This window comes from Actinomyces bouchesdurhonensis (genome assembly GCF_900128465.1).
Classification (GTDB): Bacteria; Actinomycetota; Actinomycetes; order Actinomycetales; family Actinomycetaceae; genus Pauljensenia; species Pauljensenia bouchesdurhonensis.
On the sequence record NZ_LT635866.1, the window covers coordinates 160,254 to 217,924 of the forward strand.

Consider the following 57,671-nt stretch of genomic DNA (forward strand, 5'->3'; position numbering starts at 1 on the left):
GGGGTCCGAGGCCTCGGCGAAGTCGAGGAGGGGCAGCGCGGCCGCGTTGGTGCCCAGGCGCTGGCCCCACAGGTCGCGGATCCACAGCTCGAAGCGGTCGGCGTCGGGGCTCTTGAGGGTCGCGTAGTCGGGGCCCAGCCCGATGAGCCGGCCGTCGTCGTCCACGCCGATGAGGAGGGTGCCGCCGGAGTTCATGAACGCGGCGACCGTCTTCGCGATGACGGTTTCCATGGCGTCGTCGCGCTTGCCGGCGCGCATGTTCCACCGGGCGCTCGACTTGAATTCGAGGGAGTCGGATTCGCCGCGCTTGGCGACCTCGGCGATGGGGTCGAGGCCGGGGCGCGGATGCAGGTAAGCGACGATCAGGGAGACGATGACGACCACGACGAGGGCCACCAGGGCGGCCACGCCGATCATCGCGGGGCGCCACATGTCGGAGGAGGAGAAGATCCAGCCTGCGACCAGCAGGCCGCCCCACAGGCCGCCCAGGCCGGTGAGGGTCGCCGAGGCCGTGGACATCGTCATGCGCGAGGCCAGGAGGCGCCGCACGACCATACCGATCACCCAAGCCAGGACAAGAAGCACGACCTGAATGCCGATCCACCGCAGCAGGTCGGGGTTCTGGGGTGTGGCCCCGAAGCGGGGTCCCTCGGCTGTCATCTGCGCTCCTCACACAACGAGTCGGCGGCGGGATCGGACGTCATAACCCTATCCCACCGCCGACTGCGCCTCAGCGCGTGGCGCCATCAGCGCAAGGACGTGTGCTTCTCGATCGAGCGGGAGGCCCACGCGCCCAGGATCAGGGCGAACAGGGGCACGAGGATGTAGGAGCCGATGCCGATGACGTTGGGTTGGCCGTCGGTTCCCATCGTGGCCCGGACCGAGGTCCACATGATCTCGGTGGAGAAGTGTCCGTCGGTCGTGACGGACAGCGGGATGAAGAACGTAGCGACCATGGACAGCATCTGGTCGATGACGTACACCAGCACGAAACCGATGATGGGGGCACCGAAACCCAGGTGGTTGAAGCGTCCTTCCGCGCCGATCGTCATGACGGCGCAGGCCTGCACGATCCAGGACATCGACAGGATGACCTGAACGGCGATCATGAGGACCACGGTGGAGGTGGGGATTCCGGCCACGAGGGAGCGCGGTCCGGCCGTGTACTCGGCGAGACTGATGCCGTCGCTCCACGCGGCGGCCGCGGCAACCGCAATGATTCCGCCGACGGCCAGGGCGAGGGCCAGGAGGCACTCGATCGCGATGCGGGTGTTCTTCGCCCAGAAGATGACCTTTCCGGTGATTGGCAGACTCATCGTGAAGTAGCCGCGCTGCCCGTAGAGGGTCTTCCAGTAGTCGGCCAGGGCCGCGATCGCGCAGGCGGCCGGCGTGANGCTGCGCCGCTCGCCAAGGGGTGACGTAGCTCGGTCGGCTAGTGACTGTGCTGCGGCCTGACGCGCACGCCGGTCACCGCACCGCCCACACGACGCTCACACTGCACTGATACGACATGAGGAGGGGTCCGAGCCGAAAGGCTTGGGCCCCTCCGCTGTTTGGCTCCTCAGGGTGCGGCAAGAATCAACCTGATCGGGAACATTCAACCCGTTAGGGAAGATTCAACCCGATCAGAACGGGTTGAATCTTCCCGATCGGGTGTAGCACCTCATCGGCAACAAGCTTGCACGGGCTCCCTCGCTGACACTGCACATGTCGGCATCCAACAGGCCCAGGTCGAGCAGCGCTGCACGGCTTAGGGAGCATTACACCAGTTAGGGAGCATTACACCACCTCCGAACTGGTGTAATCCCCCGCTAAGTGGTTTAACACCACTTAGCAACAAGCCTCACTACGGCGACACACCTTGAGTGATCACCATTGACACACTCGCTGAGATCCGACGGCACAACACCGAACCGAGACCAAATCTCCAAGCGCACTAGCAGCAAGAATCAACCTGATCGGGAACATTCAACCTGATCAGAACCGATTGAATCTTCCCGATCGGGTATAACACCTCTTCGGCAACAAGCTTGCACGTGGGTTTACTCGCTGGCGCCGACCACGCCAACGTCCGATAGCTCCAAGCCGTGCAGCGCTGCACCACTTAGAACCGGGCATAGACTTTGCTTTTACGGAATTCTTGTTTTTAGAACGCGCAAGCTCCCAGAGCTTCACAAAAATATACTGAAAAGCCAATGCCACTGAAATTGAAATAATCAAATCAAAGATTACAATTTGATCACGCTTCTCCAGACCACACTTCAAGGAAAAGCAGGTCGCTCTCAAAACCTCGTATGAGTCAAACAACTTTGGCAAAAAAATGCCAATCACAACAAGAGGAGCGGCAAGAATAACATCTTTTTGAACCGCAACACTTTCAATTCCTGCCAGCCACAGCTGCCCCACAAGGCCCAAAATCACAACAAGACTCAAAATCAGTGGGGCATAGAGAGACACCAAGCCATCACGAGAATCACCAACAAAGTACGCAAGAGACCGCCCGCTTATTGCAGAAAAAACCACAGTCGACATTACTACAAAGATAAAGAGAAGACTAAGCTGATTCCGAAAACAGGCCATCTTATCAATTTCCGAATTAGCAATACCAAACGCGACACACAGTACGACTATCAAAAGATCACAGACAATTCCACCGCGCAATACTTCACAAAAGTCAACGGAAGCCCGATCCGATAAGAGGTACCAAAATATACAGGAGACAATTACAATTAATATTATTAGAACGCCACACCTAATCCATAATTCCACACTTTGACGACCCGTGCAGTTACAAGAGATTTGACCTTCTTCCATAATGCTATAATAGCATACACAAAAAGTTGAGAGCGGTACCGGTAGATACGATAGGTATCGTTTGACATACACACAGCGCATTCAACTAGCGGTACACCAACATAAGAAAGTAAACCCGCAGCCGACAAACACTTACCTAGCAGCAACTGCCTCATTGCGCAGAATACCCAACCGCGCCACCACACAAATGTGATCACTCCAGCAAAGTCACTTGTGCCAGCAACTCACCGCCCCACGTCAGGCAGATCCGCCTCCACCAGGACCGGGTTCAAGCGCACCCACGACACCGACAGCTTCGTAATCTCGTCGACGTCGCCGGTGTTCATACTGCGCGCCTTCAGGGAGGCGACGGCGGCCTCGGCGCGGGACAGAGAATCAGGCGGCAGCGAAACACCGGACGCGACAACACGCAGATACTGGTCCAGCAGCTTCCCAAAAGAGCGATCCCAGTTGATGCCGCCGTTGTCGTACACTTCGTGGCCAACCCGCCCCGCAATGCGAATGACCTCGCCCTGCAGCGTCTGACACTGGCCACTGTCGGGCACAAGAAGATCCCATAATTCCCCGTGCTGACGCAGTGCAGGCACGGACGGATCCAGCTCCAGCCGCTCCCCCACGACAGGCGCGCGCTGCGCCTCGCGCTGTTCCACCCCGAACAGCGCGCACAGCTCCGACAACGCAGCCGAGGCCTCGTCGAACGTCGCCTGAGAAATCGTTTCCGGCAGACCGTGCGTGATGAACGTGCAGCGCATCCGGTCCATGGCCCGCAGCGCGGTCGGCACACGCTCGCCGACGGGTGCCCCAACGGACAGGAGCAACCGAATGACCGCGAGCGCGCGCGGCGTGTCCAGGAAGTTGTGCCAGGCCACCACGCTCTCCACAAGCGTCGCCTTCCCGTACACCCTCGAGTCGGCAACAACCAGCGGATCCGCGCCCCACGTAATCATCTGCGACACGTCGGCGACAGGAAAACGCTCGACGACGCCGAACAGCGCCGTCTGGTCGGAGGTGTCGCGGGCGTTAATGTCGCCTCCGCGAGCGATCAACAACGGGATTTGATCGAGGCATCGCGACCGCACGCGCGCGTGAATCGGAGTGCGCTGATACCGGTCACGCGAGTTGATGTCCTCGCCGCGTGTCAGCAGGAAGTCCGTGATCTCCTCGGAAGCAGGGAAATGCATGAGCCTCGGCTCGTAGGCGGACCCCCGCAGGTACGCGCCGATCTCGCAGCGCGCGACCGCGCGCGCCACGGCCTCGACGTCACCGGACGCGATGATCTGCTCGATGTCCGCCGGAAGGGTCTTGCGCAGGCGCACGCCGACCANACGAATCTCGTAGGCAAGCAGTTTGGTGAACATCAGCGGTACTCCTTCCGGAAGATGGCGTCGAGGGAATCACCGTGGGCGGCCCGCAGGTCGTCGGCGTCGCCTTGCAGGAGGACCTGTCCGTCCTTCATGAAGAGCGCGTAGTCGACGAAGTGCTCGATGTCGGAGATGAGGTGGGTGGACATGATGAGCAGCGACGCGGGGTCGAACTCGCGCAGGATGCCCTCGAGGATCACGTCGCGCGTCGCCGGGTCGACGCCACTGATGGGCTCGTCGAGCAGGTACACGCGGGCGCGCCTGGACATGATGAGGCTGATCTGGAGCTTCTCCCCCATGCCCTTGCTCATCTCGGAGAGGCGGCGGTCGGTGGGCAGTGCGAAGAAGTCGACCATCGAGGCGGCTTTGTCGGCGTCGAAGTCGCTAAAGAACGTGGAGTAGACACGGATCGCGTCCGCAGCGGTCCAGTCGGTGTTGAGGAAGTCGGCGTCGGGCAGGTAGGAGACGATCGCCTTGGTGGCGACGCCGGGTGTCTGCCCGTCGATGGTGACCGTGCCTTCGTAGTCGGAGAGGACTCCGGCGAGGATCTTGAGCAGTGTGGTCTTACCGCAGCCGTTGGGGCCCATGAGGCCGACGATGTGCCCGGCCTCCAGGCTTAGGTTGTAGTCGCGCAGGGCGGGGGTCGAGCGGTAGCTCTTCGTCAGGCCGGTGACCTCGACGAGGCCTGGGCCGGTCGCGCTCGCGCCCATGGGTTGGGTGGTCATGAGAGTGTGTCCTCCTGGGTTACAGGTCCGCGTTCCAGCGTTCATCGACGAGGCCGTGGGCCCCTTCGCGGTCGACGCTGAGGGCTCGGCAGGCGCGGATGAAGGCGTCGGCCGCGGCGCGGGCGTCCTCCTGGCGGAGGGCGCGTAGTGCGCTGTCGTCGGTGGCGACGAATCGTCCGGCCGTCCGCTTGGGGACGGTGAGGCCTTCGTCGTCGAGTGCGGCGAGGGCTCGCTGGACGGTGTTGGGGTTGGTGCCGGCCTCGATGGCGAGGTCGCGGACGGAGGGGATCTTCTGGCCGGGTTTCCACGTGCCGTCGGTGATGCGGGCGCGGAAGTTGTCGGCCAGTTGGATCCAGATGGGGCGGGTGTCATCGATGCGCATCGATTTGTCCCTCCTATCTTGCTGTATTAATACAGTAATACAATGACATGGATGCTCAACTGTGTCAACCCACTAACACAGTTCGACCATATGCTGACGCACACGTTCCCGGACAACAAGGGAGGCCCGGAACCGTGCGGTTCCGGGCCTCCCCTACGCGAGCGCGTCAGTCGATCGGCTCACCCTCAATGTGCCAGACCTCGCGAGCGTAGTCAGAGATCGTGCGGTCCGAGGAGAAGCGACCGGAGCGGGAGATGTTCGCCCACACGCGCTTGTTCCAAGCCTTCTGGTCGCGATAGTCAGCGGCCATGCGGTCCTTGGTCTCACGGTAGGAGGCGAAGTCACCCAGGACGTAGTACACGTCGGCCGGATCGTAGCCGCCCTCGAGGATCGAGTGGCGGATGTCGTAGAACCAACCCGAGTTGTTGTCGTTGAGCGTGCCGTCAGTCAGGGCGTCGATGACGCGCTTGAGACCGGGGACGTTCTCGTAGTGCCAACGGGGGTCGTAGTGGCGACGCAGCTCGGGCAGCTCATCGTCGGTCGCGCCGAAGATGTAGGCATTGTCCGCACCCACGGCCTCGAGAATCTCGACGTTCGCACCATCCAGGGTACCCAGGGTGAGGGCGCCGTTCATCATGAACTTCATGTTGGACGTGCCCGAGGCCTCCTTGCCGGCCATCGAGATCTGCTCGGAAACGTCGGCGGCGGGGATGATGTGCTCGGCGGGCGAGACGTTGTAGTTGTGGACGAAGACGACCTTGATGCGACCGTTGATGTCCTCGTCGTTGTTCACCAGCTCAGCGATAGCGTTGATGAGCTTGATGATGGCCTTCGCGCGGATGTAGCCGGGGGCGGCCTTCGCGCCGAAGATGAACACGCGGTTGGGGGTGTCCAGCGTCGGATCGTCCTTCATGCGGAAGTACAGGTCCAGGACGTAGAAGGCGTTGAGCAGCTGACGCTTGTACTCGTGCAGGCGCTTGATCTGAACGTCGAAGATCGAGTCGGGGTCGATCTCGACGCCCTCGCGATCCTTGACCCACGCGGCGAAGTCGACCTTGTTGGCGTGCTTGATCTCGCCCAGGCGAGCGAGCACGTCGTCGGTGCCAGCCTCGGTGAACTTGGAAAGCTCGGTGAGGTCGCGGACCCACGCGTCGGAGCCGGTGACCTCATCGAGGAGGGCAGCCAGGCGGGGGTTGCACTGCTTGAGCCAGCGGCGCGGGGTCACGCCGTTGGTCTTGTTGTTGAAGCGCTCGGGCCAAATCGCGTACCACTCCTTGAGGGTGTCGCGCTTGATGATCTCAGTATGGAGGGCGGCGACACCGTTGATTGAGTAGGAGCCGTAGCAGGCGATCCAGGCCATGTGCACGGTGTTGCCCGAGACGGGGGCCATGTAGTCGATGGTCCCCTGGTCGAGGCCGCGCTCGGCCATGTCGATGCGGAAGCGGCGGTCGATCTCGCGCACGATTTCGGCGATGCGCGGGAACAGGCGGTCGAAGATGTGGATGTCCCACGTCTCGAGGGCCTCGGCCAGAACCGTGTGGTTCGTGTAGGCGAAGGTCTTGGAGACGACCGCCCAGGCCTCTTCCCAGCCGAGGCCGTGCTCGTCCATGAGGATACGCATGAGCTCGGGGATAGCGAGGACCGGGTGGGTGTCGTTGAGCTGGACGGCGTTGTACTCGGCGAAGCCATTCAGGTCGGTGCCGTGGTGACGCACGTAGTTCTCGACGATCTCCTGCAGGGAGGCGGAGCAGAAGAAGTACTGCTGACGCACGCGCAGGACCTTGCCCTCGAACGTGGTGTCGTTGGGGTACAGGACGCGGGAGATGTCCATGGTGCGCTCACGGTCGATAATCGCGTCGGTGAAGCGCTGGGAGTTGAAGGCGTCGTAGTCGAACTCTTCGATGGGCTCGGCCTTCCACAGGCGCAGGGTACCCACGTTCTTGGTGCCGTAGCCGGTAATCGCAATGTCGTAGGGGACGGCGCGCACGGTCAGGTCGGCGTAGGAGACGATACGGGAGAGCTCCTCACGGCGGGTGACGAAGGGGTAGCCTTCCTCCATCCACGGGTCCGGATGCTCGGTCTGGAAGCCGTTGTCGAAGAGCTGCTTGAACAGGCCGTAGCGGTAGAGGATGCCATAGCCGCGCACGGGCAAGTCCAGGGTGGCGCAGGAGTCGAGGAAGCAGGCGGCGAGGCGACCGAGGCCACCATTACCGAGGGAGGCGTCCGGTTCCTCTTCGAGGACCTGACCGAGGTCGAGGCCGTAGGCGGCGAGGGCTTCGCGAGCCTTGTCGACGAGGCCGAGGTTCGACAGGTTGTTCAGCAGGGCGCGGCCCATGAGGAACTCGGCGGAGAAGTAGTGTTCCTGACGGCCCTTGGCATAACGCTCGGTGGTGGCGGCCCAGTTGTCAGCGATCTGATCAACGATGGCAGCGGACAGACCCTGCCACACCTCCATCAGAGTCGAGTCTTCAACGGGGCGCCCGGAGGTCGCACGCACGTGCGAGGGCAGCGACTGCGTCAGATCCAGCGTCATATGACTTCCTTTTTTGTGTCTACGCCCTCCCGCCAAGCGGCGAGTCCCGGATAGGGATCGGGCCTCACCTTAGAGATTACCGATCCGAGCAGCTAATTCCCTGTTGTGACCGCCCTCTGGGAGATTCACCACCCCCGCCCACGTGACCGACTACACCACCTGGATAGACCCCATGACTAAAGACCCAACCCTCACACTCCCCTACCAGCCCACACGCGGTCGGACCTGCGCGAAGACCCGCGCGCGTTCCGCGATGACAACAGGAACAACACTCTGAGAGGGAAGACGCTGCACGGTCTCGAGACCCCAACACCCCAGAGGGCACGGCATAGGCAGCCGACACGACGGACGAGGCAACGGGGGTGCGCCCCTGCGGGGGCACTGCCCGCAGGGGCGCATATACAGGAAAGTGGCACCCCTCGATGGAGCGGTGCCACTTTCCATCACCGGTTCATCATGAGGGCTCAATTCATGGTGACTTTCGGTACCCCCATTGTGCATGTGACGCGCATATCATTTCAAGGCGAAACACCTGGTTTTCGTTGCAAATCTGCGGGTTATGTATGCACATTCGTGCACAAATCAGTGCCGAGCTGCGCAAACTAGACACGTTGTGGGTCCGCTCAAAGCGAGCAGACCCACAACGTTTGTCAGACAACAACGCCTCAGTGACGCTTACGAGCGATCACGAGGGTCACGCCGCCAGCCAGCGCAATGACACCTGCGCCCGCAGCGAGGGAGGAGAAGCCGGTGTTCGCCAGCGTCGAGTTGGCCGCAGCAGAACCCTCCGCGGGTGCGCCCACACCCTGAATACCGCGACGCGCACTCACAGGGGAAAGGCCATTGCCGGGAGAAACCTGACCGCGGGCGCTCACGCGTGAACCTGCGACACCGTTAGAACCGGTACCCGGCTCAGCTCCGGGGGCCGAAGTGTCAGGCTGATCAGTGCTGGGAACCTCACCTCCGGGCGTCTCACCACCGGGCGTCTCACCACCAGGGGTTTCACCACCGGGCGTCGAACCACCGGGCGTCTCACCACCAGGGGTCTCACCACCAGGGGTCGAACCACCAGGGGTCGAACCACCGGGCGTCGAACCACCGGGGGTCTCACCACCGGGGGTGGGTTCTTGGGACGCGGGGACAGAAGGGGCTGGAGTGGGCTGGCTGACGCTCGGGTTATCTTTCACAGGATCGCCAATGGGGGTCTCGGCGGCGAACGCGACACCAGCAGAGGCGGCGATGATGCCGAGCGCTGCACTGGCGGCGAACAGCGATGAAGTCGTCTTCTTCATTATGTCTCCTGAAGAGGATGTGATGAGGGATGAATGCTCGACCCTGACCGATGCGGGGCGCATCATCTCAGGGTGCTGAGCCTTACCCTACAACACTTCCTGACCATTCCGAAGACTTATCTTAAAATCACACCCCCGTAGGCTGCACAAACTGTAGAAATTTAAGGAAAATACTCGGTAAGTAACGAACATTCGGGCAGGTCATCACCCCTGCGCTGACGCAATAAACTTGAAAATACCCTCCATGATGAGTTGCGTCGCAATTGCCGCCAACAACAAACCTGAAATCTTGGTCAGCAGCATGATGCCGCCGGGCCCCAACAAGCGAGACAGAACAAGCGAGAACCGCATCGTCAACCACATGACGACGTGCGCCAGGATCACTGCAACCACAACAGCAATCCACGAGCCGACGTTCACACCCGCCTGCCCGACAGCAACCATGACGGCGACGATGGATCCGGGCCCGGCGAGGAGCGGCGTCCCCAGTGGTACGAGCGCAACGTTGACGCCCTCGTCTCCCGTATCGGGGGCCGAAGAGTCGGTGCCCATGAGGAGTTCCATGGCGACGAGGAAGAGCAGGACGCCGCCGGAAAGCTGCAGGGCTTCCATCGAAATGTTCAAAAGACGCAGGATCTGTCCGCCCAGGATCGCGAAGGTGAGGATCACGCCGAAGGACACGGAGGTTGCCTGGATGGCAGCTCGCCGCTGCTGATGCTGGGAGTAGCGAGAGGTGAGCCCCAGGAAGATCGGCACGGTGCCGACCGGGTCCATGATGACCGTCAGCGTCGTGAAGGCCGTGGCGAAGAGCGCGACGTCGAAAATGCTCACGGGCGCACCACCTCGATGCAGCCCTGCGCGACGACCTCGGCAATCACGTCGGGGTTGGTCGTGTTTTCACCGATGCGGTTGGGTTTACCGGTGCCGTGGTAGTCGGAGGAACCGAAGATGGCCAGGCCCATGTCGCGGGCCATGCGCTCGACGTCGGCACGGTCCTCGGGTCCATGGTCGCGGTGGTCGCGCTCGATGCCGAAGAGTCCGGCCGCCGTCATGTCGGCGATCGTGGCCTCGGGCAGCAGGCGCTGGCGCTTGCGGGCACGAGGGTGGGCCAGGACGGGAACTCCCCCGGCCTGGCGCACGCAGCGCACAGCCTCGACTGGGTCGGGCGCCCAGTGGTGAACGTAGTAGGGGCCGGAGGGGTGCAGGGCCTCGACGAAAGCTGCGCTGCGGTCGGGGAAGGCTCCGGCGGCCACGAGCGCGTCAGCGATGTGCGGGCGCCCGACAGGGCCGCCAACGGGCGCGAAAGACACAACGTCCTCCCACGTAATCGGGTAGTCGGCGGCCAGGTTTGCCACCATTCGCTGCGCTCGGGTTTCGCGGTCTTCGCGAGTTCGGCGGAAATTTTCGACGAGGCCGGGGTTGGTCGGGTCGAAGAGGTAGGCCAGCAGGTGCACGGTAATACCCGAGGCAGAGCACGACATTTCGGCACCCCGGATAAGACTGACGCCCGAGGCAGGAACCGCAGTGACGGCCTCGTTCCACCCGGCCGTCGTGTCGTGGTCGGTTAACGCGATCGCGTCGAGTCCGGCCTGCGCGGCGATAGCAAGGAGCTGCGCGGGAGTGTCAGTTCCATCCGAGTAAGCGCTATGAGTATGGGGATCAATTCGCTTCACCATCTGAGACTACCGCATTAATCCGGTCACACCACCGCCTCGCGCAGGCATGACCCGCGAGCGCGCCTGGCCCTGGCACAATCCCTTGAATTTTCAGCGTGCACTCAACGTCACGCGCACGTTATTTCGCTGGCCACAGCCAGTTTTGAGAATCCGTCCACCTCCGGCGAGGCGTCGATCACTGTAGGAAACTGGCTGCGCACGGCTCTTCGGTCCCCTCAACACTGATTGGAGTACTGCGTGTCTGACAACGATCAGACTCAGGTGTCCACCGCCGCCGACGCGGGTGATGCCGGGTATAACAAGGCTTTGAACAACAGTCACATCCAAATGATCGCGATCGGCGGGTCGATCGGCACCGGCCTGTTCCTGGGTGTCGGCGGCCGTCTGGCCCAGGGCGGCCCCGCGCTGCCCTACAACGCCTACTCGTCGGAAGACTCCCCTTTCACGACATTCTTCTCTGGCATCGGTGTGCCCCACGCGGGTGACATCATGCAGGTTGTCGTCTTGACGGCTGCTTTGTCTTCCCTAAACGCGGGCTTGTACGCGACCGGTCGCACGCTGCGTTCGATGGCACTCGTGGGCGAGGGGCCGCGCTTCGCCTCCCGCCTCAACAAGAACCATGTCCCCTCCGGCGGCATCATCATCACCGCGTCGCTCGGCCCGTTGGGCGTTCTCTTGAACGCATTCGTTCCCACAAAAGCCTTCAACATCGTCATGGATCTGGCGGGCATCGACATCGCCGGCACCTGGGCAATGATCCTCATTTCCCACCTGGCGTTCCTGCGCAAGGTCAAGCGCGGCGAGGAGCAGCGTCCCGAGTTCCGCATGCCGGGCGCCCCCTACACCAACTACCTGGCGCTGCTCTTCTTCACGGTGGTCGTCATCCTCATGGTCGCCGACTGGTATTACGTGCGCGGACGCGTCGGCAACCTGACCGACGAGGCCGCCGCCTCGCTCCAGGGTGACGAGACCCTGGTCACCGGCGAGTAAAACGAAGGGTACTCTCATGCGTCTTCACGTCACGTACTCCGGCGGAACCATCGGCATGGTCGATTCCCCGGAGGGTCTGCGCCCCGGCGCTGACCTGCAGGGCTGGTTCGAATCCCAGCTGGAAGGCATCGAACTGGCGTCGAACATTTCAATGTCAACGCTGGACCCGCTCATCGACTCCTCGGAGGCCACCCCCGAGGACTGGCAGGCCATCATCGACGACATTAACGCGCACGCAGGCGAGGCCGACGCTTTCTTAGTCCTGCACGGCACGGACACGATGGCCTATTCAGCCGCGGCGCTGTCCTACGCCCTGGCGAACCTGGGTAAGCCGGTCGTCTTGACCGGCTCCCAGTACCCACTCGGTGTCGTCGGGTCGGACGCCTCGGCGAACGTCACGGGCGCACTGCGCGCCGCAATCTCACCACACGCCCAAGGCGTCATGCTCTTCTTCGGCCACAAGCTCCTGGCGGGCAACCGCGCCACCAAGACCTCGTCGTGGGCGTTCCGAGGCTTCGAGTCGCCGTCCGTGTCACCCCTGGCACGCACGGGCGCCCCGTGGCGCTGGTACGGGCCTCCACATCCCGGTACCGGCTGGCAGGATCCCAGCCCGTACACGCGCCAGGACGTGGCCGTCATCGACGTGGTGCCCGGGATCAGCGCCGCCCGCCTGCGCGCGATGACGACGCCCCACCCGGCCGCGCTCATCCTGCGCACCTTCGGTGTGGGTAACATTCCAGCCTCCGAACCGGGCCTGGTGGATGTCCTCGACGTGCTGGCACACGCCGACGTGCCGATTATCGTCGCTTCCCAGTGCTACCAGGCAGAAGTCATGCTCGGCCATTATGAGGCCGGCAACGCCCTGGCCAAGCTCGGCGCGGTCGGCGCCCACGACATGACGCTGGAAGCCCTGTACGCCAAGACCGTCTTCCTGCTCTCACAAGACAAACGGGGCGCTGACTTCGCGACCTACATGGGCAGCTCCATCGCCGGGGAACTCACTCTCCAGGACTGAGCGATCTGCACCCGACCCGGCCCCGGCCTCGTCCCACGCGCCCCCACACCGGGCACGAGGCCGGAGCACACTCATACGCGCAAGGTTTCCTTCCCTCCCCACACCGTAGAATGGTCGCCATGAGTGAAGAAGAATCCCAGTCCATGGCTGATCGCGGCGAAAGTCGCTCCCGTCAGCCCCAGTCCTCCGCCTTCCGTGAGTTCATCGGATCCGGGTGGGCCCCGCGCCCAACCCAGCTGCCCGAACGCCAGCGCGTCGCCGACTTCCTGAGCGCACGCGCCCTCAAAGCGGGACTCCTCTTCCCCGGCGAACGCCTCGTCATCCCCGCCGGACCCTACAAAGTCCGTTCGAACGACTGCGACTACCGCTTCCGGGCGCACTCCGCGTTCGCGCACCTGTCGGGCCTGGGCGGTGAGAAGGAACCAGACACGGTCCTGGTGCTCGAACCGAATGAGGACGGCACGCACACGGCCCTGCTCTTCTTCAAGCCACGCGCGTCACGTTCCTCCAAGGAGTTCTACGCCAACCCGCGCTACGGCGAATTCTGGGTGGGTGCACGCCCCTCCCTCGACGAGGTATCCGCAGCGACCGGCCTGGAAACACGCCACATCGACACGCTACGCGACGCCCTGGCGAAGGACGTCGGCCAAGTGAGCCTGCGCATCGTTCGCGGCGTTGACACCCACATCGAAAATATGGTCAACGAAGTGCGCAACCAGGCGGGCCTACCGTTCGGAGACGACGCGCGCGAGGCCGACGAAGCACTCGAAGAACACCTCTCCGAAATCCGCCTCAAAAAGGACACCTACGAAGTCGAGGAAATGATCCGCGCGGTCAAAGTCACCAAGGCCGGCTTCGAAGACATCATCCGCGTTCTGCCGCGAGCCGTCGGCCACCACCGCGGCGAACGCGTCATCGAAGGCGCATTCGCGGCCAACGCCCGCGAGGAAGGCAACGGCCTGGGGTATGAGACCATCGCAGCCGCCGGCAACCACGCGAACACCCTGCACTGGATCGACAACGACGGCGAGGTGCGCGAGGGCGACCTGGTGCTGGTCGACGCCGGCGTCGAGGTCGACTCACTCTACACCGCTGACATCACACGTACGCTGCCCGTCAACGGCCACTTCACCGAGGTCCAGGCCCGCGTCTACCAGGCCGTCCTGGACGCCTGCGAGGCAGCTCTGGCGCGCGCGGGCCAGCCGGACTGCCACTTCAAGGACGTGCACGACGCCGCCATGGAGGTCATCGCTTCCCGCCTGTATGAGTGGGGCATCCTGCCTGTCACCCCCGAAGAATCCCTGGCCACCACCGGCCAGCAGCACCGCCGCTGGATGCCGCACGGCACCAGCCACCACTTGGGCCTGGACGTGCACGACTGCGCGAAAGCGCGCGCCGAACTCTACCAGGGCGCGTTGCTGGAGCCGGGCATGGTCTTCACAATCGAACCGGGCCTATACTTCCGCGCCGACGACCTCCTGATCCCCGAAGAGTACCGCGGCATCGGCGTGCGTATCGAAGACGATGTCGTGGTGAACGCCGACGGCACCGTCACGCGCATCTCCGAAGACATTCCGCGCACGATCAGCGACGTCGAAGCGTGGATCGCGCGCGTCCAGGGGCGCTGAGCGCACCGAGCGCATCCCGCCACGTCAAGCGCTCTTACGGGCGCTGATCGGGCGCCTCGGTCTGGTCTCCCTCCGGGGACGAGGCCGGGGCGTCCCCGCCCGGAACCACGCCATCTTGCGTGGCCGCCCCGAAACGCGGTCGCCCATCGGGGAAAAAACCGGTGGGATCTTTGCGGGGACGCGTGGCCTGCTCACGCGCCTGCTTGGGGCGAGCCATATTCCCGGGCGTGCGCTGCAGAAGCGTGAAAGCACGATCAATGTCAGCGGAAGCCAGGATCGCGTAGCGCAGCGCCACAACCTGCTGCGACGAAACAAGATCACGGTTGCGCCCACGCAGGATGAACGCCAGAGCCGCCAACGCCATGCCCGCGAGCGCGCCAACCACGATGCCGCCCAGGACCCACAGCCCCGTACCACCCGCATTGTTCCCAGCCGACATAAACATGCCGGCGAGAGCACCCCACAGGGCGCCGCTGGACGCGCCCGACATCGACGCGCGAGCAATCGTGAGACGCCCCCTCACCCGCTCCACCATGTGCAGGTCCGTTCCAACGATCGTGATCGACGAAACGTCGAAACCGTTGTCAGACAGGAAGTCAACCCCCGCGCGCGCCTGCGCGTAGGTCTGGTAGGAAGCCACCTCGGTGCCAGTGGGCATCTTCGGTTCCATCACGACGGGCATTCTCTCTCCAATCATCCACAGCCAGGTGACCTGGGACTCATTGTCCACCCGGTACCGGCTCTCCGTTACGACGCATTCAACGTCACCAGCCTAAAATGATTAGGTGAGCGTTGCATCTATTGAACTTGGCACCAAGGGTCGCCGCGTGTACATTGGAAAGCTCGCCGGCACTGGTGTTTTCGACCCTTTGGGCGACCAGGTCGGCAAGATTCACGATGTCGTCGTCATCTTTCGGCTGAAATCAGAGGCCAACGTCATCGGCTTCGTCGTCGAGGTCGGGCCGCGTAAGCGCGTCTTCCTACCGCTCACTCGCGTGACCTCCATCGAATCCGGTTCCGTCATCACGACCGGCCTGCTCAACATTCGTTCATTCACGCAGCGCCCCATTGAAACCCTGGTCCTGTCCGAACTCTTCGACCGGGTCGTCACCATGAACGACGGCTCCGGGCAGGTGCGTATCCTCGACGTGGCTATGCGTCAACGCCGTCCCAAGGACTGGGTTATCTCCACGCTGCACGTCCAACGCGTACGCACCTCATCCCTGGGTTTCACGCGCAGCGGCGAAACCCTGACAGTGGACGTCTCCGAAGTGTCTGGCCTGCTTAAAACCGATTCGAATCAGGCGGCCACCGCGCTCCTGCAGTACACGGAGGACATGCGTCCAGCTGACCTAGCGGACTTCATTCACTCCCTGCCCCACGACCGCAAGATGGCGGTCGCCCAGCAGCTCACCGACGCGCGCCTGGCCGACGTGCTCGAGGAGCTCGGTGACGACGACCGCGTGGCGATAGTCTCCGCTCTCCAGGCGGCGCGCGCCGCCGACGTTCTGGACGTCATGCAACCCGACGACGCTGCAGACCTCGTCGCCGAACTGCCTGCCGCGCAGGCGCAGTCCCTGCTGGCCCTCATGGAACCCGAAGAGGCAGAGGACGTGCGACGCCTCATGACCTACGACGAGTCCACGGCGGGTTCACTAATGACCACCGAACCGATCATTTTCGCCCCCAACGCGACCGTCGCCCAGATGCTCGCAGCCGTGCGCCGCGAAGACATCCCAGCCTCGATCGCTACCGTCGCCTTCATTGCCCGTCCGCCACAGGAAACACCGACCGGCCAGTACCTGGGCATGGTCCACATTCAGCGGGCGCTGCGCGAACCCCCACAAACTCTGCTCGGAACGATCCTGGACCGCGACATTGAGGCCGTGGACCCCAACGCGCACATCGCGAAGGTCACGCGACTGCTGGCCACCTACAACCTGACGGTCCTGCCCGTCGTCGACGAGGATGGGCACCTGCACGGTGCCGTATCGGTCGATGACGTGCTCGACGAGCTGCTACCCGAAGACTGGCGAGATTTCGACGACGACGTGACCGACCGCATGATGGCAAGGAGCATCGATGGCTGATCGCCTGGACAACCCGCTCGAAAAGCGCCGCTGGTTCTTCCGCCGCTCCTCTGGTGGCGGCGACGGCTTCGGTCGCTTCGCCGAGGCTACCGCCCGCTTCATGGGGTCCCCCCGCTTCGTCCTCTACATGACAATCTTCGTCGTGGCGTGGATCACCGCGAACCTCCTTCTTGCGGGCATCAGCGAAGATTCCGCGTGGGACCCCTACCCCTTCATCCTCTTAAACCTCGCATTCTCAACCCAGGCCTCGTACTCGGCCCCGCTCATTATGCTCGCGCAGAACCGACAGGACGCCCGCGACCGCGTCGTGGCCGAACAGGACCGCATTCGCGCCGAGCGTAACCTCGCCGACACCGAGTACCTTGCCCGAGAAATCGCTGGCCTGCGCCTGGCCCTCCAAGATGTCGCCACACGCGACTTCGTGCGCTCTGAGCTGCGCGACATGCTCGAAGACCTACGAGCCGAGATCGCTGCGGACGCCGCCAACGCCTCGTTAAACGAGGCATCTACCGAGAGCGAGCACGAGAGCGACGAAGCCGTTCGTCCCCTAGAAGATGAGGACACCGAACAGTAGAGTGGGGGCCATGCCAGTCACGCTCGATTCCGTCATGGAAGTCCTCGGCCAGGTCATCGACCCCGAGATCCGTCGCCCCATCACCGACCTCAACATGGTGACCCCCGACCTGATCACCATCGACGGCTCGTCCGTCGCCATCAAGATCCTGCTCACCACCGCCGGATGCCCCCTACGGACCCAGATCACGAAAGACGTCACCGAGCGCGTGGGCGCCCTCGACGGCGTCGAGAACGTTAGCGTCGAGATGGGCGTCATGGACGACGACCAGAAGAAGGCGCTGCGCGAGAAACTCAACGGCGGTCGCCCCGAGCGTGAGATTCCCTTCTCCCGCCCCGACTCCCTCACGCGCGTCATCGCCGTCACCTCCGGCAAAGGCGGCGTCGGTAAGTCTTCCATGACCGCGAACCTGGCTGCCGCGCTGGCCGCTCAGGGCCTGAAAGTCGGCGTCATGGATGCGGACATCTACGGCTTTTCTATCCCGCGCATGCTCGGCGTCGACCACGACCCGCAGGTCATCGACGGCATGATGATCCCTCCCGTGGGTGCCGGCGGCGTCAAAGTCATTTCCATCGGCATGTTCGTGCCCGACGGCCAGGCCGTCGTGTGGCGCGGCCCCATGCTTCACCGCGCCCTCCAGCAGTTCCTTGCAGACGTGTTCTGGGGGGACCTGGACGTACTCCTCATCGACATGCCTCCCGGCACGGGCGACGTCGCCATCTCGATCGCCCAGCTGCTACCCACCTCCGAGATTCTCGTCGTGACAACCCCGCAGGTCGCCGCCGCCGAAGTCGCTGAACGCGCAGGCTCCATCGCCGCCCAGACGAACCAGAAAGTCATCGGCGTCGTCGAAAACATGTCCTTCCTGCCCCAGCCCGACGGTTCCCGTCTGGAGATCTTCGGCGCGGGCGGCGGCCAGTCCGTGTCCAAGCGCCTGACCGCCCAGCTCGGCTACGAGGTGCCGCTGCTGGCCCAGGTGCCCCTCGACATCGCCCTGCGTGAGGGCGGCGACCGCGGTGAACCCGTTGCCGTCGCAACCGGTCCCGCCGCCGAGGTGCTCACTGCCCTCGCCAAGCAGCTGTCCTGCGCGAACCGCGGCCTTGCGGGTCGCCCGCTTGGGGTCTCCCCACTCCGGCACTAAGGTTCCCTCGCGCTCACGTCCGCGGTATCGTCCTGGTTGACGAGACCACTGCGGCTTGCGGATCCGTCCGCGGTATCGGGGCGCTCCAGCAGCGCCAGCTCGTGCGGGGCAACGTAGCCGTTCCAGGGGTCGCTTTCTTTCCTTTTCGAGGGTCTCGCGCACGCACGCGCCAGGGGTTCATCGCGTTTTTCGCGGGCAATCGGAGCGCCATCGCGCCCAGGTCGCGCCTCGCCTGTACCCTGTTGCGTGGAGAGGCGCGTGTGGGCGCACCGCTTCGAGGAGACCGAAACAACGTGAGGATCAGTGATGGCGGATAAGGCCCAGACCTGGGTGTACACCGAAGACTACGTGGCGGAGAGCGATGCTCTGACCGCCGCGCGCGCCGTCGCATCCGAACTGGGCGCTACCCCCGTCTCCTCTGGAACCGGCGCCGCTTTGCGGATGCTGGCCGCCGTGTCTGGCGCGCGGGCAGTCCTCGAAGTGGGGACGGGCGCGGGAGTGTCCGGCCTGTGGCTGTTGGACGGCATGGCCCCTGATGGCGTGCTGACGACGATTGATGTCGAGTCCGAGCTGCTCGGGCACGCGCGCCGCAATTTTATCGCCGCGGGCCTGTCTTCCCACCGGACACGCCTCATCGCTGGGCGGGCCCTTGATGTGCTTCCACGCATGGCGGCACGCGGCTACGACATGGTTGTTCTCGACGGTGATTTGGATGAGACTCCTCAGTATCTGGATCATGCCGTGCGAATCCTCCGCCCTGGTGGCACGATCGCCTTCGTGCATGCCCTGTGGCACGATCAGGTCGCCGATCCCGCTCGCCGCGATGCGCGGACCGTCGTCGCCCGCGAGGTCGTCAACTATCTGCGCGACTCCGAGGAATTCGTGCCCACGCTGCTACCCGTCGGTGATGGCCTCGCTGTCGCCGTCAAGCGCTGAGAGCCGCGACAGCGCTGTCCGTTCCCCTTTCGGTCGTGCGACGTCCCTGATCGGTCTATGCCTCCCGCGTGAGGCGAATAAAGTCCTGTAATTGCTCGAGGTCGTGACTCCAGAACAGTGATAGGCCCGATTGCTGTGCCTCGAGAAGATTTTGAACCTTGAAGACACCAGAAAGAACAGCGGCGGGGACCACACCGTGTGTACCAAACTGCACGAGCCATCCGGTGACCTTTGCGAGCGTATCGTGATTGACGCGCTTATAACTATTGACCGCAGAATGTGACACCTTCGCTTCGATGGCCAAAATCCTGCCGTCGTACAGGCGCGCTATCAGGTCTGCCTTGTGCCCTCCCAGCACCGATTCCATACAGAACTCACCGATGTCGGGCGCACGATAGGGCGTGTCAACGGTTCGCCGCCTGACCTTGCGAAGTCCCGCGTCCTGCAAAGCCTGAGCAATGTCGCCTTCCTGGCGGTCCTTCGCTTCAGAGCGACGACGGGTTTGCGATCTACTGGACGCGATAATTGCCGTTGACGACACGACAGCGATGCGCAGCTCTTCATCAGTAGGCGTCCTCCCCTCTCGAAACCAGGGAAAACGGGCTCTTCATAATTGAGGGTGTAGGTGTTGTTGGCGGGGTTGGGCGTGTCGTGGCCGGGTAGGGGTCGAGGTCTTCCGATGATGGGGGTTCCGACACCGTCCATCTGAAAGACCTCGACATGCCCAATACTACCTTTGATTGCCCCGACCTGAGCGCGTTCACGCGCCTGGATGGCCTGGGGTTGGAGGTGACGGGCCAGCGCATGTGGCCAGACCATGCAGTGTTGGCGTGCCGCATTGTTGGTGAGGACCGGTGGTGTCGACGCTGCGGATGTCAGGGCGAGGCTCGTGACACGGTGATCAGGCGCTTGGCGCACGAGCCTTACGGGTGGCGCCCCACGATCTTGCATGTGAGCGTGCGTCGCTACCGGTGCTCGGAGTGCGCCCATGTGTGGCGTCAGGATATGAGTCAAGCGGCCGATCCGCGCGCCAAGCTCTCACGGGCGGCGGTGCGCTGGGCGCTCACTGGGCTGGTCGTCCGCCATTTGACGGTGGCGCGCATCTCCCAGGCCCTCGGTGTGTCCTGGAAGAGCCGCTAACACTGCTGTCCTGGCCGAAGGAGAGCGCTCACTGATCAACGACCCGACCCGGTTCGAAGGCGTGCGCGTCATTGGCGTGGATGAACACGTGTGGCGCCACACCCCCTACGGAGACAAATTCGTCACCGTCATCTTGGACTTGACGCCCATCCGAGATCGCCGTGGCCCCTCCCGGCTCTTGGACATGGTCCCGGGCCGCTCCAAAAAGGTCTTCAAAACCTGGCTGGCCTCCCAGCCCGATACGTGGCGCGAGCGTATTGAGATCGTCGCGATGGATGGATTCACCGGGTTCAAAAGCGCCGCCGCCGAAGAACTCCCAGACGCAACCGCGGTCATGGACCCCTTCCACGTCGTGCACCTGGCCGGAGATGCTCTCGATGAATGCCGCAGACGCATCCAGCAAGAACTTCACCACCGGCGCGGGCGCGCCACAGATCCCCTGTACAAGGCCCGCCGTATGCTCCACACCAGATCCTGCCTACTCACCCTAGGCCAGCAGTACCAGATACTCGACCTGTTTTCCGGCGACGAGCACGTCGCCCTCGAGGTCACCTGGAGCGTCTACCAGAACATTATCGACGCCTACCGGGCGCCCGACACGAGTGCAGGTAAGGCCCTGATGCAAGCCGAAATAGACCGTCTCAGCGACGCGGACGTGCCACGCTCCCTCACAGAGATCATCACACTGGGCAGGACACTCAAACGTCGAGCCGGGGACATCCTGGCCTACTTCGACCACTCCCACACCAGCAATGGCCCCACCGAAGCCATCAACGGCCGCCTCGAACACTTACGCGGCTCTGCCCTCGGATTCCGAAACCTCACCCACTACATCACCCGCTGCCTCCTCGAAACCGGAGGATTCAGACCCCAACTACACCCTCAATTATGAAGAGCCGGAAAACGCCAAGGGTCAATGCTCGCACGAATCACGTGAGCTACGCGCTCAGCGGCATCCGGGTCACTATCGAACGCAGCTACCGAAAACTTAACGTCGGCAAGAACCTTGAGATCATCATCACTGATGAAAGGTGACGCAAGATAACGCAGCGCGTACCTCTTATCCTCATCTAACAGATAGTGACGCACCACCGATGAAAGATTTAGCAAATTATCGCTATCTTCAAGCAAGTTACGCACATAGACGCAATAATGTTCAAAATCGGAAATATACCCGGCGTGCGGCTCGGTAATACGTCTCTCTTTGAACTCACTGATCGAACGATCGACGTCTATTTCAAGCTGAGCACGCGACCAAACTAGTGGCATACTCTGACGCGCCATCACACGCTCCTTCCCTGAGGAGATCAAGACTCGGAACCATGATGCGCTCCATCTCCTTTGGCTCAAACTTAGTTAAACCTCCGGCGTACGTCCTCCCGTCGGATAGTTCAACATTACGATTCAAAAAGTGAAGGAACATGGCAAGCTCATGATCGGAATAATTCTCTCGGGGATACAGCCCATGGACGACATTGATGTGCCGCGCCCGCACTATGTTACGAACGAATCGTGGGGGACGACGCGCCATGTACGTGGCAAGGATAGGCGCGTCGGCAGATAGGCCAACACTCCACCATGCCTTGCGATGACGAACGACATAGCCCTGATCCGCACCAACACGACGCGCATGAGCAATATAACGCTCAATGCGATCGACGCTATCCTCATCGAGAGAATCGTAATTAAGCGGAATATCAATGACGCACTTCAGGTGCGAGGAGGATGTCAGCTGATTCCCGGATGCAAAGAGTTCACGCGCCTTCGTCACTGACGGATAAAGTACTGATTCGGGTAAATCGACGTCATCCTTGCGAACAACCCACACGCGATTTGCTCCCGTCACAGTCCCCCGATGCACACGAAAATACTCTCCTAATTCCACGAATCCTTGCGGATGCTTCTTGCGGGAACGGCCAATCGACGACCAACGCGGACTGGATTCAAGAACAGCGCGCTTAACGCCAATTCCCTGACCAAGGCACCCAAGGCCAGACGAGGAGTCCACACGACTCATAAGAACTCTGTCGGAGGCGTCACCGCATGCGAAACATGTAATGACACCCGTGACCTGCGTATTTGCGAATGGAAGCGACGTCGGATCAAAGACATGTATCTCTTCAAGCGTCAGAGCACTGAGCAACAACCGTCGCAACGACACCCCGTAATTGACATCCAGCCATTCGGAGCTGGTAATGAATGCACCAATGTCGCCCGGCTGAGCATACTTCGCAGTCGCGAAGAAGAAGTACGAGTGCAAACCTGCAAGCTTTGAGGATGGAACACCCAGCTCTTGAGCTGTCGCAGCACACCATTCCTTCCATCGTGGCTGAATCTCATGGTGACGAACGTATGGCGGATTTCCGATATAGAGGGTGAGGCCATCGATCTTTTCAATAACGGTGTCTCGATAGTCAGCAAGTCTAAACTCAATCCGATCATCAACACCCCACACGTGAGCGTTCGCTCGCGCCATCAGAAGAGCAATGGGATCGGTGTCAATTGCAATTCCTTTCGCATGAGGGAAACGTTTCATGGCCTCCACAATGAAACGCCCCGATCCAGTTCCGGGATCCACAACACGAGAGGGAGTAGCCCTGCCTTGCGCCCAGTTCATCATCGACTGAACGATTTCGAGCGGCGTGAACGTCTGACCTGCTGTTCGCCTGTCACTCGATGAGCGAAGGGCACAGAACATCTCTCCCAGGGGATCGTCACCAGCGAGAATCTTTTGCCGCAGTCGCTGTGTCTCTACCTCAAACGGGACGGCCTCCACAACTTGCGCGCGCTCACTATCCGTCACGCGTGCACAATCAACTCCAAGGGCAACACAGGAAGACACGAGAGTTCTCAGCCCGCCGTCGTAACCGCGCATCTTGTCCCCTTTCTTTTCCTGCTAGCTGCCCCAATTCTGGCACGGGCCATGCACATCAGCGTCCCCACGCAGACCCGAGAGCACGTCATTCGCGCAAAGTATGACACAGCTCATCACAGCACGCGCACACCGGATTCGCCTTCATGCATGCCATGTGGCACGATCAGGTCGCCGATCCCGCTCGCCGCGATGCGCGGACCGTCGTCGCCCGCGAGGTCGTCAACTACCTGCGCGACTCCGAGGAATTCGTGCCCACGCTGCTACCCGTCGGTGATGGCCTCGCTGTCGCTGTCAAGCACTGAGAGCAACGACAGCGCGCTAAGCTGGCTCTCACCCAACCAATACGCACGCCAATGGGCACAACACCACTAATAACAACCAACAACCCTCAAAACACCCGGTCCGCAAAACCAGACCAAGCCAGGCCGCCACTCACGCCGACGCGCCTCATCGGGTCCACGCGCGTGGCGATGGGGTCCGGTCTGAGCAATCTCGCATGCAATTCGATTAGCTGAACGTTCAACCATGCCCAGAATTGTTGCAATTCCAACGATGTGAATTTCTGCCATGTACAGGTCTCGGGGAAATCGCGTGCGAAACTGGGGTTATAGGACAAAACGTGTTGGTCGCGGCTCGATCCCCGGCATTGTTGCCGGAGGTGTCGGTGGCGCTGGCATGCTCGCGTCGCCGATGGGGGTTGACTCCATTGGGAGGGTTCCACCTGATTGGGAGGATTGCACCTGATCGGTTGGGGGTGAATCTTCCTGATCGGGGGTTTCGCCTCATCGGCAACAAGCCTCACTGCGGAGCTGGCCGCCCGTGGCGTCCCCTTGTCATTGCCGGCGATGCCCTTCCGGCGTTTATTGGCGCCCGCCGGGCAGTCCTGCACCAGTGAGGGAGCATGACACCAGGGGTAATGGTGGGGGTTTTGCAGCATTAGAAGCCTCCCTTCGGCGTGTCGCCGGCGTGTCGCTCCTCTAATGGTGCAATTCCCCCCGTTTGGTGGCGATGTCATCGGCAGGCAAGTCAAGCACGGGTCCCCGTGTAGCGCAATTCCCCACGCTTGCAGTCGGTGAGGGCGCGGTTCGGGGCGGCGCCCACGTCGCAAACCACCTCGGTGACAAACGCCGACAACGGGGTGTCGTGGGCGAGGTGGTCTGCGTTGTGGACGCAACGGCGCCTGACCTGGTGTATCGCTCGCACATGAACCGCTGAACATGCGCGTTAGCCCCGCGACACGCACGCCAACCCCTAGATATGCGCCAGGGCGCCGCCCACGCGCGTGCCATCGGGCCCACGTGCGGATTAGAGGGTCCACGTGCGGATTAGAGGGTCCGCGTGCGAGGTGTCGAACACACGTGCGAATGAGCGGGCCCACGTGCGCGGCGAGGAACGCAGGCAGCTAGCGCACTCGGAGCAGTTTCGCATGCAATTCGATTGAATGAACTTTCAACAGTGTCCGCAAACGTTGCAATCCCAACGATATGGTTGCGCGGTGCGGCGCGGTGTTGGGGGAATTGCATGCGACATTCGTAGGATAGCTCGCCGGGCGGGAGTCATGCACTACCACTCATAGCACCGCCGGTAGCGCAGCCACTGACGCCGCCGGTAGCACCGCCGGTAGCGCAGCCACTAGCGCGCCAGTGGCGCGCCAGCGGCCTGACACGGTGGATACCGTCGCCGCAAACGACCTGCCCAAGCCCCACCAAGACAGATCAAGGGACCACGCACAGGCACGCGATGAAACAAGCACCTCCAACACCGATTATCCCGCACCAGCAAGCCGAAAACTTACCACACAACCAACACGTTATGTCCTTTAATGGCTCTTCATAATTCGGGGTGTAGTTGGGGTTTGAATCCTCCGGTTTCGAGGAGGCAGCGGGTGATGTAGTTGGTGAGGTTTCGGAATCCGAGGGCGGAGCCGCGTAGGTGTTCGAGGCGCCCGTTGATCGCTTCGGTAGGACCGTTGCTTGTGTGGGGGTGATCGAAGTAGGCCAGGATGTCCCCGGCTCGGCGTTTGAGTGTCCTGCCCAGCGTGATGAGCTCGGTCAGACCTCTCGGTACGCGCGTGGAGGTCAGCGTGTTGATTTCGGCTTCCATCAGGGCCTTACCCACGTCCGTGTTGGGCGCGCGGTAGGCATCAATGATGTTCTGGTAGGCGCTCCAGGTGACCTCAAGGGCGACGTGGCAATCGCTGGCAAACAGGTCGAGTATCTGGTACTGCTGGCCAAGGGTGAGTAGGCAGGATCTGGTGTGCAGCACCCTGCGGGCCTTGTACAGGGGGTCCGTGGCGCGCCCGCGCCGGTGGTGAAGTTCTTGCTGAATGCGTCTGCGGCACTCATCCAAGGCGTTGCCAGCGAGGTGTACGACGTGGAAGGGATCCATGACCGCCCTTGCGCCGGGGAGTTCTTCGGCGGCAGCGCTCTTGAACCCGGTGAATCCATCCATCGCGACGATCTCGATGCATTCGCGCCACGTATCGGGCTGGGAGGCCAGCCAGGTTTTGAAGACCTGCTTGGAGCGGCCCGGGACCATGTCCAAGAGTCGGGAGGGGCCACTGCGATCTCGGATGGGCGTCAAGTCCAAGATGACGGTGACGAATTTGTCGCCGTATGGGGTGTGGCGCCACACGTGTTCATCCACGCCAATGACGCGCACGCCTTCGAACCGGGTCGGGTCGTTGATCAGTGAGCGCTCTCCTTCGGCCAGGACAGCAGTGTTAGCGGTATTCCAGGACACACCGAGGGCCTGGGCGACGCGCGCCACCGTCAGATGGTGGACGACCAGCCCAGTGAGCGCCCAGCGCACCGCCGCCCGTGAGAGCTTGGCGCGCGGATCGGCCGCTTGACTCATATCCTGACGCCACACGTGAGAACACCCCTGACACCGGTAGCGGCGCACGCTCACGTGCAAAATCGTGGGACGCCACCCGTAAGGCTCGTGCGCCAAGCGCCTGACCACCGTGTCACGAGCCACGCCCTGGCACCCGCAGCGTCGACACCACCGATCCTCACCAACAATGCGGCACGCCAACACTGCACGGTCTGGCCACATGCGNCGCCATGGCCGAATCCTTTTGGGCCACCCTCAAAACCGAGTACTACTACCGGCGTACCTTCACCACCCGCGACCAGGTCTACACCGGGGTCGCCACCTGGATCGAAGACTTCTACAACCGCCGCCGCATCCACACCAGCCTGGGCGGCAAATCCCCCATCGAATACGAACTACACCAAGCGGCCTGGACAACAGCCGCATAAACAAACCGTCAACAACTTGCGCACAACCCCAGCATCACAAGCACACCAGCGGCCCACGCTGACGCACAAGCGGAGGGACAGGAAGAACCTGTCCCTCCGCTTGTGCAATGAGTTCAATCAGATTGCCTGAGTGAGCGCGTCGGCGAGTTCGCCCGCCTCCTGGGTGCTCATCTCAATCACGAGGCGACCGCCCCCTTCAGTGGGGATCCGCACGACGATGCCGCGACCTTCCGCGGTTACTTCGAGTGGGCCATCCCCCGTGCGAGGTTTCATCGCTGCCATGTTGAGGACTCCTTCCGAAACTACTGCCCACGCCGCCCACGGCGGGGCACCCCTGGGGTTGTGCGCAAGTTGTTGACGGTTTGTTTATGCGGCTGTTGTCCAGGCCGCTTGGTGTAGTTCGTATTCGATGGGGGATTTGCCGCCCAGGCTGGTGTGGATGCGGCGGCGGTTGTAGAAGTCTTCGATCCAGGTGGCGACCCCGGTGTAGACCTGGTCGCGGGTGGTGAAGGTACGCCGGTAGTAGTACTCGGTTTTGAGGGTGGCCCAAAAGGATTCGGCCATGGCGTTATCCCAGCACACTCCGGCCCGCCCCATCGACACTCTTCCTTGGACGGCGCGCATGTAGGCTGCCAGTTTCTCGGAGGTGAACTGTGTTCCCCGATCAGCGTGGAGCACGACCCCAGTGGGGAAGCCGCCACGGGTGGTAGCGGCCATGTCGAGCGCGGTGATGACCAGGTCGGTGCTTTGCTGCTCGCCCATGGCGTATCCCAGGACTCGGCGCGAGTGCGCATCACGCACGGCGCACAGGTAGACCCAGCCTTGGGCGCAGCGCAGGTAGGTAAAGTCCGTGATCCACACCCGGTCCAGGGCACCTTGATCCCACTGGCGCACGCAGTGATCCTCATGGGCCACAGGGCCCCGCCCGCCGCGCCTGGACGGGCGTGGGTGCGTGTTCAGGCCTGACAGGCCTTGGCGGCGCATCGACGCGGCGACCGCCCGCACACCCACATCCACGCCCGAGCGCGCCAGAGCATGGCGGATGCGAGGAGCCCCATACGTGCCGCCCGAGACCTCGTGTTCCCAGGCCACCGCCTCATCCAAACGCCGACGCGCCGATGCGCGCCGACCCCGCTGGGTGGCTCGGCTCTTCCACGCGTAATAGCCCGCGCGTGTGACCCCTAAAACCTTGGCCATCAAGGTGATCGAGTAGGAAGCCTTCTGCGCGTCCATCAGCTCAAAACGCTGGTGTTTTGGTGCCGAGACGCGAAGAAGGCGCTGGCTTTTCCCAAGAACTCGTTCTCCTTCTCCAGCTCGCGCACCCTCCGACGCAATGCCGTGTTCTCGGCTTCCAGCTCGCGTGGATCAGGACGACCCTGCGCGGCGGCTTGGCGCCGCTCGCGCTCGAGTTTGACCCACCGGCCCACCACCGATTCACCCAGCCCTAAATCCCGGGCCACAGACGCAATCGAAGACCCTGTATCCAACACCAGACTCGCCACATCACGACGATACTCCGGTGTAAAACGACGACGAGTTCCCATAACAGGCACCTCACTTTCCGCAGGCACACACACCCGCTTAACGAAGTGTCAACAACACAAGCCTAACCCCACCCATCAATCTTACCGGATAACTGCGCGTTGTCCTTGACAGGTGATGCACTCTCAGGAATAAAAACAAGCTAACCCATGGACGTGCCCAGTAAACACGACCTTGTCAGCGCATCAGAACCCCTCACAATGAGCGCGTTACACTACTCACCCGTTGCTAGGCTCACCGCCTCCTCAGGGTCATCCACGACATGCAGCAGCTCCACGTCACCTGGGGAAATCATGCCAGCCTCCACCATGGCCGAACGAATCCACTCCACAAGGCCGGACCAGTACTGCGTACCGACGAGCACCAGCGGGAATGACCGAATCTTCCCCGTCTGGACCAGGGTCGCAGATTCGAAGAGCTCGTCCATTGTGCCAAAGCCCCCCGGCATCACGATGAAGCCCTGCGAATACTTGACGAACATGGTCTTGCGGGCGAAGAAATAGCGGAAGTTGACGCCGCGGTTGATCCACTGGTTCATGCCCTGTTCGCGTGGCAGCTCGATGCCCAGGCCCACGGACGTACCGCCGGCCTCCCACGCGCCACGGTTCGCGGCCTCCATCATGCCCGGCCCCCCACCAGTGATGACCGCATAGCCACGCTCGGCCAACAGCTGGCCGATACGCTGCGCAGCCCGATAGAGAGGTTCGTCGGGGCGAGTACGAGCCGATCCGAAGACGGAAATGGCGGGTCCGACCTTGGCTAGGGCTTCGAAACCTTCGACGAACTCGGATTGAATGCGCAGAACACGCCAAGGATCGGTGTGCTTCCAGTCCGCGCTCTGCTCCGTCTGGAGCAGCGATGCGTCAGCTGTCAGGTGTGGAATCTGGTCTCCACGTAGCACGAGCGAGCCACGGCGATAGGTATTGTCGGGTGTACTCATGGTCTATCCTTTCGGTCGACGTGGGTGGGGCGGACTCAGGCCACGGGGCAGTCCATGGGCGTGTGGAGGCTACTGCGCGAGCAAGAAAGCGCGGAGTGTGCGATGCACCCGGACAATATCTGACACGGGCGCATGTTCGTCGCGCGTGTGGGCCAGGAGCGGGTCTCCTGGACCGAAATTCATGGCGGGCACACCCACCTGCGTAAAACGTGCGACGTCCGTCCACCCGACCTTGGCTGCAAGGCCTAGCTCGGCTCCGGCCTCGGCGGCGACGCGCCTAGCGACAGCAAGGAAGCGCTCGGCGACCGGCGAGTCCGCGCCGGGCCTGGCGCCCTCACACAGATCGTCCACCTCGATGGTCGCGTCCGTGCCCTCGAAGAGGGAGCGCACCCACTCCAGGGCGTCGTCGGCGCGCTTGGAGGGCGCGAAGCGATAGTTAACGGTCATGGACGCGGCCTCGGGGANTCGATCCCGCCTTCGTGATGGACGCGGACGCGATCAGCGCGGGAGCGGCCCTGGCTGCGTTGGCCGCCCGTTGAGGTCTCGGGACAGCTATCCGCGTGTTGTCCGTGGCGCGATACTCACGCGCAGACGCACGCCGGGACGCAGATGTGCATGCCCGCCCGTAGTCTGCGCGTATGAGTGAGAACACCCCACCCTTGGCCGCAGTTTCGCGCTTTGATCGGCCCTCCGCGCCCACCGCTCCCCTACAATCGTCCGGTAGAGAGAGCGGCGGAAGGTGGAACATGGCCCTCACATCGATCGAGATCTGCGCGGGCGCAGGCGGCCAGGCGCTTGGGCTGGAGCAGGCTGGCTTCGATCACCGTGCTGTCGTCGAAATCGATCACCATGCCTGCAACACGCTGCGCAAGAACCGTCCGGAATGGAACGTTATCGAGGGCGACGTCGTCCCCTGGATCAAGGAGCATGCTCACGAGTTCGCTGGCGTTGACTTGGTGGCCGGCGGCGTGCCCTGCCCGCCTTTTTCCTACGCGGGTAAGCAACTGGGTCCCGACGACGAGCGTGATCTTTTTCCCGCCATGATTGAACTCGTGCGCGTGGTTCAACCTCGCGCCATCATGATCGAAAACGTGCGTGGTTTGCTGGATCCGAAGTTCGCGCAGTACCGCGCTGGGGTAGAGGATCATTTGCGCGAGATCGGTTATTCCCTCCAGTGGCGGCTTCTCCAGGCCTCCGACTTTGGCGTTCCTCAACTACGTCCACGTGTGATTGCGGTCGGTTTCCGCGACGACATCGAGGCTCCCTTTGAATACCCCCAGCCCCTGTCCGAGGCCGCACCCACGGTCGGACAGGCTTTGGAGGACCTCATGGTGGCACACGGGTGGCAAGGTGCCAAGGATTGGGCGAGGCGCGCAGACCGCATAGCGCCGACGCTCGTGGGCGGCTCTAAGAAGCACGGTGGACCCGACTTAGGTCCCACCCGGGCCAGGCGAGCTTGGGCGGAACTAGGCGTCAACGGTTCAACAATCGCGCCTGCGCCTCCAGACCCCGATTTCGAGGGCGACCCGCGTCTGACAGTCCGCATGGCCGCCCGCATCCAGGGTTTCCCTGACGATTGGGTGATCACGGGGGCAAAAACAAACGCATATCGCCAGGTTGGCAACGCTTTTCCCCCGCCGGTCGCACGTGCGGTCGGCGCACAAATTGCTTCCACGCTGCGGATGGACAGCCGCGAGAGCGAGGCCGTCGCATGAGTATTAATCTGCTCGAAGAGCGACACATCTTCCATCGCCAGCTGACAGACTCGCATACCCTGTCAATTAACTCGGATGGAGTAGCCAGCAACGCTGACAAGTCCCAGCGCCTCTCTTGCGAAGTTGCTCTGCGCGTCGCCCGGAAGCTCGGCGCGGCAGAGGGAGTGCGTAAACTGGACGGGCAGAGTGCAGGGAGAAACTTCGAAGCCGCTGTCTCGGCCTTCGTCAGTGCAACTTTCCCGGCGCTATCGATGCTGCGTCCCGGTCACTGGGAGATCCTCAACGTCGGTAGTTCGCGGCAAGGACAATTCTTGGCACAGTTCGAGCCCTATCGTCACCTCCGAGAACTGACAGAAGCGATCGAGCAGAACCCAGCTTTGGCAACCGTCCTGGGAAACTCCTACGACATCTCTCCCGATGTCCTAGTGCTGCGAAAACCAGTGCCCCCGCAGGTGCTGACGGAGTCGGGAATCATTATTGATGGGGCTGCTTCTTATTCTCCGTTGGTGTCTCGACACTCGCAAGCCCCCATCGTTCACGCCGTCATCTCATGCAAATGGACGCTGCGATCAGATCGTGCTCAAAATGCGCGATCCGAGGCACTCAATCTCATTAGGAATCGAAAGGGCCGCACCCCGCACATCGTGGTCGTGACCGGCGAGCCTATGCCTTCCCGACTCGCATCCCTCGCCCTCGGAACAGGTGACATTGACACCATGTACCACTTCGCACTGTCCGAATTGGTCGAAGCCACCCGCGCTTCACGCAACGCTGAGGCAATGAAGACACTCGACAATCTCATCAACGGCCAGCGACTGCGCGACATCGCCGATCTACCGCTCGACTTGGCTATCTAGGCGACACCGCCGCTAAGAGAGCACCGGTAACGACCGTGCCCCGGGACACGGTTCACGTTCACGAACGGCGCCCCGGGGCACGACAGACGTTGCCGACAACGGTCACACGTCGAAGGGCGTAGAGATGACCATGCCGCCGGTCTCGATCTGCCCAGCCATGTCGGACAGGCCGAGCTTCAGTTCGGAGGAGAGCATCGGCGTGTATGCGCCGAAGCCGGTGAGGATGACCCCGCCGGACGCGAGCGAAACCGGCACGGTCGAAGCCGCCGCCCCCTGAGTGGCCTGCGTGATGAGCGTGTCCATGGCCTGCGAATAGTCGACGACAATACCGGTCAGGACCGGCGCACCAATCGCGGCGCGCACGTCATCAGCGATCTGAACGTAGCTGAACGCATCCGAGAAAGACTGCGTTTCAGCCTGCTGCACGACCGGCACACCTGACTGCTCGCCAGACTGCCCGGACATCACGTCCTCGGTGGACTCGGCTTCGTCGCGTGTCAGGCCCTTCAGGTCGGCTTTCGTCAGGCCGGACCACACGAGGCGAACCATCGGGTTGGCGGCCTCGGTGACGGCACGAGCGGCACCGACATTGTTTTCACCGGCGAGCGGAACGATGATGTCCGCGCCCTTCGCGATAAAGTCAGCTGCTGCGGCCTGCACCTGGTCGGCGTTCTCCGCATAGGTACCTGAACCGGCACCATTACTCCAGCCGAGCACGCTGATCGACGTGCCACTGGCGAGATTGTAAGCGTCGACCCCCTGCGCGAAGGCATCCATTTGGGAATTCGTCACGTTGTCGGAAGAGCCACCGATGACGGCGAGCAGACCCGTCGTCGTCATGCCCGCCGACGCGTACCCAGCCAAGTAGGCGGCCTGGGAGGCGTCAACGTCGACGATGGAGCCGTTGTTCAGAGACGTGGGCGCCCCCTTGGCGTCCGTGAAGGAGGCGCCGACGAGCGCGAAGCGCACCGAGGAGTTGGCACGCGCCGCCTCGGAGATGGCCGAGGCCATGGTCGAGTCAGTGCCGACAATCAACGTGCATCCAGACGCTACGAGCGAGGCCGGGGCCCCGTCTCCGGATGCTGACTCGTAGGCGATAGAGGCGTTGTCGGCGGCACCCGCTAGGGCTTTCGCGACGGGATCGGTGTCCGCGTGTGCAGCTGAAGTGGCGGCGCAGACCTTGGCGCTCGTGGCAGGGGTGGCGGAGGGCGTATCCGAGCATGCGCTCACGACCATGGCGGTCGCGGTGGCCGTGGCTGCGAGGGCGACAATGGTCCGCTTATTCACGTCTGATGCCTTTCGTCGGGGCGTCGTTCTGCCCTTCACGGTACCAGCCTGACACCTGGTCAGGTCGGGCGGGGCGGCGCAGCTCACCCGCGAACGGCAAGAAGTCGGCGGTGCGGCCTCTCCCTTCCGTGGATCCTGCACCGCCGTTAACTGCGTGTCACAGCAGGTCGGAGCGTCCGCGCTTGGCCAGCGTGTCGACGACGGCCTTGACGGATTGGGCGCGGTCGAGTCGCGTGACGAGGATGGCGTCGGCGGTCAGGGCGACAGCGACGTCGGGCACGCCGACGAGGGCGACAAGGGGACCGTTCTCAGCGCCGTAGACGGCAGAGCCGTCGGATTCCACGCGGATCGCCTCACCAAGGCCACCCGTGGAAGCCGCAATGCCCGTGAGCGCCTCGAAGTCACCCAGGTCCGTCCACCCGATCTGCGGGTGCGCGGGGACGACGGCCACTCCCCCGTCGGCGGCGACGGGCTCGGCGATGGCGTGGTCGATGGCGATCTTGGTCAGGTGCGGCCAGTTTTCCTCGAGGGTTCGCTCGAAGGAATCGGTGCCCCACGCGTGCGCGATCGTCTCCAAGCGCTCGTGCATATCCGGCAGCAGGCGGGCCAGGTGCGAGGCCAGGACCCCCGCGGACATGATGAACATTCCGGCGTTCCACAGGTAACCCTGCGACACGTAGCGCGCCGCCGTCTGGGCGTCTGGCTTCTCAACGAACTCGGCGACCCGGCGGGCGCGAGCGGGAATTGAGGAGGACCCGGGTTGGTCACCATCCAGAACGGGCCCGGGCGCGATGTACCCGTAGGCGGTCGAGGCCTCGGTGGGGGCAAGCCCGATCGTCACGACGTAGCCGTGCCTGGCAGCGTCGATCGCAGTCGCGATAGCGTCGCGCAGCAGTTCAGGGCAAGCGATCAGGTGATCGGCTGCAAAGGAACCGACGATCGCGTCATCTCCGAAGCGCTCGCGCACAACGTAGGCCGCCAGGCCAATCGCGGCCATGGAGTCACGCCCGGAGGGTTCGATGAGGAGCGTGCGCTCATCGGAGGAAGCGAACTCGGGCAACTGGGCGAGGACACCCTCGCGATGAGCAGCACCGGTCACGATCGTCACGGTCGAGGCCGACTGCTCCAGGCGGTCCACCGTTCCTTGCAGGAGGCTGCGGCCCGAGCCAGCCAGGTCAAGGAGAAACTTGGGGCGGCGGCGGCGCGACAGTGGCCACAGGCGAGTGCCGGCGCCGCCGGCGGGGGTGGTTACGTGAAGGGCACTCATGCACCCCGTATNCTCGGCGTCTTCCTCAGCCTCTTCAGCGGCTTCCTGGACGGACACGACGACCGTCTCAGGATCGAGTTCAACCTCAACGCCGGCGGGCAGTTGAAGGTCGGTGACGTGCAGCGCGGTACCGGCCTCGACACCCTCGATGGACACCTCGAGGTGCTCGGGGATTGCGGTGGCGGGAGCCTTGACGAGGATGGTGAACTCCTCGACCGCGTGCACGGTGCCCGGGACGGGTTCGCCGACGACGACGACGGGAACCTCAACGTCGACCTTCTCGCCGGCCTTGACAGCCAGGAAGTCGGCGTGCAGGATGTCGCGGCGCACCGGGTGAACCTGAACATCCTTGACGAGGGCCAGCTGAGTCTTACCCTCGATCTTCAGCTCAACGAGCGCGTTCTTATTGCCGCGCACGATGAGGAACAGGTCGTGACCGGGCACATCCAGGTGACGGGGCTCGGCGCCGTGGCCGTAGAGGACCGTGGGCACCTTGCCGGCGCGGCGGGCGCGGCGCGCAGAACCCTTGCCGAACTCGGTACGCTCTTCAGCAAGCAGGACGGGATTGTCGCTCATGTGTCTATCCTTCGTTTCTCAGGTCCGGCGTCGGTGTCGGCAGAGTGAAGGAAACGCGAGGCATCTCAATTCAGGCCCTGTCGATAACGGCGGATACGGATCCGCCCTCGCCGGAGCAACCCCAACAGGGTACCTTACGGCGAGGGCGGATGTGAAGCGGAAGACGGTCAGTTAAACAAGGATGTGACAGAACCGTCTTCAAAAACCTCGTGGATCGCGCGAGCCAGAAGCGGCGCGATCGACAAAACGGTGAGCTGCTCGAAGCGTTTCTCGGCAGGGATCGGCAAGGTGTCGGTGACGACGACCTCGGCAGCACCGGACTCGGAGAGACGCTTAGTGGCGGGGTCGGAGAGGATGCCGTGGGTGGCCACGACAATGACTTTCTTAGCACCGGCGTTGTTGAGTACATTGATCGCTTCGGTGATCGTGCCGGCCGTGTCGATCATGTCATCGACCAGGACACATTCCTTGCCAGCGACGTCACCGACGACACGGTTTGCGACTGCGACGTTCGGGCGGGTCGTGTCACGGGTCTTATGAACGAAGGCGAGGGGCGCGCCACCCAGCTTCTTCGACCACTTTTCGGCGACCCTGATACGGCCCGCGTCAGGAGAAACAACAGCCGTGTTCGACAGGTCGACGCGGCCACGCACGTAGTCCACGAGAACCGGCATCGCGAAGAGGTGATCAACGGGACCATCGAAGAAACCCTGCTCCTGCGAGGCGTGCAGGTCCACACTCATGATGCGGTCAGCACCAGCGGCACGATACAGGTCGGCCACGAGGCGGGCAGAGATGGGTTCGCGGCCCTGATGCTTCTTGTCCTGGCGCGAGTATGGGTAGAAAGGAGCAACCACGGTGATGCGCTTCGCGGAAGCACGCTTCGCAGCGTCAATCATGATGAGCTGCTCCATGAGCCACTTATTGATGTCGCCCGCAATGGACTGCAGGACGAACACGTCGGCGCCGCGAACGGACTCGTTGAAGCGCACGTAAATCTCGCCGGAGGCGAAGTCGTAGGCCGTCACCGGCGAAACCCCACATCCGATTTCCTCGCCCACGGCGTGAGCCAGGTCCATGTGAGCTCGTCCAGAAACGAGGACGAGGTTTTTCTCTCCGGTGGTCACCAGTCCGCTCATGCGGTTGTCTCTCCTTGTGTTGGATCAGGCGCGACGCGCCGCGATCAGTGTGCCGATGGTGCTATAGGGCGTAACCATCGTATCGGCTGCAACGCAGCCCTGACCGACCCACGCGGAAGGAACCACGGCGCGATCCCCGATTTCCGCATCGATCAGCGTGGCGTTAGGACCGATTTCACAGTCGGCTCCAACAGTGGTAGTACCCCGCAGGCAGCTGCCAGGGTAGATCGTGGTGTCCGCGCCGACCTGCACATCAACATCGATCCAGGTGGAGGCCGGATCGACGATGGTCACGCCGGAGCGCATGAGCGCAGCGCAAATGCGTTTGTTGAGTTCGGCACCCAGCTCTGCGAGCTGGACACGGTCATTCGCGCCAGCGCTCTGCCAATGGTCGGTAAGCTCGAGCGCTCCGGCGGTGCGTCCGGCGGGGGCCGCTGCCGCCAGAACGTCAGTCAGATACACCTCCCCCTGATCGTTGTCTGTCCCCAGGGAAGCCAGGGATGCGCGTAGGAAGTCCGCGTCGAAAGCATAGATACCGGCGTTGATCTCGTTGATGGCGGCCTGCTCGGGCGTCGCGTCACGTTGCTCAACGATGGCAGTGACCGTGCCGGAGTCATCGCGGATAATGCGCCCGTATCCGGTCGGGTCATCGACGCGCGAAGTCAGGACTGTCACCGCATGACCCGCGCTCTCGTGAGTGGCGACCAGCTCGGCGAGAGTGTCGGTGGACAGGAGGGGAACATCACCGTAGGTGACGACGATGGTTCCGCAGGTCGGGGCAACCGCAGCGTCAAGCGCAGCAAGACCACACTGAACAGCGCGTCCAGTGCCGGGGATCTCATCCTGGTCGGCGATGATGGCCCCCGGATTCACACGCGCAATTTCTGCGGCGACGACCTCACGCTGGTGACGCACAACGGCGACCACATGATCGGGATCGAGGCCGCTGGCTGCCCGCAGCGCGTGACCGATCATGGACAAGCCAGCAAGGGGATGCACAACCTTCGGGAGGGCTGATTTCATGCGCGTTCCCTGACCGGCGGCCAGGACGATGACGGCGGCGGGGCGAGACATGTTCCTCCTCAGGGGGTTAACGGACCCCAACGGGTCCGATCGCTCCGCCCCTAGGATTCGAACCTAGACTAAAGGCACCAAAAACCTCTGTGCTGCCGTTACACCAAGGCGGAATGCGTCCACGGTGATAATACCCGGAGTCCGCATGCCCTTTCAAACGCGCCACACACCCAGCTCTGATCGCCCGCCCCGCCGGGGCCTCGTCCCGTGTGATACTGGAGGGCATGGCTGAGAAGAGGACACGCATGAGCGGCTTTGCGCGCCGCGAACAGCTGGTGAGCGTGGGCCGTTCCCTGTTCGCAGAAAAGGGATTCGGAGCAACCAGTGTCGAGGAGATCGCAACTCGCGCAAAGGTCTCCAAGCCCGTGATCTACGAGCATTTCGGCGGCAAGGAAGGACTGTACGCGGTGATCGTCGACCGCGAGGTGCAGGCGCTCATCACCTCACTACAGTCATCGCTGGAATCCTCGGAGCGTCCGCGTCTCATTTTGGAGAACGCGACCCTGGGTCTGCTGGATTACATTGAGCGCAACACGGACGGCTTCCGGGTCCTGGTGCGCGACGCCCCCTCGGATCGCACGGCCGGATCGTTTTCGTCGATCATGGGCGACGTCGCCACTCGCGTCGAACACATCATCGCCGAGCAGTTCAAACGTTCCAACTTCGACACCACCTGGTCGCCCCTGTACGCGCAGATGCTGGTCGGCCTCATCGCCCAGGTCGGCCAGTGGTGGCTGGATGAGCGCCGCATGAAGAAGGACGAGGTCGCCGCACACGTCGTCAACCTCATCTGGAACGGTCAACGCGGCCTGAGCCCCCACCCCACCCTGCGGGTGCGCTCGAGCGACGGACGATAGATAGTCACTGCGAGGCACACGACGAGGCCGCGGCAGGGGTACCCGCCACGGCCTCGTACGCTTGTGGTGCGTTCAGCGCTCCTGGAAGGAGAGGCAGTCCGCGGTGCCCGCGCCAACGGAGATAGAGGCGGCGGTGCATTCAAGGTCGGAGTTGTGGACGCAGTCAGCCTTCTGGCAGGCGCCGACGAAAGAATTGGCCTTGGCGAGGCCACCCTTGACGGTCAGCGGGATGAAGGTCGTGCAGGAGGTCGAGTAGCCGACGGTGATTGCGGCGGCTCCGCAGTTCTTCTCCTTGTTGTAGGAGCAGTCAGTGACGGAGCAGTCGAGGATGCGGGGCATATCTGCCATGGTAGTGTCCTTTACAACGTGGCCCCGTGGGGCCGTTCACTGGGTCGGTCGCGACCGGGTGGTCGCGCTGTTGACTCCAGTGATACGCCTTTTCGCAACATGTGCAAACGAAGCTGTTTTTCGTTGCAATTCCAAGGCATTCATTGCCCACAGGTCGATATATTTTCGCGCTTTCATCATCACTAATTACGCAAATAAAAAAGCGATTCCTTTTGCGTAATTGGGGTAGGTGAGCCTGTGCTGCTCACCTTTGCCATACCTATGTCGGAAGCCAATCAGGACCCCACATCAACCACAGCGCGCCCCACAAACACACCCCCTCCAAAGGATCCACCATCGCCCACTGCGCCCCGGCCTCGTCCACGTCACGTGACATAATTCGCCCGCACTACCGAGGCAGCGCGAGCGATTGCGACAACAAACCCGCAGTCAGATCACTTCGCGGACCAGAAGCGGATCACGATCGTCGTCCCATCATCGGCCGGCTGCGAGCGCGCCAGGTCACCAACATACCTATAGGACCCCGAGAAATCAGTTGAGGAGACGGGCAGATACGAAGGCGCATCGCCGGTCGTCACGTTATAGACCCGCACGCCGCCTTCCTGCGTGTACTCCATGTCGCTGGTCAGCTCAACGCCATCAGCCTTCGAAACCCAGTAGCGGTGGGTCGTACCGTCCGGCCCGCTTTCCTCACCCTGGAACCAGTAGAGACTGAAGTCATCCGTCTCCGGGATACCGCGAACAACCAAGCCATCGACCTGCGCATAGTTCACGACTTGGCTCTTGGCTGTGTAGCCGGCCTCGTCATCACGCTTGTTATCGCGCAACGTGATGCCGCGAGACGACAGAGCACTCTCGCCGAGGCCGAAGTCGGCGCGAATCTCCTCGGCGTAGGGGCGCACGATGACATTGTCGCTCACCGAGACATTGCGGATGTCGCCCTTGACCTCCTGGAAGTCGATCGCGCCGCGCGTATTGCCATAAAAATCGTTCGTCGTACCCGAACGCACCAGCTTGTTGTGCGCAATCGTGATGCCGCCATCCGTGTTCAGGTCAAAGTTATGGCCATCGAACACCGTGTTCAGACGGATACCAGCTCCGGAGAAATTATTGATCAGCAGGTTATCGCGGATGAGGTGGGACTTGCCGCCGAAGATGCCAATACCCGAGGCCCGCCACCCCAGCTCAATCGTGTTATCGACGAAAGAATTGGCCTCAGCGACGCGTGCCTGACTGTTCGTCGACGCGTCGATACTCGACCACGAGGCGAGGCCGTCGTCACCGTTACCGCGCACCGAGGAGTTACGCACCGTCGAGTTCGCGGTGCCCTGCGCAAAGTTGACGCCATCCGCGAAGTTGTTGCGAATACGAGCGTTCTCGATGACCATGCCGTCCGTGTAGGTCATCTGGCTAGCGTCCACGTAGTCGCCCATCCAGAAGCCGCACTCAAAGTGCTCCACCCACACGTTGGCGACGCGAGTGTTCGCCCCAGCCGAGCCAGCAAAGCCCTTGTACTGTGCCTTCTCACCGTAACGTGAAGTCAAAGCAGAGGACATGTAGAAGTCAGTCACGGTCACGCCGCCCACGCCGCGGTCGAAGACGAAGCCTCCACCACCGGCCTGATCGGAGGTGAAACGCAGGTTCGTGTACCACATGCCCGCACCCCGGATCGTCAGGTCGGAATGATCGACGCCGATCTTTCGTCCCAGCTCCCAGCTGCCCGCAGGGATGTAGACCGTCTTCGAGGCGGAGTTCGCGGCCTCATTCATCGCCCATGTGAGAGCATCGGAATCATCCACGCCGTCGCCGGGCTTGGCACCCCGGTAGTCGGCGATGCTAACCGCTCCAGCTGGACGCGAAATCTCAGGCAGCGCTTCCTCAAGCTCAATGAAGTCGATGCCGTAGGCGTTCTGGTCGTCACCGACCTTGACGATCTGGATATGGTCACCTTTGTGGACCTGGCGATTCAGCAGGGTGTGCGCCTCGTCGAAGCGGAAACGCGCGCTCGTGGTGGAGGGTGCCTGACCGGGTTCGTCGTACACGTGATCACCGCCGACATACTGCCAGGCGGTCTCAGAGGACAGGTTGAGGGACGCAGCGCTCTCACCGTTGACGCGAACATCGACCCGCCCGCTCGCGTGGTCGGGCAGCGTGAAGCGCAGGTCCAGTGCATTACCCGGAACCGAGGCAGTGAAGTCGACGGAGGACTCCTTGCTCGTCAGGGCCACGTAGGACTGGCCCGAGGCCTCAATCGCGGTCGACTCGAGGTCGTCCGATCGTTCGAGGCTGGTCCCCTCCGATCGGCTTGCTTCCTCCGCCTCGTAGCGGGTGTAGGGAAGATTCGCGCCGTAGTGGTCGTCGGCCGCCACCGCGGAGGGAATCAGGGCGGGAACCAGCGCGATGACGCCGAGGGCGCTCACGCCGGCAATGAATGGTCCGCGTTTCATCTGTTTTTTGTTCCTCAATCCATGCCCGGAGGGGCGCGCGGGTCGCGTCGCCTCGTTCCTGCGCCTTCCTACAAGGGAGGACGCGGCCTCATGGTAGAGGATTGTGACCACCGTCAAAAAGTTGCTGGGAAATTTTCGCAGTGTCGGTCGGCCCATCATAAAGCCAACCGAACGCCGAAGCTAATTAACTGTCAATATAATTCATTCGGTTCGTCCCACAGCGTCGCATCGTTGCCACCACGCCCGCAACGAGGAGACGGCAACACCTCTCCCCCGCTTTACTCGGCAGCCTCGGCCGCCTCCAGCCAGGCCCACTCCAACCCTTCAATTTCCCCCAAGATGCCCTGATGCTTCGCGGACACCGTCGTCAATTCTGAGACGACAGAGGCGTCCGTCGCCACCTTCATAGACAACGACTCCAACCGAGACTCCAGGGACGAGGCCTCAGCACGCAAGCGCTCCAACTTACGTTCAATGCGGGCCACTTCCTTCTTAGCCGCGCGCCGCGCCGCCGCGTCACTCACGCCGCCGCGAGCGCTCCCCNTGGTAGCCGTCAGGCGCGGGCGCACCCACGCGCAGCGTCAGGTTCACTTTGCCGGGCGCACTGGCGCGCACTTCACGCATACGATTCCTTCTTCCTAGCTGGTTCCTACCGGTCGTCAGCGGGCCACAGTCGAGGGCTCGAGGGCGCCACGGCCTCGGGCATCAATGACGGCTCGCCCCAGCTCGACGAACTCGTCGATCGAGAGGGTCTCGCCGCGGCGCGTCGGGTCGATGCCGGCGGCGGACAAGAGGGCCTCGGACACCTCGGGACCGCCCGCCCAATTCTTGAGGGCCGCGCGCAGGGTCTTACGGCGCTGCCCGAAAGCCACGTCGGTGACCTCGAAGGTGGCGCGACGCAGCTCGTCGTCGCCGCGCGGAGCCTTCAGTCGGGTTAGGCGCACGAGAGCGCTATCCACACCAGGCACCGGCCAGAACACGGAGCGGCCGATCGTCCCCGCGCGCTCGACCGTCCCATACCAGGAGGCCTTGACGGAGGGCACGCCGTATGTGCGCGATCCGGGGCCTGCGGCCAGGCGGTCCGCGACCTCGGCTTGGACCATGACGACAACCACCTCGACGGAGGGGAAAGCCTGAAGCATGTTGAGCAGGACCGGCACCGCCACGTTGTACGGCAGGTTCGCGACGAGCTTCGTGGGGGCAGGCCAATCCACGCCGAAGTCGTCGACCCCCTTGATCTGCGTGGCGTCCATGGTGACGACGTGGAAACGACCGGCGGCCTCGCCCATGCGGGCGCGCACCGTCTCAGGCAGGGCGGCGGCCAAACACGGATCGATCTCCACGGCCCTCACGCGCGCGCCGACTTCCAGGAGCGCCAGGGTNCAAATCTTGAAACAGTCACAAGGGAATTACGTGCGAAACTGAAAACGGGGCCGAGGCCGGGCGGCGCGAGCCGCGTGGCGCGACCACTCACTCAGCGGGGGCAGGAGCAATGACGACACGCACCTCGTACTTGGCGGCCTGCTCTCCGAGAACGGCGTTGGCCTGCTTCTTCACAATGTCTTCCAAGCGCCCCTGCGCCTTGTCAAGCAATCCCTTGGAGATAGCCTCATCTGCGGCGGTCTCCCGTTCCGCCAGGAAGGTGGTGACTTCTCCGACCTCGATCTGGTTGACGACGGAGAAAGACTGGTCGTAGGTCTCGACGGAGGCAGGATCGATGGAGGCGGAGAGAACTTCGACAGCAGGCACGGTCACCGTCACAACGTGACCTGCCTCGTCAACCTCGACCTGAATCTGGCTCACATCGGCCACTCCGGCCTTCACCTCACCCGAATAGGTGATGAGGTAATGGGCGCCCGTGCCCGGCACTTCCATGCCGAACACCTTGGTTCCCTCCTCAGAGTATTTCCCCACCTGGGTGAAGTTGTAGGACTCGGTGGCGAGTTCACCAATGTCAGCGAAAGAGTTTTTCACGAGAGTCGTGTCAACGGTAACAACAGGTTCCGCGCCCCGATCCTGCGCTGGCTCTACACCGAAGACCGGGGCCGCCGTCATGCCACCGGCGAATCCTGCACCAGCGATCACCACAAACACAGCCACTTTAGCAACGGCAGAAAAACCCACGACGTCCTCACTGGCACAATTACGATGAATATTAGGTAACCTTCATGAGAATTGAACGGTAAGTGTCAAGTTGGCGCAACCCCGGCGCTACGCAGATAGGTTACGCGCATCCGGATAGGTTGCACGCTTCCGGATAGGTTAGCCACATCCGGATAGGTTAATAAGCTATCCGGATGCTCATAACCTATCCAGATGTTCGTTACCTATCCAGATACTCACGCCCATCCACCTACGCCCGCGCCGAGATGCGCACCCCACAGCCCACCCAGCCCACAAAGCCAGGACTGGGCACCGCGCCAAGCTCAGCCCAGGCATCGAATCCGACCAGGTCAGGGAGCCGCGCCAAGCCTGGGCGACGCATGAGCCCCCAGTACCGCGCCAAGCCAGGCCAGGCTGCGCATCCGGATAGGTTAGCCACATCCGGATAGGTTAATAAGCTATCCGGATGCTCATAACCTATCCAGATGTTCGTTACCTATCCGGATGAGCGCGCTCTGAGAGCCAGAGCGCCCACAAGCACAACCACCACACCAGCACGACTCCACCCGCGCCGAGAAAAAGAACCGGGCCCGACAACACACGTTGTCAGACCCGGCCCTCGCAAGCTCTCAGGCTTAGTACCAGCCCACCGCGTTTGAGTGCGCCCACGCGGAGCAGGGAGTGCCATAGCGGCTCTTGATGTAGCCGATACCCCAGTTGATCTGCGTGACGGGGTTGGTCCGCCAATCCGCACCGGCCGAGGCCATCTTCGAACCCGGCAGGGCCTGCGGAATACCGTAGGCGCCCGAGGAAGCATTCTCAGCATACGGGTTCCACTGAGACTCACGGTTCCACAGCTGAATCAGGCACTGATACTCGCTGCTACCCCATCCCTGTGCATCAACGAGGGGCTTGGCCAGGGAACGCGGGTCCTCGCCGGAGTAGGTGGTAGGAACGGCACCGACATCCGCGGCAGCGGCAGCGGCAGCGGCCTGCGTGGCGGCGTCGGTGTTCTTGTCGCCAGCGATCGCGGCGATCTCTTCCTTCGTGGACAAAGAACCGAGCGTCGCGCGGTAGCGCACCGACGTGGTCCCGTTGGCCTCAGTTTTCTCCTCCAAGGTGGCCTTCGGGTCAATGCCGGCGGCCACGAGGGCAGCCGGCGTGGCTTCCTTCGTTCCTTCGGCGCGCACCTGAGTAACAGGCTGGGAGGTGGAATGCTCAGTGATCGGCACGGAGGTCAAGACCTGATCGCCGTCTTTTTCCTGCCACACCGTCCAGGTGGTCACGCCGTTCACGCCGGTCGTGGTCACCTGGGATTCACCGACGAACATGTCGGCACTGGTCGTCGTGGTTTCGCTGAACGGGATGTCGACGGTTTCCGTGGCCTGGCCGCGGGTCACGCGACTGACGTTGATCGTCAACTCGCCGGTCTGGTTGTTCTCGACAGCTACGCGGTCAAGGGGGTGAACCGACACGCCAGCGGCCTCCAGGATCGCGCGGGCATCCTGACCGGGACGCACGGCGACTTCACGCGTGGTGCCATCGACGTTGACGATGACGTTGCGCGCACGCGACACGAGCGGAGTCAGATCATCGCGCGACGCGGAACGATCGGCTGCCAGGGTGACCGTGGAGCCGAGCGGCGCCGCGTCCGCCAGGATGCCGTCGGCTGACGCGGCTGTGGTCCACAGGGTTCGCGCTTGACCGTCGACGGTCACCGTGTATGCCTTGGAGGTACGCACGACGATCGTGTCGCCCTCCCGCACAACGTCGCCGACACCCGGCTGAACCAAGTCGGAGCTGCCGACCTTCACGCCCGCAACGGCGAGCGCGTCACCGACAGTGTTGCCCCACGCGGTGACGGGACGAGACACACCATTCACTTCGAGCATGACCGTCGTGTGCGAGGACGCGACTCCCACGCCGGCGATCCCGAGGACACCCGCGGACGCGAGGGCCGCCGTGCCGAGGACGACGCGAGGGGAGGGAGCGAAAGTGCGTAGGCGTCCGCCGAGGACGTGCAGGGCACTGGCTGCGGAAGCGCTCAAAGAGTTGCTCAGGTGGTGGCTCACGGTACTCCCGATTTCTCGATTCTAGTACTGCTGGTCAGCTTAGCGCGGTAGCCCTCGCGGACGCTATGACCGCGGCGCCTGCGGGGGGAATGTCACGTTAGACGAGGCCGAGCTTGTAGGCACAGCCCCATTGACCCCAACCGGCGCGCTGCTGGAGCATGCGCGCACGCATTGTCTGTTCTTCAGCCGACGCGTCGGAGGGCAGACCGGTGCCGCCCACGGACTGCCACGTGGGCAGGGAGAACTGGTACATGCCGTAGTAGCCGTTGCCCGTGTTGGTCGACGGGTTGCCGCCGGACTCACACTGGGCGATGGCCGCCCAGATGGCTGCGTCGTCGCCGGAAGCGACGGCGGGCGATGACGAAGATGAGGAGGAGGACGAGGAGGATGAAGAATCGGAGGAGTTCTTGGTTTCCTCGGCTTTCTTTTCCTTGGTGCCCTTGGAGATGATGCGAGGCGTGGGCTCGGTGCGCGTCGTGGTCAGGACCGCGGAGACGGTCACTTGTCCGTCGATGGTCTCCTGGTACGACTCGGTGGTCTGCGACCCGACCACGCCTTCCTGGATCGTCTTCTCGGTTCCTTGCTCGGCCTCGGCGTCTTCGCGTTCTTCGGTGTCGTAGGGGATTTCGGTCGTTGTCGTGATGTTGCCGCGTACGACGCGTGCCACGCGCAGGGTGATGTCTCCGCCGCTGTTTTCCAGGGTGACGCGGTCGATGGGACCGGCGCTAATGCCGGCTTTCTGAAGGATCGCTGTTGTGCCTTCAGCGGCGGATGCAACGACGTCTGTGGTTGCGCCGTCGGCGACGACGTGGATGGTTTCGCCGCCCTCGCCCAGGGGCATTTCAGCTCGCGTGTAGGAGCGGTCGGCCGCCATCGAGGAGGAGACGGCGGGCAGGGCGGACAGGACGCCGGAGATCGACGAGGCCGTGGACCATGCGGTGGTCCGGTTTCCATCGACGGTCACGTCGTATTCGGTGGCCGTGCGAACGACGACCGTGTCACCGTTAGTGACGCGCTGGTCAGAGGCGGGGGCAACGAGGTCGTGGGAGCCCACGGACACGCCGGCGGTGTTCAGGGCATCGCCCGCGGTAATGAAGAAGCCGGACACGTCACGGCTCACGCCGTCCACTTCGACGGTGACGTGGCGGTATGAGGTGCCGACGGCGGCTGCTGCCGTGCCGGCCACGAGGAGGGCCGCCGCGGAGGCGACGGAGATGACGGTTGTGCGGGAGGGCTTCAGGCTCACGTGTCTCCAGACGTTGTAGTTTCCGCCTCCGGTGCCTCGCTACTGCGCCACCGCTCGGGGTGGTGGTCCGTCGCGCGTGGATGTTCGGAACCGGACTGACACTCCAACCGTAACCAATTTGTTACCAATTTGCGAGCACTTTGATACACTTCACGCTCGCTCCTGCCTTTACCAGGAGCCGTAGACCGCCTGCGTGTTCGCTCGTAGCTGATCGCACGCCGCCGCCTCGCTGAGGTCCCACAGCTGCGCGATGAAACGCACGGTGTGGGCCATGACGTAGGAAGCGTTGGGGCATCCGCGCCACGGGACGGGCGTCAGATAGGGCGCGTCGGTTTCAACGAGGACGAGTTCACGCGGCAGGGTTGCAAGCGCCGCGCGCAGGTCCGAGTTCGCCGGGTAGGTAATGGGTCCCGCGAAGGAGGCGTACCAACCGCGCTGGGCCAGGTGAGCTGCCATGGCGGCGTCCCCCGAGTAGCAGTGGAACACGATCCGCTGATCGGTGCTGGCGCACTCCCCCAGGATCGCCAGGGTGTCCTCGTGCGCCTCGCGGTCATGGATCTGCAGGGGCAGGTCGGCGCGCGCAGCCATCTGGATGTGTTCGCGGAAGGATTCCTTCTGAGCCTGGCGCCCCGGTTCGGCGGTGCGGAAGTAGTCCAGGCCGCTCTCCCCCACCGCGATGACCGTTGGGTCGCTCAGGCGTGCTTCGACGGCGGTGAGGGCTTCGTCGAGGGGCACGTGGTGCTCGCACACGCGCGGGGTGAGCCCGTCGGGTGAGGGTTCGGCGCAGCCCGCGTGCAAGGCGGCTTCGTTCGGGTGGATGGCGAGCGCGACGCGCACGCCCTCGTGGTCCCTCGCCAGCTGGATCATCGGGTCGAAGTCGGGCAGCTCGCACGCGCTCGAGATGAGCGCGGTGACGCCGACCTCGCGGGCTCGGTCCAGCTGATCGTCCAGGCTCAGCGCCACGCCCTCGCGCCTGGGGATCTCTCCGGCGTGGGTGGGCAGGTGCGTGTGGTTGTCCACGACGGGCGCCGCCAGGGGCGCGGGGGTGTCGGGCCAGGGACGAGGCTTGCGCGGGCTCATGCGGGGTGGGTGTCCTTTCGGAAAGACGACTGGGGGCGGGTCAGTGGGTGAGGACGACGCCGCGGGAGACTTCCTGGGCGGTCGTCTCGCCCAGGAGTTGGCGCACGATCTCGAGGCCGAGATCCAGGGCTGTGCCGGCGCCGCGGCTAGTAGTCACGAACTCATCGACGACGACCGGGTTCTCGTGGGCTATCGCCCCACCGGCAGCAATCGCCTGAATGAAGGCGGGGTTCGCGGTCGCGTGGCGACCGTCGAGGACACCCAGTTCGGCCAGGATCGAGGGGGCTGCGCAGATGGCGGCGATCGGCTCGCGCGCGTCCGCGCGGCGCAGGACCTCGGTCTGTATGGCGGGAGTTCCCTTCAATCCCAGGGTGCCGGGCATACCTCCGGGCAGGAAAAGCACGGTGTAGGCCGATAGGTCGACGTCGTCGAGCATGAGGTCGGCGACCACTCGGATACCGTGAGAGCTGGTTACGTGACGCGCGTCGGTGACGGAGATCAGGTCGGAGCGCACGCCAGCGCGGAACAGGACGTCGGCGACGGCCAGGGCTTCAACTTCTTCGAAGCCGTCGGCCAGCATGATGGCTACGGTAGCGTCGGTGGCGAGATTCTCGGGGGTGGGCATGATTCCTCTTTCCTTACGGCTGGTGGACAAGCGTTACGTCCAGACTAGCGCAGCCGCGCGCGCCCCGTGGCGAGGCTACGGCCTCGGCAAAACGGGGCTGAGGCCGTCTTCCGTTCACTCCGATCGCAGAGCCTCGACGGGATCCTGACGGGAGGCACGCGCGGCTGGGATAATGCCGGCGATGACGGTCAGCCCGACCGACACGGCGATCAGCGTGACGGCAGTGATCGGTGAGAGCTGCGCGATGTTCTCGACGTTGAAGGAGGCGTAGGCAATCGAATTGGCGACCGCGCACAAACCGTAGGTGACGCCGACGCCGATCACGCCAGCGAGGAAGCCTTCGATGACTGTCTCCGCGTTGAAGACGCGGGAGATGTCACCCTTGGATGCCCCAATCGAGCGCAGGATGCCGATTTCATTGCGGCGCTCGAGCACCGAAATGTAGGTGATGATCGAGATCATGATGGAGGAGACCACGAGCGAGATCGACACGAAAGCAATGAGCAGCCAGGAGATGATGTCGACGATCTTGGTCACCGAGCTCATGAGGGTGCCCATGACGTCGGAGTAGGTGATGACTTTGTCGGTGGCGCCCGCCGCTTCGTTGTCCTTGTTGTAGGTGTCGAGCACGGCCTTCACGTTATCTTTGTCGGCGAAGGACTTAGGGTAGATCGAAATGTTAGACGGCGAGGCGATGTCCGCCCACCCCAGGGTCCGCAGGTTTGTTTCCAGCGTCGGCACGTTCGTGGAGAACATGGTCGCCATGAGGGCTGCGAGGGACTTATCGTCCACGTTGGATGTGAATGCCGAAGCAAAAGCTTCAGGGTCAACGGAGAATGCGCTGGACATGCTGGTCGCGAACTGGTTCATGACCGTGTTCATCTGTTGACCGATCGCGCCGGAAAGCTGGGTCATCATCGATGTCATTGCACTGGTCATCGTTTCTTGCATGACCTGTCCGATGACGGCGCTCACCCCCTGGGTGAGGGTGGCGCCGAGTTGGGAGGCAATCTGGGCGGAGATGGCGTTCATGACCTGGGTGGATACGTCCTGGCCGATCTGCGCGAGCGCGGGGTCGTTACCGAGCGCAGCCGTCAGGTTGGCGGTGAGTTTGTCGGCGTCCACGACTTGGTCGGAGGAGACCGCCGCTCGTAGCTGTTCCATTACTTCCGGCTGGGAGAAGTAGGACGAGGCCAGGGTCGCGAAGTCGGTCGTGCCGCCTTCCTCGATCTGTTTCTGGGCGTAGTCCTGGAAGCCTTGGGCGATCTGACTGGCTTGAGTGCTCAGGTATTGAGCTGCTCCGTCTTTGACGGCACCGTCCGCGAGTGCGGATCGAATGATGGTGGGGAAGTCGACGTTGGCGAGCTGGGGCAGGTCCTTACTGAGCTCCCCGAGGTCGAGGGAGGACAGGTCGAAGGACATGCCCGACTGCATGCCCGATTGCGCGCTCAGAGCAGACAGGTCGATGCTGGACAGGTCCAGTCCGGACATGTCGAGGCCGCTAAAGTCTATGCCGGACATGTCGAGGCCGCTAAAGTCCATGCCGGACAGGTCCATTTGGAGCTTGCTCGGGTCGATTTGGAAGGCTGCTGAGAGCTTGGACTGATCGACTGTGAACAGGGAGGACATGTCGAAGCCACTGGACTGGCTCTTTTGGTTGTCGGCGAGTTCCTTGAAGGTTTTGCCGGTGAAGACGTCGACGTCGGGTTTGGCGCGTTGGGCTTTGACGATGGGGCTGGCGGCTGCTTCCTCGATGATCTGGTAGGTGAGGGCGGGGGTGTAGGCGATGCCTTGGCGCAGGGCCCCGCCCTTGGTGGAGTTGGGTTTGACGATGCCGGAGATGGTCAGTTCTTGGCCGCCGTCGACGATTTTTTTCATGTAGTCCGTATCCGAGGAGTGGTCGGTCCACACCTTGTAGGTGTCGTCCCACGTGTACTTGTCGAAGGCGTTGATGCGGCGGAACGTGGTGCCCAGGATTGTTGAGTAGTCGTAGGTGGCGTCGCTGGCACCCGATTGGGTATCTGATTGCGCGCTGGACTGGGAGGTGCCACCGAGGGCGCCCTGGTAGTACTTGCGCATGAGGTCGTCGAATTCCTTGTGATCCTTCAGGCCGAGCGTGTACTCGAAGATGTTGGGCATGTTGCCGTCTTCGTCGAGCACGAGGACGACCTGGCTGGGGCCTGAAGGCCAGGAACCGGCGACCACGTCGTAGGCGGAGGTGTACAGCGAGGTCGTGGCGGGCATCTGGTAGAAGGCGTTCGTAACCATCATCGATCCGAAAGCACCCGCGCCAAAACCCGTTTCCATCTGCTTCATGGACTGGTCGGGGCTGACCTGGACGGTCGCCTTGGAGGTGTCGGACTGGTAGATCTGGGGGACAACGTCGTAGTCGTATTCGATGGCGTTAACCATTCCTTCAACGCCGCCGCCGTTGTTGTCCAGGAAGACCTTGAGGGAGGCCAGGTCGTTGGTCTTTGCGTCGCGAATCGTGTCGGCGAAGGTACGCATGTCGGACACGCCCACCTTCCCGTCGGGCGCGGTTTTCGCCTTTGCGGAGTCCGACGCGGAGACGGATAGGGCGGCGGTCATGTCGACGCCGCTCTTTTGGATCGTCAGCGGGTAGGAGCCGAGTGTCTCTTCCTCGGTGCGCGCGATGTAGGCGTTCGTCCCGTTGGCCAGGGCGAGGATCGCGGCGATGCCGATGATGCCGATGGACCCCGCGAAGGAGGTCATGAGGGTGCGGCCCTTCTTGGTCATCAGGTTGTTGGCGGACAGGGACAGGGCGGTCAGGAAGCCCATGGAGGTGCGCCGTGTGGGCTTGGCTTCGCGCCGGTCTTCGGCGGCGGGCACGAAGGGGTCGGAGTCGGCGACGATGCAGCCGTCGGCTAGCTCAACGATGCGGGTTGCGTACTGGTGGGCCAGCTCGGGGTTGTGCGTGACCATGATGACCAGGCGATCGCGGGCCACGTCGCGCAGCAGATCCATGACCTGAACGCTGGTCTTGGAGTCGAGGGCGCCGGTGGGTTCGTCCGCGAGGAGGATCTCGGGGTCGTTGATGAGGGCTCGCGCAATGGCGACGCGCTGCATCTGGCCACCCGACATCTGCGAGGGCTTCTTGTGGACGTGGTCGGCCAGGCCGACGCGCGTCAGGGCATCGAGGGCGCGCTTACGTCGTTCGGAGCGGGAGACGCCCGACAGTGTCAGGGCCAGCTCGACGTTGGCTAGGACGCTCTGGTGCGGGATCAGGTTGTAGGCCTGGAAGACGAAGCCGATGCGGTTGTTGCGGTAGGCGTCCCAGTCGCGCGCCTTGTAGTCCTTCGTGGAGATGCCGTCGATGACGAGGTCGCCGCTCTGGAAGCGGTCGAGTCCTCCGATGACGTTGAGCATCGTCGTCTTGCCGGAGCCAGACTGGCCCAAAACAGCGACGAATTCGTTGTCACGGAACGCCACCGAGACCTTGTTGAGCGCCACCTGCACCAGGTTGGCGGTCTGGTAGGCCTTGATGATCTCCTTGAGCTCTAGCACGCGTCGTCCTCACATCCGCTATTGATTCCACCAACAAGTCTAAGTGAGCGGGCATCACCCACGACCGTCGTTGTTCACTGACTGACCCCTGATCATCCCCTGAGGGATCCCTGACGGCGGCATCTGATGAGCGCACCTCCTCCCCGGATTCCCCGGCCCCGGCCTCGTTCATCGGGCGCACCCGCCGGGAGCACCGGGCCGAGCGGGTAGACTGTGTCCATGACAGAGCTCACCCAGATTCCCGTGCCCAACGACGGCCCGGTCGCCGATAAAGTCCAGGAGATCTACGAGCGCTCCTTCCCTCCCGAGGAGCAGATCCCCCTTCCCGAACTGCTGCGCTCAGCCGAGGCACCCGAGGTGTCCTTCCTCGCGTGGATCGACCCTTCCCTCCCCGCGGGCGAGGACGGGGCTAGCAACGTGGTCGCCCTGACCGTCTCTTTCGCCTTTCACGACCTCTTCTACCTGGGTTTCCTCGCCGTCGATGGGCGCACGCGCAGCGCCGGCTACGGTTCGCGCATCCTCACCCACTTCCGCGAGCGCTACGGGGATGTGCCGCAGCTGCTCGAAATCGAGCCGGTCATGCGCGAGGCCGGGAACTACCAGCAGCGCGTGCGCCGCCTGGCGTTCTACGAGCGCAACGGCTTTACGGTGACGAACATGATGACGCACGAGGCCGACCAGACCTACCGGGTCCTGGCGCGAGGCGGCGTCGTTGCCCCGCAGCGCCTGGAGGAGGCGCTCAACTCGGTGACTGACGACCCGGCGTACACGTCGCGGGTGACGACGGACTGACGTCTGCGCGCTCGCGCATTGATCGGGTCATCCCCTCACGGAGTGCGGCTCGATTCTGTGCGATCAGCGAGAACGGGAGGCTGTGAGCGTCCAACCCCCGCTGTCCGCCGTCAGTGGTCGGTGCCGCGGCTGGAGACCAGGAGGATCTCCTCGTTGTCGAGGCGGGCGAGCGCTCCTTCCAGGGCGGCCGAGGAGAAGATGCCCTCGTCGCGGGCCTGCAGGAGCGCGTCGCGCTGGGCGTGAATGGCTTCGAGGGCGAGCTCACGGATCTGGTCGCGCGTGAAGGAACGCTCGACTTCTTCCTCGCTCATGGCGACCGTGCCGTGTCCCTCGTCATCGCCGGGTGACGCGAGCGCTGAGGACGCATCCTCCGCGGGCAGGGAAGCCGATTCCGAGGTCGCGGCAACGCTGGCGGTCGCCTCAAGCGAGTCATCCACGCACTCGGGACGCAGTCCGTCGCTGGTTGCTCCCGACTGCGTGGAGGCGTCCTGGAGGATGTCGGTGAGGACGCGGTCGGCCGTGCGCGCGATGCGGGTCCCCTCGGCCTCGTCGGTTGCGGAGACCGCGTTCCCGATGCGCGACAGGGTGCGAGAGACGCCGGCGGAGAGCAGGGTCTGGCCGTCAACTTCGTGGATCGCTTGGGCCAGGGCGGTGTCCACGAGCGCGGAACCCATCACCGTCAGGAGCTTGGCGCCTTCCTCCTCGCTAATGTCTCCCGAGGCCATCTGGGGTTTGACGATGCGGATGAGAGCGGGCAGGGTCAAACCCTGAATGATGAGGGCACCTGCAGCGATGAACAGGGCGATCGACAGCAGGAGCGCGCGCATCGGGGCGTGCGCAGAGATTGTCTGCGCGGCTGCGAGGGTGATTGCTCCACGCATGCCTGCCCACACGATAACGCTGCCTTCGCGCGGCCCCAGCGGCTCGTTTGCGAAGTAATCCAGGTCGGAGCCTCGAATGGCGTTGCGGCGCTCTCGGCGCTTGAGGCGACCGCGATAGTGAATGAGGGCGCGCTCCCATTGCTCGGGGCTCAGATTGCGCGCCTCGAGCATGTCGGCGTCCACTTCGCAGGCGGCGTTCATGCGCTCCTCAAAGCGCTCGATGCGCGCGGATTCCACCTCGAAGCGGCGTTGGCGGTGGGTGCGCCGATGGTCCAGCCAAGCGAGCATGACCGCGATGAACACAGCGCGAATCACCATGATGAGCGCACCGAGGGTGACGGCGAGGAACGCGGCGAAGGCCAGGCCTCCGGAGAACGCGGCGGTCTCCTCGACGATGCCGAAGGCCTGCAGGCCCATCGTCAGGAAGATCGTGCTCTCCAGGACCAGGGTCATGGTCTGCCAGTTTTGCTGGGAGAATCGCCTGTTGCTCGCAGAGATCGTGGCGGCGCGGCGGCGCGAGACGACCAGGCCGGCGACGANATCGCGGGGACCAGCCAGTTGATGACGAAGCCGACCGCGAAGGCGGAGAGGAACACGAGGGGAATCGCGAGCATCGCGACGGCCTGCATCTCGCGGCGGAAGTCCATGGTCGGCATGCGCACGGCCGCCGAGAACAGCAGGGGCGGCAGCACCATCTCGAGGACGATGTGCGGTTCGATCTCGATGGCCTCCACCTGCGGAAGGAAGCCGATCGCCAGGCCGACGACCAGCAGGATCAGGGGGGATGCCACGCGCACCTTGGGCGCGATGAATTGGCATGCCACGATGATGAGCATTCCGGCCAGGGCGATAAGAAGGGGGTCCACAGGTTAATTGTATTGTGCGCAACCACTCCAGCACCGTTGCCACCTCACCACAGCGGCTACGCGCACGGCGAACTCGCACGAACCACGCCCACCCAACTGCGCTCCATACCAGTCCCAGATGTCAAACAGACCCATACGAGCAGAGCGCCTTCTATCATTAACGCATAGGATCAAGGAGGTTCTCATGACCGCTTACGACCACTCGTCGGGGTACACCTACGGTACCGATGCCGTCCCCACGTCCCCGCTCACACTCGAGGATCTGCGCCAGATTGAGGCCGCAGCGCACGTTCAGCCCGGTGACGCAGAGCTGCTCGCGCGAGCAGAACCCATCCTGGCGCCGCATGCCATGGACATGGTCGACACGTGGCGCGGGATTCTGGCTCAAAAGACGTATCTGGCAGCCCATTCCGCGCACCCGGACGGGCAGCCGAACCCCGAGTACGCGCAGGCGTCAAAGCCGCGATTCGCCCAGTGGATCATCGACATGTGCACGCGCGAGCGGGACCAGGCGTGGTTGGACTACCAGTACCTGATCGGCGCCCGGCACATGTCCGCAGCGAAGAACGCGGCGGATGGGGCGGACTCGACGCCGTTCGTGCCCCTGCGCTACGTGCTCGCTTTCATCGCTCCGACTGTGGAGGTGGGGCATCGTCTGCTGGCGGAGGGGTTCGAGGGCGAAGAGCTGAGCGCCGTGCGTGACGCGTGGACTCGCGCGGTCACCGTCGCCGTGACAGTGTGGGCGTATGCCTACCGCGATCACCCCGAGCAGTTCTGACCCGACGCTCGCCACCTATCGCTGCCCCATCGGTCGCCTGACGCTGGCCGCGCGGGGTGGTGCGCTCGTCGGCTTGTGGGTGGCCGGGCAGCGCTTCTTCGGGCATCCCTTCGTCGTCGACGAGGCCGTGGCCTCTTCCGCGCAGTCGGTGTCCTCCCTCGATGGTTGCGGGCGCGACGCAGGCCTTGGAAGAGACCAGGACGCGGCCGCATTGGCTGCGGCCGCGTCCTGGTTGGACGACTATTTGGCCTGGCGGGTCCCCTCCCCCGCCCGCGTGCCGCTCTCGCCTATGGGCAGCGAGTTTCAGCTCCGCGTCTGGGAAGCCATGAGCGCCATTCCCTACGGGCACACAATGACCTACGGCCAGCTGGCGTATCGCCTGCGCGAGGCCGGGGTCGCCGCGTCGGCGCGCGCAGTCGNACCAGAGGTTCGGCAGAGCCGGGGTGACCTGAGTGGCGGTCGCATTCAGTTCGGCCACGCTCGGGTGCGGGGTTACCAGCGAGTAGACGACGAGGACGACGATCGCGATGACGATCATGGGCGTAAACACGCCGATGACCTTCATGATGCGGTCGAAATCCAGGAAGGCCGTGAGAATCACGAGGCCGGCGCACACGGCACTGCCAGCCCACGCGGGCAAACCGAATTGCTGCTCGAGGTTCGCGCCCGCGCCCGCGAGCATCACGAAGCCCATCGCGAAACCAGAAAAAACAAGCACGACGTCAATGACGCGACGCACGGCAGGGTGAGTGATGCGTTCGAAGACCTCGTCGTGGTGGCCGGAGCGGAAGTAGGAACCCAGCTGGAGGGCAACAACGCCGAAGATGATGTTGAGGACTCCCAGGGCGGCGATTCCAATCAATCCGGTGGCACCGAAGGAGAGGAAGTACTGGAGCAGGTCCTGGCCGCTGGCCAGGCCAGCGCCGACGATCACTCCCACATAAGCAAAGGCAACAGAGAGGTACTTTTTCGACATGGCGGTCCTTCCGATCGCAAACATGCACCGAGGGACGACCTAGTTCCTCGGCAAGCGCTGGTTTGACAGCGCCTGCCGCCATTCTATGCAGAATTACTTATAATTGATTAAAGATAGCCTTACTTGAGCTTGTACAAACGGGACTAAATACCTAACACTCAACCTAATCCCACGAAAACGGCGCTTTGAGATCTTGGTCTCAGTCGAGGTTGCAGGAACCTACCTGCCCCGATCCACGGGCGTCAAAGCCCCCTTACAGACAGAGAGGCCCACCCTTCATGAATGAAGGATGGGCCTCGACTTGTGCAACGACTAGGCGTTTGGCTGCCCGTTTTCGAGCGCTTCTTCCACCAGCGCCTCGTCGACCGGCAGCTCGGTGCGGGCATAGGCAGCCGCGTCATCCTGCGCATCCGCGACGTCGAACCACCCGAGAAGCGGCGTGCCGTCGAATAGAACAAGGAGAAAGCAGTGTTGTAGATGAGCGCAAAAATAACAAGCGTGTAGACGAAGGCAAAGGCCGAGGCCTCATTCCACGGTAGACGTTCGACTGGGAGCACGACACGTTCATCTGACCCCCTTCACACTCGGGAATGTTCATCCAGACACAGATGTGTACACAAGGTACTAAACTGACACTATGAACACACTTGCCACAACCCTATCGACTCGGGAGCTGCGCGCGAACCTCTCTGACGTTCTCGGGCGAGCCTCCTACGGCGGCGAACGAATTGGTGTGACGAAAAACGGCCGCCTCACTGCGATCGTGATTGGCGTCGACGACTTGTTGGCCCTGGAAGAACTCGAGGATGCGCGCGATCTCGCGGCCTTCCGGGAGGCGGTGCGCAACGACGACGGGCAGCGCGTGAGTCTGTCCGACCTGCGCGCTGAACTCAACGACTAGCGATGTACCGCATCGAATTCACCTCAGCGGCAGCGCGCCAGGTACGCAAGCTGGACCGCCCGGCGCGAACCCGCCTACTGGACGCCATTGAATCGCTCGCCAGTTCTCCTCGCCCCGACGGGGTCAAGAAGCTCGCGAGCACGGAGAACGCGTGGCGCATCCGTGTCGGCGGCTACCGGATCATCTACTCCATCGAAGACGACGTCCTCGTTGTGACGGTCGTGCGCGTCGCACACCGCCGAGAGGCGTATCGCTCGTAGCGTCACTTGCCTTCGAGGAGCTGGATCGGCGGGCGCGGCGCCTGCATCGAATTGATCGGCGCGTCCGGATCAGCGTAGCCGAGGGCGAAGCCGGTGATGAACTTGTAGCCCTCGGGGATCTCGAACTCCTCATCGACGGGCGCGCGCCAGGTGGCCAGGATGCCGACCGGGCAGGAGTCGATGCCGCGCGACTTGGCGGACAGGAACAGTGTCTGGAGCATGAGGCCGGCGTCCATGGCGCTCCACGGGAGCATGTCCTCATGAACGAACACGAACCCCATGACGGGCGCGTCGAACGCCGTCACGTTGCGACGGTTCACGCGGTTGCGCCCTTCAATATCCGCGCGCTCAACCCCGTAGATGCCGTAGAGGAGCTTCGCGACCTCTATCTGGGCGGGGCGCAGCTCGTCCGGGTAGCGCTTGCGCACCGGGAAATCACCGTCGGGCACAGGGATCTCCACCGTCGCGTCCTCAGCCTTGCGCGCATGGGCCTCGATCTCCTCATCGAAGAGTCGCCCGTAATGCTCGCGCAGGCGCTGGGCGCGCGCGCCCGTGGCCAGGGCGACGCGGAAAGCGCGCGTGTTGGACCAGGAGGGCGCGGTCGTCGCATCTGCGAGAATCGCGTCGAGAACCTCGGCGGGGACCTCACGGTCCGTAAAAGCGCGCGTCGAGCGGCGCGAGGCGGTCAGGGCGGAAAAGTCGTTCATCTCTGCGTTGAGTGTCATGCGCCCAGGCTAACCCGGCCTCGTTCCCCGATCCAGCAGGCCCGCCCACCGGACAGCGACAATCCCTTCCTCGCCGACAACTGGTGGCTAGTTGTCCGAACGCTCGTAGGGGACCCGGAAGTAATCGAGCATCACCGCGAAACGGTCCTGCGCACTCAGGCACGTATCCATGAGGAAACCATTCTCGTCACCCCACCTCTCCAGACCTCGGTAGTAGAAGGCCTTCAGATCGTCGGTGATGATGAACGGGACGACTCCCGCCGCGAGGCACTGCTGAAGCATGAGGAGCCTACCAACCCGCCCGTTACCATCCTGGAAAGGATGGATGCGTTCGAAGCGCACATGCCAGTCCAGGAT

46 protein-coding genes, 1 tRNA gene and 9 pseudogenes (1 of these 56 only partly in view) are annotated in these 57,671 nt (G+C 63.1%); 18 read left to right on the plus strand and 38 right to left on the minus strand.

The genetic code is table 11. The features are described 5' to 3' along the window. The 9 genes from BQ7477_RS03165 to BQ7477_RS03205 form a co-directional block, all read right to left on the minus strand. Positions 1–660, minus strand: a 660-nt coding sequence (locus tag BQ7477_RS03165; protein ID WP_073982780.1) for an AlbA family DNA-binding domain-containing protein, incomplete at its 3' end; no start/stop codon positions are given. 86 nt (positions 661–746) lie between these two features. Then, complete coding sequence (locus BQ7477_RS03170; RefSeq protein ID WP_234968660.1) at positions 747–1,316, minus strand: hypothetical protein; 570 nt, start codon at positions 1,314–1,316, stop codon at positions 747–749. Positions 1,317–1,977: 661 nt separating this feature from the next. Further along, positions 1,978–2,814 carry a hypothetical protein gene (locus BQ7477_RS11330; RefSeq protein ID WP_129582486.1) on the minus strand — a complete coding sequence of 279 codons (837 nt, stop codon included), beginning with the start codon at positions 2,812–2,814 and terminating at the stop codon, positions 1,978–1,980. A gap of 1,357 nt (positions 2,815–4,171) precedes the next feature. Continuing rightward, complete coding sequence (locus BQ7477_RS03180; protein ID WP_073982781.1) at positions 4,172–4,900, minus strand: ABC transporter ATP-binding protein; 729 nt, start codon at positions 4,898–4,900, stop codon at positions 4,172–4,174. Positions 4,901–4,919: 19 nt separating this feature from the next. Continuing rightward, positions 4,920–5,282: a GntR family transcriptional regulator gene (locus tag BQ7477_RS03185; RefSeq protein ID WP_073982782.1), complete on the minus strand. Its 363-nt coding sequence runs from the start codon at positions 5,280–5,282 to the stop codon at positions 4,920–4,922. 166 nt (positions 5,283–5,448) lie between these two features. After that, on the minus strand, positions 5,449–7,815 hold the full coding sequence (locus BQ7477_RS03190) for a glycogen/starch/alpha-glucan phosphorylase (protein WP_073982783.1): 2,367 nt from the start codon (positions 7,813–7,815) through the stop codon (positions 5,449–5,451). A gap of 665 nt (positions 7,816–8,480) precedes the next feature. Continuing rightward, positions 8,481–9,107 carry a peptidase gene (locus tag BQ7477_RS03195; protein WP_073982784.1) on the minus strand — a complete coding sequence of 209 codons (627 nt, stop codon included), beginning with the start codon at positions 9,105–9,107 and terminating at the stop codon, positions 8,481–8,483. A gap of 204 nt (positions 9,108–9,311) precedes the next feature. Then, entirely contained in the window at positions 9,312–9,938 is a 627-nt protein-coding gene (locus BQ7477_RS03200; RefSeq protein WP_073982785.1) for a MarC family protein, read from the minus strand. Further along, the gene (locus BQ7477_RS03205) at positions 9,935–10,783 is read right to left on the minus strand and encodes a PHP domain-containing protein (RefSeq protein ID WP_073982786.1); all 849 of its coding nucleotides are present in this window, start codon (positions 10,781–10,783) and stop codon (positions 9,935–9,937) included. Before BQ7477_RS03205 ends, BQ7477_RS03200 begins: the two co-directional genes overlap by 4 nt. A gap of 405 nt (positions 10,784–11,188) precedes the next feature. Here BQ7477_RS03205 and BQ7477_RS03210 point away from each other — a divergent pair. From BQ7477_RS03210 to BQ7477_RS03220, 3 genes and pseudogenes are all read left to right on the plus strand, one after another. Then, positions 11,189–11,773: pseudogene (locus tag BQ7477_RS03210) on the plus strand (amino acid permease); the annotation flags it as partial. Positions 11,774–11,789: 16 nt separating this feature from the next. After that, positions 11,790–12,788 carry an asparaginase gene (locus BQ7477_RS03215; protein ID WP_073982788.1) on the plus strand — a complete coding sequence of 333 codons (999 nt, stop codon included), beginning with the start codon at positions 11,790–11,792 and terminating at the stop codon, positions 12,786–12,788. A 119-nt stretch (positions 12,789–12,907) separates the two neighbouring features. Continuing rightward, entirely contained in the window at positions 12,908–14,416 is a 1,509-nt protein-coding gene (locus BQ7477_RS03220) for an aminopeptidase P family protein (protein WP_073982997.1), read from the plus strand. A gap of 34 nt (positions 14,417–14,450) precedes the next feature. Here BQ7477_RS03220 and BQ7477_RS03225 read toward each other — a convergent pair whose 3' ends face one another. After that, positions 14,451–15,098, minus strand: a complete 648-nt coding sequence (locus BQ7477_RS03225; protein ID WP_073982789.1) for a YflT domain-containing protein — start codon at positions 15,096–15,098, stop codon at positions 14,451–14,453. 103 nt (positions 15,099–15,201) lie between these two features. Here BQ7477_RS03225 and BQ7477_RS03230 point away from each other — a divergent pair, with 103 nt between their 5' ends. The 4 genes from BQ7477_RS03230 to BQ7477_RS03245 all read left to right on the plus strand — a co-directional run bounded on the left by BQ7477_RS03230 (position 15,202) and on the right by BQ7477_RS03245 (position 19,157). Continuing rightward, positions 15,202–16,506: a magnesium transporter MgtE N-terminal domain-containing protein gene (locus tag BQ7477_RS03230; RefSeq protein WP_073982790.1), complete on the plus strand. Its 1,305-nt coding sequence runs from the start codon at positions 15,202–15,204 to the stop codon at positions 16,504–16,506. After that, complete coding sequence (locus BQ7477_RS03235; RefSeq protein WP_073982791.1) at positions 16,499–17,080, plus strand: DUF1003 domain-containing protein; 582 nt, start codon at positions 16,499–16,501, stop codon at positions 17,078–17,080. The genes BQ7477_RS03230 and BQ7477_RS03235 overlap by 8 nt, the downstream gene beginning before the upstream one ends. A 10-nt stretch (positions 17,081–17,090) precedes the next feature. Next, positions 17,091–18,221, plus strand: a complete 1,131-nt coding sequence (locus BQ7477_RS03240) for an Mrp/NBP35 family ATP-binding protein (protein ID WP_073982792.1) — start codon at positions 17,091–17,093, stop codon at positions 18,219–18,221. A gap of 306 nt (positions 18,222–18,527) precedes the next feature. Next, complete coding sequence (locus BQ7477_RS03245) at positions 18,528–19,157, plus strand: O-methyltransferase (protein ID WP_073982793.1); 630 nt, start codon at positions 18,528–18,530, stop codon at positions 19,155–19,157. Positions 19,158–19,212: 55 nt separating this feature from the next. Here BQ7477_RS03245 and BQ7477_RS03250 read toward each other — a convergent pair. Beyond that, positions 19,213–19,749, minus strand: a pseudogene (locus BQ7477_RS03250) (XamI family restriction endonuclease); the annotation flags it as partial. 128 nt (positions 19,750–19,877) lie between these two features. Between BQ7477_RS03250 and BQ7477_RS03260 the strand changes: the two are divergent. After that, positions 19,878–21,189: pseudogene (locus BQ7477_RS03260) on the plus strand (ISL3 family transposase). On the opposite strand, the gene BQ7477_RS11335 reads toward BQ7477_RS03260, so the two are convergent. Next, positions 21,180–21,581: a hypothetical protein gene (locus BQ7477_RS11335; RefSeq protein WP_200783458.1), complete on the minus strand. Its 402-nt coding sequence runs from the start codon at positions 21,579–21,581 to the stop codon at positions 21,180–21,182. The pseudogene BQ7477_RS03260 and the gene BQ7477_RS11335 overlap by 10 nt on opposite strands. After that, the gene (locus tag BQ7477_RS03265) at positions 21,535–23,100 is read right to left on the minus strand and encodes an Eco57I restriction-modification methylase domain-containing protein (RefSeq protein ID WP_234968662.1); all 1,566 of its coding nucleotides are present in this window, start codon (positions 23,098–23,100) and stop codon (positions 21,535–21,537) included. Before BQ7477_RS03265 ends, BQ7477_RS11335 begins: the two co-directional genes overlap by 47 nt. A 209-nt stretch (positions 23,101–23,309) precedes the next feature. On the opposite strand from BQ7477_RS03265, the pseudogene BQ7477_RS11340 reads away from it, so the two are divergent. Then, positions 23,310–23,474, plus strand: a pseudogene (locus BQ7477_RS11340) (methyltransferase); the annotation flags it as partial. A gap of 1,528 nt (positions 23,475–25,002) precedes the next feature. On the opposite strand, the pseudogene BQ7477_RS03270 reads toward BQ7477_RS11340, so the two are convergent. Beyond that, positions 25,003–26,232: pseudogene (locus tag BQ7477_RS03270) on the minus strand (ISL3 family transposase); the annotation flags it as partial. Between the two features lie 5 nt (positions 26,233–26,237). Between BQ7477_RS03270 and BQ7477_RS03275 the strand changes: the two are divergent. Beyond that, complete coding sequence (locus BQ7477_RS03275; RefSeq protein ID WP_073982797.1) at positions 26,238–26,435, plus strand: integrase core domain-containing protein; 198 nt, start codon at positions 26,238–26,240, stop codon at positions 26,433–26,435. A gap of 117 nt (positions 26,436–26,552) precedes the next feature. Here the strand turns inward: BQ7477_RS03275 and BQ7477_RS03280 are convergent, their stop codons facing one another. From BQ7477_RS03280 to BQ7477_RS03300, 5 genes and pseudogenes are all read right to left on the minus strand, one after another. Next, positions 26,553–26,717, minus strand: a complete 165-nt coding sequence (locus tag BQ7477_RS03280; protein WP_073982798.1) for a DUF3117 domain-containing protein — start codon at positions 26,715–26,717, stop codon at positions 26,553–26,555. Between the two features lie 84 nt (positions 26,718–26,801). Next, positions 26,802–27,770 (minus strand): IS3 family transposase, encoded by a 969-nt coding sequence (locus BQ7477_RS03285; protein ID WP_129582488.1) that lies wholly within the window; start codon positions 27,768–27,770, stop codon positions 26,802–26,804. Next, positions 27,668–27,979, minus strand: coding sequence for a transposase (locus BQ7477_RS03290; protein ID WP_073982800.1), 312 nt, complete (start codon positions 27,977–27,979; stop codon positions 27,668–27,670). Before BQ7477_RS03290 ends, BQ7477_RS03285 begins: the two co-directional genes overlap by 103 nt. Before the next feature lie 212 nt (positions 27,980–28,191). Then, positions 28,192–28,917: an LOG family protein gene (locus BQ7477_RS03295; RefSeq protein WP_073982801.1), complete on the minus strand. Its 726-nt coding sequence runs from the start codon at positions 28,915–28,917 to the stop codon at positions 28,192–28,194. Between the two features lie 69 nt (positions 28,918–28,986). Further along, a pseudogene (locus BQ7477_RS03300) lies at positions 28,987–29,379 on the minus strand (M20/M25/M40 family metallo-hydrolase); the annotation flags it as partial. A gap of 284 nt (positions 29,380–29,663) precedes the next feature. Here BQ7477_RS03300 and BQ7477_RS03305 point away from each other — a divergent pair. Next, on the plus strand, positions 29,664–30,632 hold the full coding sequence (locus tag BQ7477_RS03305) for a DNA cytosine methyltransferase (protein ID WP_073982802.1): 969 nt from the start codon (positions 29,664–29,666) through the stop codon (positions 30,630–30,632). Then, entirely contained in the window at positions 30,629–31,489 is an 861-nt protein-coding gene (locus BQ7477_RS03310; protein WP_073982803.1) for an NgoMIV family type II restriction endonuclease, read from the plus strand. Before BQ7477_RS03305 ends, BQ7477_RS03310 begins: the two co-directional genes overlap by 4 nt. A 102-nt stretch (positions 31,490–31,591) precedes the next feature. Here the strand turns inward: BQ7477_RS03310 and BQ7477_RS03315 are convergent, their stop codons facing one another. From BQ7477_RS03315 to BQ7477_RS03340, 5 genes are all read right to left on the minus strand, one after another. Further along, entirely contained in the window at positions 31,592–32,776 is a 1,185-nt protein-coding gene (locus BQ7477_RS03315; protein WP_073982804.1) for a BMP family ABC transporter substrate-binding protein, read from the minus strand. A 157-nt stretch (positions 32,777–32,933) separates the two neighbouring features. Next, entirely contained in the window at positions 32,934–34,619 is a 1,686-nt protein-coding gene (locus BQ7477_RS03320) for a 50S ribosomal protein L25/general stress protein Ctc (protein WP_084795627.1), read from the minus strand. A 167-nt stretch (positions 34,620–34,786) separates the two neighbouring features. Beyond that, positions 34,787–35,758 (minus strand): ribose-phosphate diphosphokinase, encoded by a 972-nt coding sequence (locus tag BQ7477_RS03330; RefSeq protein ID WP_073982805.1) that lies wholly within the window; start codon positions 35,756–35,758, stop codon positions 34,787–34,789. 24 nt (positions 35,759–35,782) lie between these two features. Then, positions 35,783–36,832, minus strand: coding sequence for a bifunctional UDP-N-acetylglucosamine diphosphorylase/glucosamine-1-phosphate N-acetyltransferase GlmU (locus BQ7477_RS03335; RefSeq protein ID WP_073982806.1), 1,050 nt, complete (start codon positions 36,830–36,832; stop codon positions 35,783–35,785). Between the two features lie 42 nt (positions 36,833–36,874). Next, positions 36,875–36,945: transfer RNA gene (locus BQ7477_RS03340), tRNA-Gln, on the minus strand. Between the two features lie 111 nt (positions 36,946–37,056). Between BQ7477_RS03340 and BQ7477_RS03345 the strand changes: the two genes are divergently transcribed. Then, positions 37,057–37,689, plus strand: a complete 633-nt coding sequence (locus BQ7477_RS03345; protein WP_073982807.1) for a TetR/AcrR family transcriptional regulator — start codon at positions 37,057–37,059, stop codon at positions 37,687–37,689. Between the two features lie 72 nt (positions 37,690–37,761). Here BQ7477_RS03345 and BQ7477_RS03350 read toward each other — a convergent pair whose 3' ends face one another. The 10 genes and pseudogenes from BQ7477_RS03350 to BQ7477_RS03395 form a co-directional block, all read right to left on the minus strand. Then, positions 37,762–38,037 carry a DUF1540 domain-containing protein gene (locus BQ7477_RS03350; protein ID WP_073982808.1) on the minus strand — a complete coding sequence of 92 codons (276 nt, stop codon included), beginning with the start codon at positions 38,035–38,037 and terminating at the stop codon, positions 37,762–37,764. 434 nt (positions 38,038–38,471) lie between these two features. Beyond that, on the minus strand, positions 38,472–40,484 hold the full coding sequence (locus BQ7477_RS03355) for a right-handed parallel beta-helix repeat-containing protein (RefSeq protein WP_073982809.1): 2,013 nt from the start codon (positions 40,482–40,484) through the stop codon (positions 38,472–38,474). Between the two features lie 278 nt (positions 40,485–40,762). Continuing rightward, on the minus strand, positions 40,763–41,008 hold the full coding sequence (locus tag BQ7477_RS03360; protein ID WP_234968663.1) for a hypothetical protein: 246 nt from the start codon (positions 41,006–41,008) through the stop codon (positions 40,763–40,765). Positions 41,009–41,143: 135 nt separating this feature from the next. After that, positions 41,144–41,866 (minus strand): annotated as a pseudogene (rsmA, locus tag BQ7477_RS03365) (16S rRNA (adenine(1518)-N(6)/adenine(1519)-N(6))-dimethyltransferase RsmA); the annotation flags it as partial. An 88-nt stretch (positions 41,867–41,954) separates the two neighbouring features. Then, positions 41,955–42,608, minus strand: a complete 654-nt coding sequence (locus BQ7477_RS03370; RefSeq protein ID WP_073982810.1) for a DUF4230 domain-containing protein — start codon at positions 42,606–42,608, stop codon at positions 41,955–41,957. A 614-nt stretch (positions 42,609–43,222) separates the two neighbouring features. Next, complete coding sequence (locus BQ7477_RS03375) at positions 43,223–44,659, minus strand: aggregation-promoting factor C-terminal-like domain-containing protein (RefSeq protein ID WP_073982811.1); 1,437 nt, start codon at positions 44,657–44,659, stop codon at positions 43,223–43,225. 97 nt (positions 44,660–44,756) lie between these two features. Continuing rightward, complete coding sequence (locus BQ7477_RS03380) at positions 44,757–45,905, minus strand: resuscitation-promoting factor (RefSeq protein ID WP_073982812.1); 1,149 nt, start codon at positions 45,903–45,905, stop codon at positions 44,757–44,759. A 168-nt stretch (positions 45,906–46,073) separates the two neighbouring features. Beyond that, a complete protein-coding gene (locus tag BQ7477_RS03385; RefSeq protein WP_073982813.1) occupies positions 46,074–46,985 on the minus strand; it encodes a TatD family hydrolase in 912 nt (303 codons plus the stop codon). A 40-nt stretch (positions 46,986–47,025) separates the two neighbouring features. Beyond that, entirely contained in the window at positions 47,026–47,610 is a 585-nt protein-coding gene (locus BQ7477_RS03390; protein ID WP_073982814.1) for a DJ-1 family glyoxalase III, read from the minus strand. Between the two features lie 114 nt (positions 47,611–47,724). Further along, positions 47,725–51,135, minus strand: a complete 3,411-nt coding sequence (locus tag BQ7477_RS03395) for an ATP-binding cassette domain-containing protein (RefSeq protein ID WP_073982815.1) — start codon at positions 51,133–51,135, stop codon at positions 47,725–47,727. A gap of 219 nt (positions 51,136–51,354) precedes the next feature. On the opposite strand from BQ7477_RS03395, the gene BQ7477_RS03400 reads away from it, so the two are divergent. Further along, positions 51,355–51,927, plus strand: a complete 573-nt coding sequence (locus BQ7477_RS03400) for a GNAT family N-acetyltransferase (RefSeq protein ID WP_073982816.1) — start codon at positions 51,355–51,357, stop codon at positions 51,925–51,927. 110 nt (positions 51,928–52,037) lie between these two features. Here BQ7477_RS03400 and BQ7477_RS03405 read toward each other — a convergent pair. Continuing rightward, positions 52,038–53,674 (minus strand): annotated as a pseudogene (locus BQ7477_RS03405) (cation:proton antiporter domain-containing protein). Between the two features lie 184 nt (positions 53,675–53,858). On the opposite strand from BQ7477_RS03405, the gene BQ7477_RS03410 reads away from it, so the two are divergent. Then, the gene (locus tag BQ7477_RS03410; protein WP_073982817.1) at positions 53,859–54,452 is read left to right on the plus strand and encodes a protoglobin domain-containing protein; all 594 of its coding nucleotides are present in this window, start codon (positions 53,859–53,861) and stop codon (positions 54,450–54,452) included. A 421-nt stretch (positions 54,453–54,873) separates the two neighbouring features. On the opposite strand, the pseudogene BQ7477_RS03420 reads toward BQ7477_RS03410, so the two are convergent. Continuing rightward, positions 54,874–55,428: pseudogene (locus BQ7477_RS03420) on the minus strand (hypothetical protein); the annotation flags it as partial. Between the two features lie 303 nt (positions 55,429–55,731). On the opposite strand from BQ7477_RS03420, the gene BQ7477_RS12005 reads away from it, so the two are divergent. From BQ7477_RS12005 to BQ7477_RS03430, 3 genes are all read left to right on the plus strand, one after another. Further along, a complete protein-coding gene (locus BQ7477_RS12005) occupies positions 55,732–55,881 on the plus strand; it encodes a hypothetical protein (RefSeq protein WP_200783459.1) in 150 nt (49 codons plus the stop codon). Positions 55,882–56,065: 184 nt separating this feature from the next. Then, positions 56,066–56,329, plus strand: a complete 264-nt coding sequence (locus BQ7477_RS03425) for a type II toxin-antitoxin system Phd/YefM family antitoxin (protein ID WP_073982818.1) — start codon at positions 56,066–56,068, stop codon at positions 56,327–56,329. Positions 56,330–56,331: 2 nt separating this feature from the next. Next, on the plus strand, positions 56,332–56,589 hold the full coding sequence (locus BQ7477_RS03430) for a type II toxin-antitoxin system RelE family toxin (protein WP_073982819.1): 258 nt from the start codon (positions 56,332–56,334) through the stop codon (positions 56,587–56,589). Between the two features lie 2 nt (positions 56,590–56,591). Here BQ7477_RS03430 and BQ7477_RS03435 read toward each other — a convergent pair whose 3' ends face one another. Together BQ7477_RS03435 and BQ7477_RS03440 are read right to left on the minus strand one after the other, a co-directional pair. After that, a complete protein-coding gene (locus tag BQ7477_RS03435; protein ID WP_073982820.1) occupies positions 56,592–57,314 on the minus strand; it encodes a nitroreductase in 723 nt (240 codons plus the stop codon). 87 nt (positions 57,315–57,401) lie between these two features. After that, positions 57,402–57,671, minus strand: partial view of a Fic family protein gene (locus tag BQ7477_RS03440; protein WP_073982821.1) — the final stretch only. 480 nt of this gene lie beyond the right edge of the window; the window shows 270 of its 750 coding nt (coding positions 481–750); its start codon lies off the right edge, out of view; the stop codon is at positions 57,402–57,404.

Bases quoted from the DNA above. Each gene is read 5' to 3' on its own strand.
- BQ7477_RS03170 (WP_234968660.1), bottom strand. From the start codon at position 1,316: ATGAGTCTGCCAATCACCGGAAAGGTCATCTTCTGGGCGAAGAACACC.
- BQ7477_RS11330 (WP_129582486.1), bottom strand. From the start codon at position 2,814: ATGGAAGAAGGTCAAATCTCTTGTAACTGCACGGGTCGTCAAAGTGTG.
- BQ7477_RS03180 (WP_073982781.1), bottom strand. From the start codon at position 4,900: ATGACCACCCAACCCATGGGCGCGAGCGCGACCGGCCCAGGCCTCGTC.
- BQ7477_RS03185 (WP_073982782.1), bottom strand. From the start codon at position 5,282: ATGCGCATCGATGACACCCGCCCCATCTGGATCCAACTGGCCGACAAC.
- BQ7477_RS03190 (WP_073982783.1), bottom strand. From the start codon at position 7,815: ATGACGCTGGATCTGACGCAGTCGCTGCCCTCGCACGTGCGTGCGACC.
- BQ7477_RS03195 (WP_073982784.1), bottom strand. From the start codon at position 9,107: ATGAAGAAGACGACTTCATCGCTGTTCGCCGCCAGTGCAGCGCTCGGC.
- BQ7477_RS03205 (WP_073982786.1), bottom strand. From the start codon at position 10,783: ATGGTGAAGCGAATTGATCCCCATACTCATAGCGCTTACTCGGATGGA.
- BQ7477_RS03215 (WP_073982788.1), top strand. From the start codon at position 11,790: ATGCGTCTTCACGTCACGTACTCCGGCGGAACCATCGGCATGGTCGAT.
- BQ7477_RS03220 (WP_073982997.1), top strand. From the start codon at position 12,908: ATGAGTGAAGAAGAATCCCAGTCCATGGCTGATCGCGGCGAAAGTCGC.
- BQ7477_RS03225 (WP_073982789.1), bottom strand. From the start codon at position 15,098: ATGCCCGTCGTGATGGAACCGAAGATGCCCACTGGCACCGAGGTGGCT.
- BQ7477_RS03235 (WP_073982791.1), top strand. From the start codon at position 16,499: ATGGCTGATCGCCTGGACAACCCGCTCGAAAAGCGCCGCTGGTTCTTC.
- BQ7477_RS03240 (WP_073982792.1), top strand. From the start codon at position 17,091: ATGCCAGTCACGCTCGATTCCGTCATGGAAGTCCTCGGCCAGGTCATC.
- BQ7477_RS03245 (WP_073982793.1), top strand. From the start codon at position 18,528: ATGGCGGATAAGGCCCAGACCTGGGTGTACACCGAAGACTACGTGGCG.
- BQ7477_RS11335 (WP_200783458.1), bottom strand. From the start codon at position 21,581: ATGGCGCGTCAGAGTATGCCACTAGTTTGGTCGCGTGCTCAGCTTGAA.
- BQ7477_RS03275 (WP_073982797.1), top strand. From the start codon at position 26,238: ATGGCCGAATCCTTTTGGGCCACCCTCAAAACCGAGTACTACTACCGG.
- BQ7477_RS03280 (WP_073982798.1), bottom strand. From the start codon at position 26,717: ATGGCAGCGATGAAACCTCGCACGGGGGATGGCCCACTCGAAGTAACC.
- BQ7477_RS03290 (WP_073982800.1), bottom strand. From the start codon at position 27,979: ATGGGAACTCGTCGTCGTTTTACACCGGAGTATCGTCGTGATGTGGCG.
- BQ7477_RS03295 (WP_073982801.1), bottom strand. From the start codon at position 28,917: ATGAGTACACCCGACAATACCTATCGCCGTGGCTCGCTCGTGCTACGT.
- BQ7477_RS03305 (WP_073982802.1), top strand. From the start codon at position 29,664: ATGGCCCTCACATCGATCGAGATCTGCGCGGGCGCAGGCGGCCAGGCG.
- BQ7477_RS03310 (WP_073982803.1), top strand. From the start codon at position 30,629: ATGAGTATTAATCTGCTCGAAGAGCGACACATCTTCCATCGCCAGCTG.
- BQ7477_RS03330 (WP_073982805.1), bottom strand. From the start codon at position 35,758: ATGAGCGGACTGGTGACCACCGGAGAGAAAAACCTCGTCCTCGTTTCT.
- BQ7477_RS03335 (WP_073982806.1), bottom strand. From the start codon at position 36,832: ATGTCTCGCCCCGCCGCCGTCATCGTCCTGGCCGCCGGTCAGGGAACG.
- BQ7477_RS03345 (WP_073982807.1), top strand. From the start codon at position 37,057: ATGGCTGAGAAGAGGACACGCATGAGCGGCTTTGCGCGCCGCGAACAG.
- BQ7477_RS03350 (WP_073982808.1), bottom strand. From the start codon at position 38,037: ATGGCAGATATGCCCCGCATCCTCGACTGCTCCGTCACTGACTGCTCC.
- BQ7477_RS03355 (WP_073982809.1), bottom strand. From the start codon at position 40,484: ATGAAACGCGGACCATTCATTGCCGGCGTGAGCGCCCTCGGCGTCATC.
- BQ7477_RS03385 (WP_073982813.1), bottom strand. From the start codon at position 46,985: ATGAGCCCGCGCAAGCCTCGTCCCTGGCCCGACACCCCCGCGCCCCTG.
- BQ7477_RS03390 (WP_073982814.1), bottom strand. From the start codon at position 47,610: ATGCCCACCCCCGAGAATCTCGCCACCGACGCTACCGTAGCCATCATG.
- BQ7477_RS03400 (WP_073982816.1), top strand. From the start codon at position 51,355: ATGACAGAGCTCACCCAGATTCCCGTGCCCAACGACGGCCCGGTCGCC.
- BQ7477_RS03410 (WP_073982817.1), top strand. From the start codon at position 53,859: ATGACCGCTTACGACCACTCGTCGGGGTACACCTACGGTACCGATGCC.
- BQ7477_RS03425 (WP_073982818.1), top strand. From the start codon at position 56,066: ATGAACACACTTGCCACAACCCTATCGACTCGGGAGCTGCGCGCGAAC.
- BQ7477_RS03430 (WP_073982819.1), top strand. From the start codon at position 56,332: ATGTACCGCATCGAATTCACCTCAGCGGCAGCGCGCCAGGTACGCAAG.
- BQ7477_RS03435 (WP_073982820.1), bottom strand. From the start codon at position 57,314: ATGACACTCAACGCAGAGATGAACGACTTTTCCGCCCTGACCGCCTCG.